Raw genomic sequence first — 57671 nt, 5'->3', positions numbered from 1 at the left:
GATGCCTCAATGTCAAAGCCCATATCTTCAAGCTCTAACACGATATCACGACGACAGTTCTCACCTAAGTCAGTCGGTGCTAAATCAAAGTAACCACCTTTATCGTTCAAGTTTAAAGTCGGCTCACCGTTTTCATCATTTTTGAATAGGAAAAATTCAGGCTCAGGTCCAATATTAAAATTCGTATAGCCCATTCTCTCTGCTTCTTTTAAAACCTTCTTCAATACGCCACGCGGGTCACCTGCAAACGGTTGTGGTTCCTCGCCCGGATTACCTGGTTGATACACATCACAAATGAGACGGGCAACTCGACCTTTTTCAGGAGTCCATGGGAAAATAACCCACGTATCTAGATCAGGATACAAATACATATCCGATTCTTCAATCCGTACAAACCCTTCAATGGAAGAACCGTCAAACATCATTTTGTTATCAAGTGCCTTTGGTAATTGGTCTACTGGTATTTCAACATTTTTAATCGTACCTAGTAAATCGCTAAACTGAAGTCGAATAAATCGAACATTATCTTCCTTAGCAATTTGCAAAATATCTTCTCTCGTGTACTTTGCCATTAATATGTAGTCCCCTTTCAACAAAATAATTGTATTAAGAAAAATAAGCTTAGCTTATTTGACTATCTTTATTAATCTCAATTTGTGATCTAATTGATATAATTTTGCTATAGTTATCCATTCTCATATTACTAGATTGTCGCAAACAAGTCAACGAATGTTCCTTTTACAAGATCGAATCTAATGCTTGTAACACGGCAATTTTCACGTGCTCGTAAGTTAACCCACCTTGTACGTAGGCAATATATGGCTCTCGTATCGGCCCATCTGCCGTTAATTCGATACTTGCCCCTTGAATAAACGTACCTGCTGCCATTATGACGTCGTCTTCATAACCAGGCATCGGACTCGGCTGCGGTACTACATGGGCGTTAATTGGAGAAGCAGCTTGAATCGCTTGGCAGAAGGCAACCATTTTTTCAGATGTTGGAAAGCGAACTGATTGAATCAAATCCGTTCGTTTTTCATTCCATTTTGGTGATGAGCTCATGCCTAACTTTTCTAATAAACAAGCGGTAAAGACAGCACCTTTTAATGATTGCGAAACAACATGTGGTGCTAAGAAAAAGCCTTGATACATTTCCAGTAAACTATATAAGCTTGCACCACCCTCCGTTCCAATTCCCGGAGCAGCTAATCGATAAGAAGCTAATTCAACAAGCTCTTTCTTACCGACAATATATCCGCCTGTTTTTGCGATCCCACCACCAGGATTTTTGATCAAAGAGCCTGCTATTAAATCGGCTCCAACATCTGTTGGCTCCTTTGCCTCAACAAATTCACCGTAGCAGTTATCTATAAACACAACTAGATCCGCTTTTAGCTCACGTACAAAACGAATCATTCTCTCAATCTCATCAATAGTAAAAGAGCTCCGATCACTATACCCTTTAGAACGCTGAATACCAATCATCTTTGTTCTTGGTGTAATTGCCTGTTTGATTGCATCTTCGTCAATCCAACCATCAGAACGTAACGGAATTGCATCATAGTCAATTTGAAATTCCTTTAATGAACCATTGCCATTACCACGGATTCCGACAATTTCCTCAAGCGTATCATATGGCTTACCAGTTATGTAAAGCAACTCATCACCAGGTCGTAAAACACCAAACAAAGCTACCGCAATAGCGTGTGTACCGGAAATAATTTGTGGCCGTACAAGAGCTGCCTCACCGCCAAAAACTTCTGCATAGACTTGCTCTAATGTATCACGACCGGCATCATCATATCCATAGCCTGTTGAAGGCGTAAAATGAAAATCAGAAACTTGATGCTTTTTAAATGCTTTCATAACCTTTGCTTGATTCAATAAGGCAATTTGTTCAATTTCCTTGTGAATCTGTTCGATTTGGAGGTCAACCTCTTGCGTTAATTGATTTATTTCGTCTTGATGCTTTAACTGTAACATACTAATTTTCCTCTTCCTTCATTCGTTTCATTAGCTCTTGACCTATCGCCGTTTCAGCTAATACAAATCCGTTTACATTGTAGAACTCATTTTCCTCATCCCATTCAATCTTTTGAACAACTGACGACTTTTTGCATGTCGCTAATAACTTGCCTTCGTTTGCCTCAATATAAACTTTATATGGTGTCATTTGTTCAATCAACTTTTCTTCGATTGCCGTTTTTAACGCTTCAATATCGTTACGTTCAAACGCTGAAATTTCAATTGAGTCTACATGATAAGCTGGGACAAATGCGTCCATTTTTTGATCGCTTTTATTATAAACGACAAGCTCAGGGATTTGTTGTGCTCCGAGTTCCTGAATTAACTGTTTGACGGTTACTTCATGCTGAACATAATCATGATTTGAACAATCAACAACATGCAATAATAGATCAGCTTCTACTAATTCTTCCAAAGTCGAACGAAACGCCGCGATAAGTGTTGTCGGTAAGTCTTGTATGAAACCAACGGTGTCAGAGAGAAGAACAGTTAATCCGTTTGGTAATGAACACTTTCTAGTCGTCGGATCTAATGTTGCAAACAATTGATTTTCCTCAAATGTTTCAGCATCTGCTAAACGATTTAACAACGTTGATTTCCCCGCATTTGTATATCCAACAATGGCTATTTGCAGCGTCTCATTTCGTTTTCTCCGCTTGCGGTAACGTTCTCTGTGACCAACGATTACCTCAAGCTGTGCCTTAATCTCGTCCATTCTTCTCCGAATATGACGACGGTCAGATTCTAGCTTCGTTTCTCCCGGACCTTTTGCTCCAATTCCACCACCTTGACGCGATAAAGCTAGTCCTTGTCCTGCTAAGCGCGGCAACAAATAAGAAAGCTGAGCTAGCTCAACCTGTAACTTCCCTTCCCTTGATTGAGCACGGGCAGCAAATATATCTAATATGAGCTGTGTTCGATCGATGACGGTTTTTTTCGTCCGAGTATGGACATTGCGTATTTGACTCGGTGTCAGCTCATCATTAAATACAATTAAATCAACTTCTGTTTCTTCAAGAAACGTAAGTAACTCATCTATTTTCCCTTTTCCGATATATGTTGAAGGTTCGACCTTTTGACGCTTTTGCGTCATAGTTGCAATAACTGTTCCTTGGGCTGTCTCTACTAACTTCTTCAGCTCTTCCATTGAATAGTGGAAATGCTCATCGTCTTGGTCTGTTTGACAACCAATGAGTATTACCCGTTCTTTCTCATGTTTCAATAATTCTTCCAAACGAGCCACACCTTTCCGTAAATTCTTCTACATCATATCACGTCACTGGGCCAAATTGAAAGTGGATGTGTCAAACGTCAATCGACACATCCACTATTTTATTATGTGACCTTTACATGAGAAGTATGAAACTGCAAATCAGATCGTTTAATTGTAACAAGTGATTCTTTATCGAACGTCTCGTCTCTTAAAAGACGTACTGCTTGAATTCGAATCGCTTCTTCGATCATATTACGAATATAGCGTCCATTGCTAAATGTCCCTTGATTTTCACTTCTAATCCTTTGTAAGTGATCTCTTATATGATTTTGTGCATCATCTGTTAAAACATATTCACGCTCCTGTAACATCCGTCGAACCATTTCCATTAATTGATTCGTTGAATAATTAGGAAAATCAATTGCAATGGGAAATCGTGACGGTAACCCTGGATTAAGTGACAAAAATAGTCCATTTCTCGTGAATAGCCAGCTAATATTAAAACAAAATCATGCTGGTGATCCTCCATTGCCTTAACAAGAGTATCGATTGCTTCTTTTCCAAAATCCTTTTCACCACCACGTGCAAGTGAATAAGCTTCATCAATGAACAAAACTCCTCCATGAGCCTTTTTCAAAACTTCACGAGTTTTTTGTGCAGTATGACCGATATATTCACCGACTAAATCCGCACGCTCAACTTCAAGAAAATGACCTTTTGAAAGAACCCCCATTTCATGCAAAAAAGAAGCAATCAAGCGAGCGACAGTCGTTTTACCTGTACCGGGATTGCCTTTAAAGATCATATGAAGGGCTTGTTTCGTCACCTTAAGCCCTTCCTTTTCCCGTCGCTCATTAATATATAACCATGCATAAATTTCCTTCACAAGACGTTTGATTTCTTCTAATCCTACATACTCGGCCAACTCTTTTTCAAATCTTACCAATACATCATGCTCTATTTCCGATCCTTCCTGTTGAAAGAGTAGTTCATCATCAAGCTCATCTTGCTTTTTTGTTAATACTACATTTATTCGTCCCTTCTTCCTCACATACGTTGGGTTATTCATCACCTTCACCCCTTTGCTGTTAAACCGACAGACCACAACTATATCTATATAACACTATATGAGACATTCGCCTATTCTGTTCCATCATACTCAAATTCCTGTAAAAGAATGACTTGAAGATTAACTCTAATCATCTGATATCAGAGCATTAATATGAGCGAAACACTATTGATTTTTTTAATAGGCACTTCTAGACTAAGAGAAAGACTTGAGCCGAATTTTCAAAGAAAGGATGAAAATGATGATTGAACCATTGCCTCTAATTATTCAAGCCTACTTAAACGATTTATCGTTTAAAGGAAGAAAAGAAACTACCATTAAACGCTATATGTATGATTTACTCGACTTCCATAAATGGGTCAAACAGAATTGTAACGGAAGATGGTCTTTAACGAAGGACGAATTAGAGTTCTTTTTCTACGATTTACAATTTAAAAGAGGTTATCATATTCGAACGATTAAACGGATTCATACCGTCTTAAAGCAGGTTGCCCGATTTCAAAAAGATAGGGGACAAACAGAGTTAAGAGCCATTAATCTTATAGAACCACCTGAGTTAACGGTTGAACCATTGTCTCCTTCTGAATGGATCACCATAAAGGAAGAACATCAATTGTTACGTTCGTTGCAATCAACATATGGGTTGTCTGAAAAGCAATCTGAAACATTTCCTTATTATCAAGCTCGTAATGAATGTATCGTACGTTTATTTTTACATTATGGCCTAACGCTACAAGAAGTAGCCAAGCTTAGTATGAAAGACGTTCATTTTCATTTGAATCAGCTTCATTTATATGATAGTAAAGGAGAAAAGCGAACCGTACCTCTTTCTAAACAAGTTGTATCTCTATTTTTTGATTATATTAAAACGATCCCAGAGCCAGTTCGACCAGCCTTTCATAGTCATGACCCATTTTTTGTTGCCTTTGATTTTCAAAGGAAAACGTATCATTGGTCCTATGCTGACCAAACACCGAAACGAATAACGATGATCGCGATACAAAAAATGCTTCGTCTAGAAGTGAAAAGAGCACGGCTACGAAAGGGCATTTCAGCACAAACGTTACGTAATACGGCGATCCTTCGAAAGCTCGTTACTGAAGCATCAATCGAGCAACTAAAGTTAACTAACGGCTATACATCTGAACAATCGTTGCAGCGGTTTATTCAAACAACGAACACCTTAAGTAACGCACAAAAAAGCAACTAACTCTGCCTGTAGGCACTAGCTAGTTGCTTTTTGACGAGCCTTCACTTAAAGCTTTGCTTATTCCACAGTCTCAGATTTAAGTTGAACATTTCGCTGTGGAGCAAACGTCGAAATGGCGTGCTTAAATACTAGCTGTTGTTTACCTTCTGATTCGACGATAACAGTAAAGTTGTCAAACCCTTTCACAAGTCCACGAATTTGAAAGCCATTCGTTAAGAAAATTGTAACAGGGATATTTTCTTTACGTAGTTGATTCAAAAATTGATCTTGAATATTGACAGGTTGTTGTTTCATCAGGACTCCTCCTCTAATTGACTATCTCTATATTTCGCCATTTGTGGCCAGTTTCCTTCAATGAATTGGCAAATTTCCAAAAAAACATGAGAATTTAGTCCATTTGACATATCAAACCAGGTTGCATCCGTTTTATTGCGAAACCATGTTAGCTGTCTTTTGGCATAATGTCGGGAATTTTTCTTTAACAGATCAATGGCTGCTTCTAATGAGATCTCACCATCTAAATACTGATACAGCTCTTTATAGCCGATTGCTTGTACAGACTGGCAATTTTGTATACCTTGACGATACAAACGTGTTACCTCTTCCAATAAGCCTTGCTCCATCATTAAATCCACTCGTTTGTTTATCCGTTCGTACAATTGATCACGATCCATCGTTAAAGCTAGATACACTAGATCATACGGACTTTCCATTTCTTCTTCCTTTTGCTGCTCAGAAAAGGGGATACCGGTCACTTTCGTTAGTTCAAGTGCTCGAATCACTCTTCTCACATTATTCGGATGAATTTGTTTAGCACTGACTGGATCAGCCTCTTGTAGGAGTTTATACACATGCATTGATCCGTTTTCTACGGCTAGTTGTTCAAGCTTATGACGAAGATCATTATCCCCTTGTTTTTTATGTAGTTCATATTGATGGATAACAGCATTGACGTATAATCCTGTTCCACCGACTAAGATCGGCACCTTCTTCTTGTTGTTAATCGTCGTAATAAATGGCATCGCAGCAGATTGGAAATCAGCGACAGAATAAGGCTCTGTCGGATTCTTTATATCAATTAGATGATGTGGTATTCCTTGCTGTTCCTCAACAGTCGCTTTAGCTGTTCCGATGTCCATACCCTTATATACTTGCATTGAATCGCCACTTATAATTTCTCCATGATACCGCTTAGCAAGTTCAATACTTAGTGCTGTTTTTCCTACAGCTGTTGGTCCAACGATCACCAGTAATTTATCTTTCATCATCTTCTCCTGATTTTTGCTTTTTCAAACCTTTTTTTTCAATAAAACCGTAATGAAACATGGCATGCTGTCGCTTTTGAACTTGAAAATGAAATTTGTGAAATCGCTCACTCAAATAATGATCTTTTAAAACAACCCGCTTTCGGGCGACCCGTTTCGCTTGTTCAATAGCTTCATCTGTTAAATCATCATAAACAGCAAAGCTTTTTAACCCTGCAATCCCCTTCGAATCAAGATCTGCCTCAAACATCGGATCAAAATAAATGACATCAACACTTTGATCTTCACAGCTTTGTAAATACGTAAGATGAGATTGATGAATCACTTCGATTTCTTTCATCGCATGTAACAGAAGCTTTGGTCCATCGGTCCATTGCTGTAGTCCGTAACGGACAAGGTAAGCTAATAGTTGATTCGCTTCCACTCCTGTTACATGGCCTTCTTTTCCAACAGCAATTTTCGCTACTAGTGCATCAGCTGCCAAACCTAACGTGCAATCGAGCACGCTCATCCCTTTCTCCATTTTCCCTGCCTCAACTAATGGGTCATAGCTGGTTGCTACAAATTGCTTCACACGAAACATCGCTGAATTTGGATGATAGAAAAAAGGTGTGCCACCATCTTTCGGATATAAGGTTAATCGATCTTTTCCTACAACTAATACATCATCTTCAAATTCTTGAACTAGAGCTGCAACTGAGCGATCGTCACGCGTTAATGAAATCGCATTTAAATCATTACTTATCACTTTTACTAGTTCGGCTAGTGTACCTACTTGTTTTCTAGCTGTTGTAATAATCACATTATTCTCACCTTTACCCTTACATAATCCTTTTAAACATTTTTTCAATCGAATACGTTGAAAAATGAACGATAATTGGTCTGCCATGAGGGCAAGTAAATGGGTCACTACTTTTTCGCAATGATTCCAATAAAGCGAACATTTCATCTTGACGCAAATGCCGATTCGCTTTAATCGCTGCTTTACAGGACATTAAAATTGCTGCTTCTTCACGTAATTTAGCCAGATTAATTGATTTATGTTCTAACAAATAATCAATCATTTCTTTTATCGTTTCTTCCTCTTGCCCTTTCGGGAACCAGCTAGGATGTGACTTCACTACGTAAGACTGTGCTCCAAAAGGCTCCATAAATACTCCAACTGCACACAATTGATCTAAATGCTCTGATATAATTTGTGCTTCACCTACGGTATATTCAAACGTCATTGGTACCATTAACTCTTGAAGGTGGCGTGGGACATGGCTGACTTTTTCACGGAAATATTCATATTTAATTCGTTCCTGAGCAGCATGCTGATCAATTAAATACATGCCTGTATCATTTTGAGCAACTATATACGTTCCATGCATTTGACCAATTGGATATAATGTAGGAACACGAGAGGCTTGCTTTTCTTCTACAAATTCTTGCTCGTCTTCTACTCTGTTTTCTACAACTACTTCCTTCACTACTTTTGTGGAAGTTGGTTTTATCTTCTCACTATTCTCTAAGTCTTGATTAGATTCACGCTTTTGTTGATTCTCATTGTGAAATGACAAAGGGGTTACATCCAACTCATGATCGGTTCCCTCTTGTTTTGTTTGTTCAAAGTCTAAGCTTAACTGCTCTTCCTTAACCTTTGAAGTAAGTGTTGTCCTTTGACGAGTATCCGCTTCTGGTATTAACGTTTCTTTTTTGAATGCATTTCGTATCACATTCGTTAAAAGCTCAGCAAGCTCCTCTTCCTTACTTAACCGTACTTCAAGCTTTGCTGGATGAACGTTCACATCAATTAATTGCGGATCCATTTTAATTGAAAAAATCCCGATCGGATATCGTCCGATTGGCAGTAATGTATGATACCCATCCAAAATAGCTCTCGCTAATGTAAAGTTACGAATGAACCTGCCATTAATAAAGATCGAAATATACTGTCTGGATGCACGGTTAACCTCTGGCTTTGCAATCCATCCGGATAATTCATAATCTAACGATTCACCATGAATTTCGACCATCTTTTTTGCGACTTGCCTTCCATAAATCGATGCTGCTACTTGACGAACATCACCATTTCCAGCTGTTCGCAACACTTCTTTACCATCATGACGATAATGAAAAGCGATTGACGGATGAGCTAGTGCAAGACGGTTTACAACATCACTAATGTTTCCAGCTTCAGTATGGACCGTTTTTACATATTTCAATCTAGCTGGTGTATTATAAAAAAGGTTTGTGACCGTAACATCGGTTCCTTTACGAGCAGGTGCTGCCTTTTTAGAAACGGTCTTCCCTCCTTCTACCTTTATTTCAACTCCTTTTCCTTCACCTGTGCTAGTCGTCAACGTCACGTGTGAGACGGAGGCAATACTAGGTAATGCCTCACCTCGAAACCCTAATGTTGCAATATGAAATAAGTCACGATCATTTTGAATCTTACTCGTAGCATGACGAAAGAAAGCCGTTTCCACATCTTCTTCTTCCATTCCATCCCCGTTATCGACAATCCGAATGGAAGCAAGACCACCTTCCTCCGCTTCTATTAAAATCGAGGTGCTATATGCATCAATCGAATTTTCAATTAATTCTTTCACAATCGAAGCAGGACGTTCGACAACCTCTCCTGCAGCGATTTTATTTGATAATGTCTCATCGAGCTTTCTAATTTTCGCCATCGACGTCCACCTCCGTTCTATTTCACTAACTTCTGTAATTCATTAACAAATTGAATCGCCTCAAGAGGAGTCATATTTAAAACATCCTTTTGAGCTAACGCCTTCATCATCCGCTGAGATTGCTCCTCAGTTTTTGTCGGTTTCGTTTCTTTTATTGGGGATTTCTCCTCTTCAAATAACGATAATTGCTCAGGCTGACTACTTTTTCCTTAATCGTATGATTTTTCTGCTCACTAGGAAAAGACTCTAGCTGTTTTAATAGTTCATCAGCTCTATTTGTTACTTCTTGTGGCAATTGAGCAAGCTCAGCGACATAAATGCCATAGCTACGGTCAGCTTGTCCATCAACAACCTTATGGAGGAACACAACTTTTCCGTTTTCTTCCACCGCAGAAACATGAACATTTTGCAGATGCTGCAATGTATTTTCAAGCTCGGTTAATTCATGATAATGAGTTGAAAATAATGTTTTCGCACGAATCGTATCATGAATAAATTCAATGATTGCTTGTGCTAGAGCCATACCATCATAAGTAGATGTCCCGCGGCCAATTTCATCTAATAAAATAAGGCTATTTTCTGTCGCTTTTGTAAGGGCATATTTTGTCTCAAGCATTTCAACCATAAATGTGCTTTGCCCACTTGCTAAATCATCAGCTGCACCAATTCTCGTAAAAATTTGATCAAAAATCGGTAGCTCAGCTGCTTTAGCAGGAACATAGCAGCCTATTTGAGCCATCACAACTATAAGGGCTAGCTGACGCATGTAAGTACTTTTTCCAGCCATATTCGGTCCAGTAATTAATAACAATTCGCGACCATTTGTTAATCGAACATCATTTTCAACATATTCCCCTTTTTTGATCATCTTCTCAACAACCGGGTGGCGACCTGATTGAATAAATACTTCATTTCTCATTGAAAAGGTTGGTTTCACATATTGGGCTTCTTCGCTTATTTGAGCGAAACCGCATAGAACGTCAATCTCACTAATCGAGTGGGCCAATGACTGAATCGTTGCAACAAATGATTTCGCCATCTCTCGGATATTGACGAACAAATCGTATTCTAATTGAGTAAGCTTCTCCTCTGCTTCTAATATTAGTGCTTCTTTTTCTTTTAGCTCAGGTGTAATAAATCTTTCTGCATTCGTCAACGTTTGCTTTCGCTCATATCTACCTTCCTCTAGTAAATGAACGTTTGCTCGTGTCACTTCAATATAATAACCGAAGACACGATTATAGCCGACCTTTAATGTCTTAATACCCGTCTGTTGCCGTTCCTTCTGTTCTAATTCAGCAATCCATTGCTTTCCGTTTCGACTAGCATCCCTGTATGTATCCAGCTCTTGATGATAGCCCTCTTGAATCATCCCACCGTCGGTTACCGAGATTGGTGGATCATCCACAAGACTACTTTCTAATAGATTTAATAACTCTTCTATTATTGTATCGTTACTAAACCATTCATCAACTTTATCTGCTACTACTGTTGAACAATATTCTTTAATAGCAGGAATACGTTGTAAGGAACGCTTTAATTGAACGAGCTCTCGTGCATTTACATTTCCATAGGCAATCCGACCAGCTAATCGTTCAAGATCATATACGTGCCGAAGCTCGTCTCTCAGCTCCTCACGAATAAAAAAGTGATCTTTAAATGCTGTCACAACACGAAGACGTTCTTCAATTTTAATTTGATCAACAAGTGGGCGATCAACCCCAGCTTTTCAAGAGCCTGCCCCCCATTGCCGTTACCGTATGGTCAATGACAGCTAAAAGTGATCCTGCTTTTTTCTTTTCACGTAAAGATTCAGTTAATTCCAAATTTCGTTTTGTATGAGAATCCATCTTTAAATAAGAATTACTAGGATAATAAATAACAGGCTGTAAATGATCTAATGAGCGTTTTTGTGTACGAATTAAATATTGTAAAAGACGTCCAAATGATTGAACGAGTTTTTGAGATTGTAAGTTTTTACAAAGGTGTTCGTACCCATCGTTTATTTCAACTTCATCCTCAAATGATTTCGTAAACTGTTTCCGCTCCTCTAGCTTCTCTTTCAATACCCCTGATAACGTTGATGATACGACAACTTCCTTCGTCCCTGTATTTAGAATCTCATGAATAACTTCATCAACGTCATCGTTAAATAATGTAACCGCACTTTCCCCAGTCGTTAAATCTGCACGTGCGACCCCATAAGAATGGTCTTTGAAAGCTGTTACCGCAATAATAAAATTATTCTCTTTTTCTTTAATGATTTGACCATCCATAACAGTACCAGGGGTGAGAAGCTTGACTACTTCTCTTTTCACAACGCCTTTTGCTTGCTTCGGGTCTTCTACTTGTTCACAAATTGCTATTTTATAGCCTTTTTCTATTAATTTTACAATATAAGAATCTGCGGAGTGATAAGGAACACCACACATCGGAATTCGCTCCTCACCTTGTCCACGACCTGTTAACGTAATTTCAAGTTCCCTAGCAGCCAATTTGGCATCTTCATAAAACATTTCATAGAAATCGCCAAGTCTAAAAAATAAAAAGGCATCTTTATACTGTGCCTTAATGTCTAAATACTGCTTCATCATTGGTGTTACTTGTGCCATACTTTCTCCTCCACCGTTCCATAATCACGTATTTATTATAGCATAGTAGAGCGATCATTCGCATGACGAAGACAAAAATAAAAAAGGTGAGTGAAAAGAATTGTCACCTTTTTAACTCACCACTAAAAGCAATATGTGTAGCTCCTTGCTTAAAACCAATATTTAATTTGCTATGGTAACGTTTTACCTGTTTGATCACTTTAGTTATCAAACTCGCCATGAAGGAAATTCGGATCAAGACGTTCATATTCTTCATCACTTACTTGATCAGAATAATCTTCAACTGGATAATCATCAACCGTCCCATTTGGATTTACTGCAACTGCGACTTTCGTTTCACCGATACATTCCACGACAAACTCTCTTTCAACTTGCACATTTACATTAGAACCATCTTCTCCAATCGTTGCTTCTAGTGTATTTGGCTGTTGAACCGCTCGAGCAATAACATCCATTTGATTTGATAGAACATGATCATCTCGCATTTTTAAACCAATCTCATCCGTATAGGTAACCGTCTGTGTTGCAACATCCGTCTTCGTATTTTGATTATACGAGTACCAGACATTAATATCATAGCTTCCTTGCACAACGACAGTGTCACCCTGCTTCTCAGCTGTGTATTTATGGTTGATGATCCAGCAGCCAAGAATGCTAGACGGTTTGTGTGAAGGGCTAATCGTATGAGTTGCTTCTGAGAACTTACGACCTTTTCCACATACCGCTTTTGTTATAATTTCACGATAATTCACATTTTCATTCTGAGACATGAAACTAAACCCTCCTCTTTCTCATATCGTATCGAGTTGTCGGTCGCTCGTATCGGCTACTTGCCTCATTCGCTCCGCCAATTGCTTCACTGACATCCTATGCAGGGCGAATGACCAATGTGCAATAGAAACTTACAAGATGAAAGCAAAGCATGATCTTTAACACATTATGTGTGTAACACTTGTTTTAGTACAAAAAATCAGAAAAACACGATAGCGCCTTATTATTCATTCAGTCAGCAGAATGAATCGAGCTAAATCCTTTGGCCGACTTACTACTCATTTGATATCTTCTGTGTTCCATATGAAGCCATTATATGCTTGAATGTTGACCTCGATTACTCTCCCTTACAAATGAACAATAAAAAAGCTACTAACACAGAGAGTTATCCTCTGTTATTAGTAGCTTATGATTTATTGACAGCTATCGAATGGACTTTTCGTCGTTCTACGCTTTAAAAGGTCTCCGCCCATTGATGTAATGATTTCATCTGTTACTGATTTAGAGATCGTATTTGATACCATTTGAAGCAATTCATTTACTTCTAGTTGACTTTGTTTAAATTCTTGTACAAGTGGTATTTGGTCTACCTCATCATGTAACATATCGATCTTAGCCTCAACCTCTTTTAATGCTTCTGATTTACCGTAATGCTGCAAGTTCACCGCTTCTTTTTGAAGCTTTTTTATTTTAGCAATTAATTCTTGTACCTTTACATGCTCATTAATTTGCTTTTCAGCACGCTTAAAGAAATCAATTTCTTCCGTTTCAGCCATCATCTTTGCTAACTCTGTTGCTTTATCACGAATTTCTTCTCTAGAATATTTTGTTGTCATGACTGCACCTCCGCCATTTCGACCATTTCACCTGATAATGACCATGTTTTTGCTTCCGTAACCTTTACATATACGATTTCCCCGATAACTGATTTTGGACCTGTAAAGTTTACAAGGCGATTCGTACGCGTTCTGCCTGCTAGCACATCCGGATTTTTCTTACTTTCACCTTCAACAAGCACCTCAACTATTTTGTCTTGATACGCAACATTTTTCTTAGCAGAAATCTCGTTAACTAAAGCATTTAAGCGTGCTAATCGTTCACGCTTAACTTCCATTGGGACGTTGTCTTTCATTTTTGCCGCAGGCGTCCCTTCACGTGGTGAATAAATGTACGTATAAGCACTATCAAATTCAATTTCACGAACGAGCGATAACGTTTCTTCAAACTGCTCTTCCGTTTCATTTGGGAATCCGACAATTAAATCTGTCGTAAACGAAGCATTCGGAATCGCCATTTTAATTTTATGGGCCAAATCTAAATACTGTTGTCGAGTGTACTTTCTCGCCATTAACTTTAGGATAGCTGAGCTACCGTGTTGAACTGGTAGATGTATATGCTCGACTAAATTCCCACCTTTTGATAGCACTTGGATTAAATGATCGTCAAAATCACGCGGATGACTCGTTGTAAATCGAACACGAGGAATATCAATTTTATGAATCTCATCCATTAATTGACCAAGTCCATATTCAAAATCTAAGTCTTTACCGTAAGCATTAACGTTTTGCCCTAGTAACGTAATTTCTTTATATCCTTGCCGTGCCAAATCTCTAACTTCAGCGATAATATCCTCTGGCAATCGACTTCGTTCTTTTCCACGCGTATATGGAACAATACAATACGTACAGAATTTATCACAGCCGTACATAATGTTTACCCATGCTTGTGTTTTTCCTTGACGAGCACGTGGCATATTCTCAACGATATCGCCCTCTTTTGACCAAACTTCTATGACCATTTCTTTGCCTAATATCGCATCATGGAGCAAGTGTGGAAGGCGGTGAATATTATGTGTACCGAAAATTAAGTCAATATGCTGATGCTTTTGCATAATTCTATTCACAACATTTTCTTCTTGCGACATACAGCCACATACACCAATAATCAGTTCTGGACGTTCTAACTTTAGCGGTTTTAGATTTCCAATTTCACCAAAAACTTTATTTTCAGCATTTTCACGAATTGCACAAGTATTTAACAAAATCACATCTGCTTCTTCTGATACTTCTGTTGATTCAAAGCCCATTTCAAGTAACAAGCCCGCCATATTTTCTGAATCATGTGTATTCATTTGACAACCATACGTCCGGATGAGAAATTTCTTCCCTGCACCTATTCCCTTCATTTTATCAGGAATTAAGCTTTCAGGACGAATAACTTGAACATCTTCTTTTCCTCTTCTTTTCCCTTGACGATAATCAGGTTGCTCTAAGATTGATATATCTCTTCCATCAATACGGATGACTTTCTTATTTTCATCTTCAGAAACAACTTTTACATTTGAAAAATCAAAATATTTGCTGTAATCTTTTTGGCTACTGCCAGAGGATTTTAAGTCCTGCGTAGCACCTTTTTCATCAGCTGTAGATTTACCTAACGTTGTTCTTCATTCATGTTAGCTCTCCTTTCATACGTATAACAAATAGAAACCAAACATACAATAAGTAATTATAACTTCTTTAGTTCCACTACACAATAAGGAAGTGCTCCTCATATGTTTCCTATCAAAAGAAAAACGGCAAAGGCCGTTTTTCGTCTACTATCGCTTACATAAATTCTTTTATTAATTCATGAAAGGTCTCTTCATTCAACGTGAGATCTTTTTTCGCTAAAGGCTGCTCATCGTAGCCTGGAATTAATTGTTGATAAGAAGGTTGTTCTTTATTTTGATAAATCAAACCAGTTACTAGACCATTGTGCTCCATTAACGTTTGCATCGCATTCATACGATTCGTTGGATCGTAACCGTCTATATCGCTTAATTTAGTTAAATTTTCTTTAAACCACTCATATGTGTTCACTTTATTAAACGTGACACACGGACTAAATACATTAATTAATGAAAAGCCTTTATGATTAATCCCTTCTTCAATTAAAGCTGTTAACCCTTTTAAGTCACTTGAAAAGCTTTGGGCAACAAACGTTGCTCCCGCTGTTAGTGCCATTTCCATTACGTTAAGTGCTGATTCAATCGATCCGCCTGGCGTACTTTTCGTTTTAAAGCCCATTTCACTTCTAGGAGAGGTTTGCCCCTTCGTCAAACCGTAAATTTGATTGTCCATGACAATATATGTCACATCAATATTTCTCCGGATCGCATGGATGGTATGCCCCATACCGATCGCAAATCCATCTCCATCTCCACCTGAAGCAATTACCGTTAGATCTCGATTCGCCATTTTTACACCTTGAGCAATTGGAAGGGCTCGACCATGCACACCATGAAACCCGTAGGAATGAATATAGCCCGATATTCGGCCAGAACAGCCGATGCCAGATACGACTGCTACGTCTTCTGGTTCTAATCCTATGTTTCCTGCTGCTCTTTGAATCGCTGCTTGAACTGAAAAATCGCCACAGCCTGGACACCAGTTCGGCTTTACTTTATTACGAAACTCTTTAAATGTAGCCATTTAAACCAACTCCTTGCATGCTTGATGTAGTTCGTCAGGTAGAAACGGATTCCCGTCATATTTCAGAATGCTTTCAATATTGGCTTTGGCAACATTCATTTTAATAATAGAAGCAAGCTGCCCTGTTGCATTATGCTCAACAACTACGACCTTTTTCGCTTTTTTCATTTCCTTTTCAAGCTCTTCCTTAGGAAAAGGATGCAATAAACGAACCTGAACATGATTGGCCTTCACCTGATCAACCGTTAAGCGTGAAAGTACTTCTTGAATCGTACCTCGTGTTGAATTTACACCAATAACAAGTAAATCAGCCTCATCATACCGACTGTCAATAAATAACGGTTGTTTAAAACGATCACTTAACTGATTAAGTTTGCGCAGCCGTTTATCCATTTGTTGCTGTCGATTTTCTGGAAGCTCTGAAGGCATTCCAGTTTCATCGTGTTCAACACCCGTAACGTGATGAATACCATTTTTTGTACCAGGTAAGACACGATTGGATACACCTGATTTTGTTACTTCATATCGTTTATAATAAGACTTATCTTCCCGTTCAGAAATTGTTTCTTCCGTTTCAATCGTTCCTCTACGAACTTCGAATTTATGATACTCCAATGGTTCAACCGATTGCTTCCCTAATGATAATGCTAAATCAGTTACCAAAATGACCGGGCATTGATATTCTTCCGCTAGATTAAACGCTTCAACTGTATCATAAAATGCTTCTTCTACCGTACTTGGAGCCATAACGATCTTTGGAATATCGCCATGAGTACTATAGAGGAGTGCCATTAAATCCGATTGCTCTTGCTTTGTCGGTAAACCAGTACTCGGACCCCCTCGTTGTGTATCAACAATGACTAGTGGCTGTTCGGTCATACCTGCTAAACCAATCGCTTCAGCCATAAGCGATAAACCTGGTCCGGCAGATGCTGTAAATGCACGAGCTCCAGCATAGTTCGCACCAATTGCCATCGTACATGCTGCTATTTCATCTTCAGTCTGAATGACTGTTCCACCAAATTGAGGTAATTTCTTGATTAAATATTCCATAATTTCTGATGCCGGTGTAATTGGATAGCTGCCATGAATCGGCTACCTGCTGCAATGGCACCAAGACCGATTGCATCATTACCAATCATGAACATACGTTTTTTCCGTCTGCTGCTGCTAACTGGTAGCCTTGTAGTACATCTTCTGCTTCTTCACGGACGTATTTAGCCCCTGCTTGAATCGCTTCCATATTTTTCTCGACGACTGATTCTCCTTTACGAAGGAACAGATCTTCAACGACATTCTTATACGCATCAGCTTGAAGTCCAATGATCGCACTAGTCGCTCCTACTGCAACCATATTTTTCATTAAAGTTGTACCTAATTCCTTTGCTATTTCCGTAAATGGAATAACAATTAACCGAACCTCATAGTCACTTGGTAGGACAGGCTTGAATTTAGCATCAGCTAAAATAATTCCGTCCTTACTCAATTCATGGATGTTCACATCAATCGTTTCCTGATCAAAAGCAACTAAAATCGTCAAATCATCAGAAATTGAATGAACAGGCGTTGTGCTGACACGAATTTTATTATTCGTATGCCCACCTTTAATTCTTGAAGAAAAATGTCTATATCCATATAAAAAATATCCTAAACGATTTAAAGCAGCAGCAAAAATTTCCCCAGTACTCTCGATACCTTCCCCTTGCTGTCCGCCAACCTTCCATGACAATTGCTCTCTCACGCTTGCTCCACTCCTCATTGTCTCTATCAATCATCAAAACCTTTTCCAGTTTTCAATAATTTAATTATAATCGTAACATAACCTTTACTCATTTTTTATATTGGCTCAATTTGATACTAAACGTCCTTATAATAGTTTGTTTTTGAAAATAATGCAAGGTTAGAAGAGTCTCAATTTTGAAAAGAATCCGATACTTCATTGATTTTCAAAAAAAAGCCCTTAACTCTGATCAATAGTTAAGTGACTTTACAAGATTTGCGGTGACATATTTTGCTACCTCGGTTCTACAATTAATTTCATTGCTGTCCGTTCTTCACCTTCTATTTCAATATCGGTGAATGCAGGAATACATACTAGCTCAATTCCACTAGGTGCTACAAAGCCACGAGCGATCGCAATTGCTTTTATCGACTGATTCAAGGCTCCTGCACCAATAGCTTGAATCTCTGCAGCACCCCTCTCTCGAATTACACCAGCTAGAGCACCAGCTACAGAATTTGGAGTAGATTTTGCCGAAACTTTTAAGACTTCCATTTCGAGTACCTCCTCTTAAACGATACGTTAGGTTGTCCATCGGTCCTAGTTTTTTATGATGACGACTGTATGTTGGGATCATCCACGCATACGAGATGCAATATCTAATTCATTTTATTTCAGCAAAGCAAATCATATTCCAAAAATATTTGAAAATACCATCACGATTTTTCAAAAACAGCAGCAACGATTCGAAACGAGCGAATATAAGGATACCTTCTTAAAAACAAATAGTAGGCTGCCAATAGAAGATGACTTGCAATCTTTTATCACAAGTGACAAACTAACTTAGGATATATTCTTTTATATCCAATCTATCAGATTTGATGAGATTATATGACAAACAAGCAACTCCCACTGCATCTAAAACGAATTGTAAAATAAAAAGAAACCACCTTTTGAAGAAATGTGGTTTCGCTAAATACCCAAAGCTAGAGATGTACCAAAAGCATTATTTATCTTAAACAGTGAGTGAAAGTGAAGCCGGTACAACTCTTATTAACTCTATTCGTTTTGATTAAAGACTTTAGTCATGCATACTTACAGGCTGGTCATCATTAATTTGAATGCGGGTTATATTTTTTGCCAATCCTGTTTTACCATCTAAATCAATGACAACTGCACTTAACTGCTTTCTTCCTTCAGCAACTTCAAAACGAACAGGTAATTGGGTAAGAAATTTCTGAAGAACAGCCTCACGATCAACACCTAAAATACCGTCATATGGTCCAGTCATCCCAACATCTGTTAGATAGGCCGTTCCTTTTTCTAAGATACGCTCATCCGCTGTTTGAACATGAGTATGAGTACCAACAACGGCACTAACCCTCCCGTCTAAATACCAACCCATTGCTTGCTTTTCGCTTGTCGCTTCAGCATGAAAGTCGACAAAAATAAACGGTGTTCTTTTTGAAACTTCCTGAATAATTTCATCTGCTCGTTTAAACGGACAATCAATTGCGGGCAGAAATGTTCTCCCCATTAAATTAACAACGGCAATTTCTAGATCATTATAGCGATGAAATGTATACCCTTTTCCAGGGGTTCCTTCAGGATAATTTGCTGGGCGTACGATATGTTTCGCATTTTCAATAAATTCGAAAATTCCCCGATTATCCCACGTATGATTCCCTAGCGTAATGACCTGTGCACCTGCATCTAAAAAACCTTTATAAATTTTCTCCGTAATCCCTTTACCTGATGCTGCATTTTCTCCATTAATAATCGTTATTGTCGGCTTATATTGCTTTTTTAACTTTGCCGTATATTCTTGGATCATTTGCCGCCCCGGTGCTCCGTATACATCACCAATAAATAATATTCTCATAAAAACTCCTAACTAAATGTAATAATCTATAAAAGAAAGTGGCGACAAGTCGCCACTTTACTTAGCATATTCAACTGCTCTCGTCTCTCGAATGACTGTAACCCGAATATGACCTGGATAATCTAATTCTTCCTCAATTTTTTTCGTAATATCACGAGCTAACTTATGGGCAAGGGCATCGTCTACGACATCAGGACGAACGAGAATTCTTACTTCACGTCCTGCTTGAATCGCGTACGTTTTTTCGACACCTTCAAACGACTCCGAAATCTCCTCTAACTTCTCGAGACGACGAATATACGTTTCAAGCGTTTCCCTTCTAGCTCCCGGACGAGCAGCAGATAAAGCATCAGCGGCAGCGACTAATGTCGAAATAATTGAAGTAGACGCCGTATCTCCATGATGAGAAGCAATCGCATTAATGACAGTAGGATGCTCTTTATATTTCGTCGCGAGCTCTACTCCAATTTCTACATGACTTCCTTCTACTTCATGGTCAATCGCTTTCCCGATATCATGCAACAATCCAGCTCGCTTAGCCAGCTTCACATCTTCCCCAAGCTCTGAAGCCATTAAACCAGCTAAATGGGCGACCTCCATTGAATGCTTCAACACATTTTGACCATAGCTCGTTCTAAATTTTAAACGACCTAAAATTTTGATTAAATCAGGATGTAACCCATGAATTCCCATTTCAAAGGTTGTTTGTTCTCCATACTCTCGAATTAGTTCATCCACTTCACGACGAGATTTATCTACCATTTCCTCAATACGTGCCGGATGAATTCTTCCATCCTGTACTAACTTTTCAAGAGCAGTTCGAGCAATTTCCCTTCTAATCGGATCAAAACCAGATAAGATAACTGCTTCTGGCGTGTCATCAATAATTAAATCAATTCCTGTTAACGTTTCAAGTGCACGAATATTCCGGCCTTCACGCCCAATAATACGGCCTTTCATCTCATCATTAGGAAGTGAAACAACCGAAACAGTTGATTCAGCAACGTGATCAGCTGAGCAACGTTGAATGGCTAACGATAAAATGTCCTTCGCTTTTTTATCGGCTTCATCCTTCGCTTCAACCATTCGTTCTTTAATCATATGAGCTGTTTCGTGAGCTAGCTCTTGCTCTAACTCATGACGAATAGCATCACGAGCTTCTTCGCGGGTTAATCCGGATACACGTTCAAGTTCTAATTGTTGTTGCTTCCGAATCTCCTCCACTTTGTTTTCCATCTCTTCAATTTGGCGTTGTTTTTTGGTGAGAGATTCCTCCCTTTTTTCCAAAGATTCCTCTTTCTTATCTAAGGTTTCACTTTTCCGGTCAAGAATCTCTTCTTTTTGAACCAAACGATTCTCTTGTTTTTGAATCTCATTTCTGCGTTCACGAACTTCACGTTCTGCTTCAGTACGTATTTTATGAGCTTCATCCTTAACTTCAAGGATGGCTTCTTTTTTACTCGCTTCAGCATCACGTTTCGCATCTTCCACAATTTGTTTCGCCGCAAATTCCGCACTAGTAATTTTGGCTTCTGCAATGGATCTTCGAACAAGATATCCAACAACTGCAAATACGATTGCAGAGACAACAAGCAAAGCGGAGAAGAGGATTATATCTATCTCAAAACTCACTCTTTCACCTCCTCTTGCTATCTAATTGTTGGGTGTCAAATTTCATACTATCATGAAACATAAAATAAAATGATCGCGATTAATCGAAAAAAAAAGTTGTAATAACCGCATTCTTCTTAATTTTAAAGCTCAAGTTAACCATTGTCAAGCTAGTCAACGTTTGAAACCTCACTAACACCATCCCTCATTTGAACTTCATATGCTCGATCGCCTGATTGTGCCAAATGATAATTGTGTGTAATCATAATAATTTGTCGATTAAACATCGTGCTTAGTGACTTTAAAAATTCATATAGAGCATAGACATATTCTCCTGAAACATGTTTACCTGGTTCATCTAATAATAAAGGACCCTCGCGTTTAGGGTGAATCGTTTCAATCAATGCCACGCGAAGGGCTAAAGTTACAATATCAACAACACCGCCACCGCGTGCATCTTGTGGTTTTGTTTTCACTATTATCCCTTCGTATTCTGATACAACATAAAACTCTGCTATCGGCTTAGCACCATGCTCATCGATTTCTATTTGGAATGAAAATAACGGACCGAACACATATTGAAGGGCGTTCGTCACCAGTGTTTCAATTTGCTGCTTTGCTTGCTCCCGAGCGTATTCAGCAGACTGCTGTAGCAGCACCCGTGCCTTCTCGTACGTATCGACCGCCTCAAAATAAGAATCTAGTTCCGCTTTCTTGATTGCTATTTGCTCTTCTAGTAACCGTCTACGCTCATCAAGACGATTCCATTTCGTTCGTGCTTCTTCGTATTTATTCTGCAATCTCAAATAGCGTTCATGCACGTCATTAACGTTCATGGTCGATCAATTCTTTCGGGATTAATTCCCATGTTTCCTTTAATGTCTGCTCAATTGTTTGCTCTAATCGCATGATTTCACTATCAAGTTCTTCAGGCTTTACTCCTAAATCTTCGAGCTCCTCTAGTAACCTTGATTTTTGATTTTCTAATTCTTCTAATTTTGCTTCTGCTCGATATTTCATATCTTTTGCTTTTTCAATTGCTTGTTTCATTTGTGTTAGCTGTTGTTCAATCGACATAAACAAAAGTCCTCCTTCGTTAATTAAAATGATGGTGATCTAGATTTTTCATATTTTTGCCACAGGTTGGGCACGTTCCCTTTTTCAAAAGCAGTTCCATTCTCTCTTGTTCATACGTCTCAATTACCTCCATTTGCGATTTAATGAAGGCAATTCCTTCTTTTATTCTCCGCTCGTATTCTATCAATGATGAATGGGTAGATTTTAATTTTTGCAGCTGACTTGTTCTATTTTCAATGATAGCTATATTATCCAAAATCAACTCAATTTCTGGAAGTTGCGAAATAAATTGGTGTACTTTATTGATCTCATTATTTCTCGTATCCAACCTCATTTTAAAACGACTGAAAACGTTCAATTGCTCTTTTTCTGATTAATTTCATCAACGAGGTTATCCTCAATCTCACTTAAAAATGAAGTCAATTGTACTGATTGTATTTGTTTTTGATGTTGTTCACTAACTTTTTTAGAAAGTTGTTGGAGTTGCATTAAACGATTTGCTTTTTTCAAAATACGATCTAGACTGTGAGTATTTTCATTAGCTTTCATTACATCTTTTGTTTTTTCGATCCAGAGCAAGCACTTCTCCATGCTATCTTGCAATTGATTATATCTAGTTTGTAAGCGAACAAAAGCTTGATATTTTGTTGTACTTACTTCAAGTTGTGATACGACCGCTTCCCACTCGTGAACATGTTGGACAAGCTTTTTATTTCTACTTTGTACAACTTCTTCTTCTGTCATTTGTTTCATTAAATTAGAAATACGTTCTAGCTGTTGCTTTTTTTCTATTAGAATTGAAATTTCGCTTATTTTATGGGAAACATTGTCTAGCTCCTTTTTTAATTGGTCAACATTCGCATATGGTTCAAGCTCCTTTTCAAGCTTCTCAATCGCCTCTTCTTCGTGGCGGACACGTTGATTAAGCTGCGATACATCTCTTGACGTTTGCCTTATTGCCATATCCAAATAATGAGCTCCGCTAATTCGCCCAAGTACTTTCGCTCTAGTTGAACTCGTTTCCTCAAGTAAAAAAGGCCCGTCTAGCTGCTGAGAAACATGGAGTGCTAAATCCCGGTCAGTATCGACGCGTAGATGCCCCATTCCATGAGCTTCCAACACCTCGTGAGGTACAGAAAAACCAAACCCTTCTAAAATCAAATCATCTTGTTCTGGACGTTTAATCGAATAACGGTTTTTGGAGGAGGTTCGTTCACGGCAAATGATTGTATCATTTGATAATGTGACAGTTACTCTGACAAAATCAGCTGATACCCTTAAGAAGTCCGTACCTTTTGGTTGGTTAAATAAGGCCCAACGAATCGCACGAATAATCGCTGTTTTCCCACTATCTGATTGCCCAACAATCATATTTAAGCCATTGTCAAACTCGATATACGTATCAAGATGTGATTGAAAATTCTCAATATGTACTGACCGGATGTTATTCATATTGACCATCCTTCCACTTCTCTTCAACCAACGTCATTCTCCGTAAGGCTTCTTGTCGTACCTTTTCTTCTACATTTTGTAATGAAGCAATTTCCTTAATAATATCACCCATATTTAGTGATTGAAACTGTGAAGCTTCTTTCACTTGCTGTACAAAGGAATGCAGCTTTTCTTCTTGGTGAAGTGCCTTTTCTAAAAATGAACGATCTAAAACTTGATCTCCGTCTTCAGCATTCTCAAGCGTTTGTTCACAGAGTTGAATCTTTCCATTCTTCACTTCACCAATGATCACTTTAGGTTTACGGTTTATTTCAGACCAGTGATTATTAACCCTGGCTAGTGCTCCTGGATTACAAATGAATTTACCGTTTTTCTCTTTAATGCCAAATCCCCCGTGGAAATGTCCTGTTAAGATAATGTCCGCTGTTGTTCCCCAAATATGGTCGATTAACGTATGAGCGACTCCTTCTGGTAGTGCTTTTTCTACGAGCATACTATGAACGATATGTATGGCAACGTCGACATGTTCAGCTCTTTTAGGGTAATAATCTAATTTAGGGTCACGCTGATCAAGATCATAATGGTACGGTTGACCGCTAATTTGGATGACACATTCTTCGTCATGTATCATTAGTGGCTCTTCTGGATGAATAACAGTCATTACACCAAATGAATCCATTAACCCTAGCATTGTTCTAGATAACGTGTCAGGGTTATGCCCAAACGTGTCATGATTGCCCGCAACAACGTAAATAGGCGCATTAGATTTTTTGAAAATTCTCGCAAATTGCCCAACAACATTAGGAGATAAGTCCGGTCGATCAAATACATCACCACCATGCAAAATGAGATCAACACATTCTTGATTAGCAATCGATATCACTTCTTGTAGCTTCGTTTTTAATGTATCTACGTAACTATCTAGTCTATTTTTTGGGGTAGTACCACGAATATGAGAGTCTGTTACATATAAAAATTTCATTTCACAATCTCCCTTTCTTAAAAGCGTCGTGCAATATTGCTCAACTTTTTTAAAAAGGAATTAAAAGGTATGCCCAGTCATAATTGACTTAACATACCTTCAGCAATCCCATTTTTCATCTGATTATTTTAAATCAAATGGCACTTCTTCAAATTCCTCATCGGAAGGCGGAGCTACTTGTACCTCGCCATTAATGCCATAATGATCGCGAATCATTCCTTCAATCGTCTCTGTTAAATCTGCATTTTCTTTTAGGAATTGCTTCGCATTTTCACGACCTTGTCCCATCTTTTCTCCTTCAAATGAATACCAAGCACCACTTTTTTGTACAATGTCAAGTTCGGCTGCCATATCCAAAATAGATCCTTCTCGAGAGATCCCTTCCCCATACATAATATCAACCTCTGCTACCTTAAATGGAGGTGCAACCTTATTTTTGACAATTTTAATTTTTGTCTTATTTCCTACCATATCGTTTCCTTGTTTAAGTGTTTCTGCTCGACGAACTTCAAGTCTGACAGAAGAATAGAATTTCAACGCTCGACCACCAGGAGTTGTCTCAGGATTACCGAACATGACACCGACTTTTTCACGAATTTGGTTAATAAATATCGCAATCGTCTTAGATTTGTTAATAGCACCAGATAATTTACGTAACGCTTGCGACATTAAACGTGCTTGTAAACCGACATGACTATCTCCCATCTCACCTTCAATTTCAGCTTTAGGAACAAGTGCAGCCACACTATCGATTACAATCATATCCACTGCACCACTTCGAACAAGTGCTTCGGCAATTTCTAACGCCTGTTCCCCTGTATCAGGTTGAGAGAGCAATAATTCATCGATATTTACCCCTAACTTCTGTGCATATACCGGGTCGAGTGCATGCTCAGCATCAATAAATGCGGCTTGCCCACCGTTCCGTTGAATCTCTGCAATAGCATGAAGGGCGACAGTTGTTTTACCAGACGATTCAGGTCCATATACTTCAATAACACGCCCTTTAGGATAACCACCAACACCTAAAGCAATATCCAATGCTAATGCACCGCTGGAAATCGTTGAAACTCTTTGCTCTGCCTGCTCACCAAGCTTCATAATCGAGCCTTTCCCAAACTGTTTCTCAATTTGGCGCAACGCCATATCTAAAGCCGCTTTACGATCACTCATTATCTAATCTCTCCTCTATATAAACAATATCTTTGCTCTTTATTCTAGAATCTACTACTATCATAACTCGTTTTCTTTCTTTTGCCAATAGTTTTTACGAACATTTATTCGCTTAATATTTTAAATACCTTTTAAACTGAAAGAAGAGAGTAAAAGAAAGGATTGAAATAAGGTGGCAATGGTAGGTTGGAAAAGAAAAGCGTCTAAAAGACATGTTCATCGATTTAGACGCTTTTTTCCAAATGAAACTACCGTTCCGTGCGTGAAGGTGTATTACGGTCTCTTTTTGGACGAGGTTTTGCTGGCTCCAGATTAACTCTAGCACCATTTAAGCGTGAATAACGCAAAGCTTCATAGACAAATGGTGCGACATCTTCAGGCACTTCAACAAATGTAAAGTTCTCGAAAATATCAATTTTCCCAATTGACTTTGTAGGTATTCCAACTAAGTCAGAGATCTCATCAACTAACACTTTCGGAGTTAATTGAATATTTCGTCCAACATTAATAAAGAACCTTACCATGCCCTTGGCTCCACCAGTCTCACCAAACTGATAACCTGACTCCTCAAGGGACGTATCACTAGAGAAATTCATTTTCAATAGAGCAGCAATGACTGATTCTGCTTGATGGTCCTGTAAGATTTCTTCAACTAACGGTGTAAAAAGTTCATTTTCTTTCCCGCCAGCAGCAATTTGATCGCTAATTAATTTCTTCCATGAGTTTTGTTGCTTTTCGACTACCTCTTCAATTGTCGGAACATCTTGAGAAGGAATGGTCATTTTAATTTCCTTTTCAATTGAACGTAAATGCTTCATCTCTCTAGGTGTTACTAATGTTAACGCTAATCCTTTTTTTCCAGCACGTCCAGTCCGTCCAATTCGATGTACATAGCTTTCAGGATCTTGCGGAATATCGTAATTGATGACGTGTGAAACATTTTCAACGTCTATTCCTCTCGCAGCAACATCTGTTGCAATTAAAAACTCTACTGACGAATCACGGAACTTTTTCATTACCGCGTCTCTTTGTGACTGTGTAAGATCACCGTGTAAGCCGTCAGCTAAATATCCCCTTGCTTGTAAGGCTTCTGTAAGCTCCGCTACTCCCTTTTTAGTTCGACAGAACAGAATCCCTAGTTCTATATCCTCACTATCAATAATACGGCATAACGAGTCAATTTTATTACGCTCTAGCACTTTAAAATACATTTGGTCAATTAATGGAGCGGTCACTTCTCCTTTATTAATCGTAACCGTCTTAGGCGAATTCATATAACGTTTTGTCAATTTACGTATCGCAACAGGCATTGTAGCTGAGAACAGTAACGTTTGGCGATTATGATTTACTTGTTTTAAAATCATTTCAATATCGTCAACAAATCCCATATCGAGCATTTCATCAGCCTCATCCAGTACAATCGTATGAACTTGATCTAACTTCAGTGTGTTGCGTCGCAAATGATCTAAAATACGCCCTGGAGTGCCAATAACCACTTGTACACCTTGTTTCAATGCCTTAATTTGATGTCCAATCGATTGTCCACCATAAATCGGCAGCGTTCTAATCTTTTTATGAACTGATAATTTTTGTAATTCACCTGACACTTGAATCGCTAATTCTCGTGTAGGAGTTAAAATCAAGGCTTGTACGTAACGTTCTTGTTTCACTTTATCAACAACCGGAATGCCGAAAGCTGCTGTCTTTCCGGTTCCTGTTTGAGCTTGACCAATGACGTCTCCACCTTGAAGAATAACAGGGATCGCCTTTTCCTGTATTGGAGAAGGCTCTTCGAATCCCATCTCTTTGATCGCACGTTGTATTGGTTCTGAAATTTGAAAATCATTAAAATTCGTTGTCATTCTGTTTTATTCCACCTTTTCAATTCGTTCAACAAATAAAAACAGCCATATTTTACAGCTTTATTTACAATATCATTTCTATCTCCTGGCAAGTGTAGTTGATAGGCTATAACTTCTTCTGTTAAGCCGGCAATCCCTATGTACACTTCTCCCACTGGTTTTCCTTCTTGAGAAGATGGCCCAGCCACCCCTGTGAAGCTAATTCCGATATCGGAATTACACTTTTTTTGAACCTTTTGTGCCATTTCTTTAGCACATTCACTACTTACAACACCCTCATTTTCAATTAATTGATTAGAAATTTGTAAGAGATCTTTTTTTAATTGTGTTGCATAGGCAACAATTCCACCTTTTAGTACATGACTAGCTCCAGGCTGTCTACTTAATTGATTTGCAAATAATCCACCCGTAAAACTCTCCGCTGTTGCTATCGTACATTTTTTTTCCTGTAATTGCAAAAATGTTTGCTCAACAATTGACGAATCACCATAACCATAAAAATAGAGCCCGACACGGTTTAATATTTGTTGTTCCACCTCGTCTAAGCGCTCTTGACGTATTTGTTCGTTATCGTGCTTCACAGTTAAACGTAACGTGACCTCGCCATCCCCAGCTAAAGGGGCAATCGTAGGATTTGTTTGTTTTTCAATTAAGTCTTCAATCTCTGTTTCTAATCGAGACTCTCCAATACCAAAAAATCGCAATACACGTGATTCAATTACGTCGTTATTGCCACTTTTTAGGAATTGTGGCCGTAGCTCCTGTTCAAACATTGGAATCATCTCTTTAGGTGGACCAGGTAGCAGAATAAACCGTTGCTGTTTTTCACCTGATACGAGCATTCCTGGTGCCATTCCATAATGATTAAATAAAACATCACTACCTTCAATTACAAGAGCTTGTTTTTTATTATTATCAGTCATTTTTATATGTCGCTTTTCAAAAAAATCAACAATTTTCTGTAATGACGGCTGATGGTAAACAAGTTTCATTCCTAAAATTGAAGCGACCGTTTCTTTTGTCAAATCATCTTTCGTCGGCCCTAATCCCCCAGTGAATATGATTAAATCCGCACGTCCTTGAGCCTGTTCAATGGCTTCACGCAACCTCTTCTCATTATCACCAACAGTTGTTTGATAATAAACATCTATTCCTAAAGTAGCACATTCTTTGGCAAGATATGCTGCATTTGTATTAATGATTTGCCCTAAAAGCAATTCAGAGCCGACAGATATAATTTCAGCATTCATCGTATAACCACCTATTATTGGCCTTTTAGTACATGCTTATTTTTCTTAAAATAATCATAACCAGATAGTAGTGTTAAAACAGTCGCAGTCCAAATAGCGATACTGGCAAAAGGGAAAGATATTGGTTGAAACGGCCAGTTATGTAATAGTAACGCTGCTATCGCAACAATTTGCGAGACCGTTTTCCATTTCCCTAACGAGCTTGCAGCAATAACAACTCCATCTGCTGCAGCTATTAAACGGATACCTGTTACAGCAAATTCACGACTGATAATCACAATTGCCATCCATGCCGGCAATAGCTGTAACTCAACTAGACCTATTAATGCTGCTGTCACTAACAGTTTGTCAGCTAGCGGGTCGAGAAATTTCCCTAAATTCGTTACGAGCTAGCTTCCTTGCATAATAACCATCGAGCCAATCAGTTGCAGCTGCTAAAATAAATAAGAGTGCTGCTAAAAGATGATTAAGTGCCATCTCTGTTCCAAGAAATGATACTTCTTGTAGTGGCGGCATTAATAATATGATCATAAAAATAGGTATTAAGCATATACGAGAAATCGTAATTTTGTTCGGTAAATTCAAAATCGTCCCTCTCTTCAACTATGATTAAAACATCATTCATATTGTATCATATTCATAAATCATTTAACCACTGATTTATGATTCGAATTCTTTCCCTATCATTTGACTTTTAAAAGAAAAAAAGCTGCCACTATATAGTGACAACTATTCTTCGTTTTCAATAACCGTAATATGAACTTTTTGATGTATGGAATCAGAAGGAAACTCAACTAACTGATCATGGACATATAACTCTACATCAATTGAACGACCGAAATTAAAAATTAATTCTTCCTCTTCAGAATAATCAAATTCAATATCCTCGCCTTCATTCGACATATATAACGTTTTCCCTAAGCCGTTTTTAATGTCAATGTATGATGAGCCTATCATTTCAATGCGTATATCATCAAACGAAGCACCAGAAAGTTCATAGTAAGAAGTGATCCCTTGTGTCTCTTTAAACGTCAAATCAATTGGATCGGGTTCTGGTTCTGGCTCTTCTTCAGATGATTCTTCTGAATCATCTGATTGATTGTTTTCAGGCACTTCATTATCATCATCTTCTTCAGATTGAAGAAATTCTCCTTCTACATTACTGCTGTTATCAGGCTGTTCAGCACCATCTTTAGCGGAATTATTTTGAATGATAATGATAGCACCAACTGCAATGATAGCTAGAATCACAATCGTAAGAAGTGTTGTTAAAACTGGTTGAGATTTTGAGCGTTTCTTTGGTCTTGCAACATTTGATCTCTTTGAACGTGTTGGTACCTGCACCGTTTCCTGCCTCGGATTGGGCAGCTCATGTTTAAATTGATCAAATAACTCTTCAGGATCTAATCCAATCGTTTCCGCATACGTTTTTATAAACGCTCTTGCGTAGAATTGACCTGGCAAACGATCATATTGTCCCTCTTCAATCGCTGACAAATAACGTTTCTGAATTTTCGTCGTTCGCTGCAAATCATCAAGCGAAATGTTTTTTTGCTCTCTTGTTTCCTTTAAATGTTGGCCTAATTCAGACAATCCTAACACCTACCTACTTAACTAATATCGAAAGAGGAAAAGCCAGATTCAACAATATCATATGTAATTTCTTCGTTTTCATCATTACGTAATTCAATAATACAATCAAAGTCAGCTAATTCATACTCTGACTCACGAACAAAAATATCAGGATGTTCAACAACTTTTACTGCAGGTAATCTCATAATATCACGTACAAGAGTTTTGTGCTTTTCCGTTGAACGCATCGTCGTGACAATGCCATCAATTATAAATATATGCTCATCTGTGTATTCATCCTCAGCTAATTGACTTCTAACTGTTTGTCGCAACAGTGTTGAAGAAATAAATGACCAACGCTTATTAGCACAAACACTAGCAGCAACTATTGATTCCGTTTTCCCGACTCGTGGCATTCCTCTTACACCAACGAGGAAGTGACCTTCGCGTTTAAACATCTCCGCCATAAAGTCCACTAACAAACCTAATTCATTACGCACAAAACGAAAAATCTTCTTATCATCTGCATCACGTTCAATATACCGTCCATGCCTAATAGCAAGACGATCTCGCACTCTTGGCTCACGAACCTTCGTCAATGTGATATCTTCCATCGTATGTATTATTGATTCAAGTCTAATCACTTGATCATCATGAGTGCTTCGAATCAGCATACCTCTTCTTCTATTTTCTACTCCGTTGATCGTAACAATATTAATCTCCAACATCCCAAGTAATGAGGAAATATCACCAAGTAGACCTGGGCGATTTTTCTGTATTTCGTATTCGATGTACCATTCCTTAACTGTCATTTCCTTCATCCTTTACACGAGTTGGTAGTTACTTACTTTCATCATAATAGATTTTAATAACAAATGAAAGAACTTTGTCGTATTTTATAACTAATACTCGAGAAAAAATGAGATGTTGATTTCATACATGTTTAAAAAAGAAAAGCGCTCCATTTGGAACACTTTTTCTTTTAATTTTAATTATTGATTACCCTCATTTTGAACAAGCTTAACCATCATATTTGCAATTGCATGCTGTTCATTTTCATCAGCAACTTTCCATAATTCAGCTAATACACGCTCTTGCTCATTTTTTGGATCAACTTGCTGTGCTAAATATTCTCCAACTTGGTAGGCAACATCCGACACAACATTTTCAGACATTCCCTCTTCAGTTGCTTGATTGAGACGATTACCTAAAAAATCTTTCCACTGCTCCCAGTTATCGAGAACGGACATGAATACCCCTCCTTCTTCATGAACTTCAATAATATATTTTGTTATTCTCATGAAGAATATACATGAAAAACACGCTCTTGTTTTTCCTAACAGTACCATGCACCATTCACAGAAATGATTTGTCCATTAATATAATTTGACTGATTTGAATGAAGAAAAGCGACAAGCTGACTAATATCTTTAGGTGTTCCTAGTCGATTAGCTGGTATTTCTTCGATTAGTTGGTCAAGATGCTCATTTCCTTGATCTTTCAACATCGTTGTCTCAATGGCTCCTGGTGCCACACCATTTACTTGGATCCCACTTGGGGCAACTTCTTTTGCTAAAGCTTTCACAAAACTATTCATTCCTCCTTTAGCTGCGGAATATGTTACCTCACACGCTGCACCTGTTTGACCCCAAATGGAAGAAATCATAATTATGTTTCCTTTTTTTGCTTGAATCATACTTGGTAGCAATGCACGTGTCACTTTCATTGGATTTAATAAATGAATATTTATTAATGCTTCCATATCATGATCCGCCGTTTCCGTAAATAGTTGAAATTGGCTCATTCCTGCATTATGTATAATCGTTTGAAATCCATCAATAACAATATCAAGAGAGTTAATCAATTGCTGTGCTCCGTCGCTTACTGATAAATCAGCTCGGATCGTCTTCACGTTCGCTCCCTTTTCCTCACAGATTCTCTTAATTTCTTTTATCTTTTGTTCTCCCTGAAAATATTGTAAAAAAAGAGAGCTTTTAGGGGAAGCCAGCTCTTTTGCAATTTCTGAACCGATCCCCCCTGAAGCTCCAGTTATTAAAATTGATTCCATCTACTCTTGATACCCCTCTGATTTGACTTGAAACACAGTAAAGCGTCCAAAATCAAAATGTTCTTGTAAGACTTGCTCTAAATCAGAAATTGTAACCTCTTCTAATGTTGTCACGACGTCAAATAAATTCATGTCGTTAAATTGATAACGAGTAAATTGATTAGCAATAAATTCAGGTGAGTTTAGTGACCGTAAAAAAGAACCTATTTTCTTTTTTATCGTCCGATTTACTTGTTCCTTTGACAAAGACGATTCTTTAAATGCTGTAATCATCTCTTTTATTCGCTTTTCTAGTTGGTCTGGCTTACTCGTATCACCGCCGATAACAGAAAAACCAAACCCATTTTCAGCCGAATAATCAAAAGAGAAGCTGTCATCAATTAGCCCTTCAGCAAATAGTTGTTGATAATGATCAGAGCTTTGACCAAACATGAGGTCTAATAAAATCGATATTGTTAATTCTCTTTTCAACAACTCTTTCCCTTGTCTGTCGACCCCGACATCCTTAAAGCCCATTAAGCATTTTGGTGTTTGTACAGACATCGTTAAAATTTCTTTATCTTTAGCTACTGAATCGGGCTCTTGATCAAAGAAACGCTTAATGTCTTCAGGTTTAGCAAATTCTTTTTTCTGCTGGTTTGTTTTCACTTGCTCTATAATTTGCTCAGGGTCAACTGGTCCGACAACGAACAAAAGCATGTTACTCGGGTGATAAAATGTTTGATAGCACGTATAAAGTAAATCCTTCGTTATCGTTGCAATAGAATCAATTGTCCCAGCAATATCAATTTTTACAGGATGTTGATGAAACATATTACTAATGACGCCGAAGTAGGCCCGCCAATCAGGATTGTCATCATACATCGTAATTTCTTGATTAATAATCCCTTTTTCCTTCTCAACGCTTTCTTCCGTAAAATAAGGGTGCTGCACGAAATCAACAAGTGTTTCTAAATTTTCTTCTACATTTAATGTACTTGAAAACAAATAAGCTGTGCGGGTAAAGCTTGTAAAGGCATTAGCAGAGGCACCTTGTTTGCTAAATTGCTGAAAAACATCCCCATGTTCATCCTCGAACATTTTATGCTCAAGAAAATGGGCAATCCCATCAGGAACTTTTAGCTTATTTTCCTCACCAATTGGCTTGAAGTGATTATCGATCGAACCGTATTTTGTTGTGAACGTTGCATACGTCTTATTAAATTCACTTTTCGGTAAAACATAAATAGATAAGCCATTATCGAGTTGTTCATGATAAAGCGTCTCTTCCACTTGTGAAAATATGACAGGCTTCATGCAGTTTCCTCCTTTCCTTTTAAGAAATAAATCGTATCAAGCTTTACTTTTTTCGCAGCTCTAACAACATCTTCTTTTGTAACTTGATCTACACTTTCTAACCAATCTGGTAACGAACGCTTTGAGCGACTAATAACTTGATGATAATGGAGCTCAACAAGTCCCCTTGCGACATCGGCAGTCTCTAAAATTTGGTTTTTGAGCATTGCTTTCGTTTGCTCAAGCTCTTGCTCTGAAAAATCACCGTTTCTCATTGCTTCGAGCTGCTCATTAATGATTTCAACAGCACGATCATATTTAGTAAATTCAATACCAGACATGACCATCATAATACCTTTATGGCTCTCTAACCGAGAAGCAGCGTAATAAGCTAAGCTTTCCTTTTCACGCACGTTAATAAATAACTTTGAATGAGAGAAACCACCGAAAAGACCATTAAATACTTGAACAGCTACATAATCATCTTCACCGTATGTTGTGTACGTTCGAAAACCTAGATGAAGCTTCCCTTGTTTCACATCTTGGTTTTCATGAACTACTTTCACCTCATCTATCTCTGGACTCTTTGTTGTTGGTCTGACATTTGGGTTTCGCTCAGGCAATTGGAAGGCTTCTTTCACTTTCTTAAATGTTTCTTGTTCGTCTAATGCTCCTACAAGGTAGAGATCAAAAGCATTTGTTTGCAGCAATTCCACATAATAATCATAAAGTGATTCTGCCGTAATCGCTTCCACTTCTTCTACTGTTCCGAATGCACTTAATGCATATGGCTCACCTTTACACATTTCCTCTGTTACACGAACATTAGCATATCGCATCTTATCGTCGTATACAGATTGAATACGTTGCTTTAATGAACGCTTTTCTTGTTCTACAACTTGTTCTGAGAAAAGACCATTTTCCAAAAATGGATCGGTAACTACTTCCGCTAATAACGCCAATGCTTGTGTAAACAATGGAGTTGAATCACTTAAAAAGCGCTCATTGGCAATATCGATCATAAACGTTATAACATGCTCTTCTCCTTTTTTTGCACATCAGTTGTTAATGTTGCCCCATACATCTGGTCTAGGCGTTCTCTTAAAGCCTTTCTTGATGGAGATTGACTTGTTCCATTTTGAAGGACGTGTCCTAATAAAGCTCGTTTTGCAACTGATTCTTTATTTAACGGGGCACGGATTAATAGCAATAACGTATTGGTTTTATATTTTTCAGTAGGCATAATATGAACCGTTAACCCGCCTTGCTTTTCAACTTGTTCAGTTATAGGTTGCATTTGATCATCTCCTTTTCCTATCATGCATAGGTTATGCTTTTACACGACTTCTTACAACGTGGAATTTAAATTTATCTGCACGAAAATAATTATAAGAATAAAGCACAGGTATTTCATTCTCATCATAGTGCATTTGTTTTAATAAGAGTAACGTAGATTCAGGATCACACTCTAATATTTCAGAAATTTCGCCATCATAACCAATTGGCTCTATGTGCGTTACCGCGTACGTAATCGTATGACCTACACTCTCTAAAAACTTAAAAATTGACTTAATTTCATGAATCGAATGATTTCTCACTAATTGATACGGCACCTTTTCAAGACAATAGACAACGGGAACACCATCCGCTGTACGAATGCGTTCTAAAGATAACACTTCTTTTAATTCATCTTGCTTAAAGTGCCTCCTCTCTTCCTCAGTTGCCTCATTTACAGCAGAAGAGACATATATCGTCCCCGGGTTCATATTTGCCTTAATAATCATATCTGTCACACTATGCAGTTCTTCGATCCCAGCAGAAAATAATGGCTTTGAATGAACAAACGTCCCAACCCCATGACGGCGTATTACAATTCCTTCTTCTTCTAAAACACGTAACGCTTCCCGTAATGTCGCTCGACTAATCCCTAAATTTTTCGAAAATTCAAATTCAGAAGGCAGCTTTTCGCCTTCCTCATATACATTATTCTCGATATCCTCTTTTAAACGTTCGATCACCTGCAAATATAAGGGTCTTTGATCTGCTTTAATCAAGTTTGTCACTCCTTCTCCCCATTACGATGTAGCTTCATTATCATTTCTTTTACTGATTAAAACTTCTCGTGGCTTGCTACCTTCATAAGGCCCAACGACACCTCTTGCTTCCATTTCATCGATTATACGTGCTGCACGAGTATAGCCTATTCTAAACCTTCGCTGTAGCATTGAAACAGATGCCGTATTCATTTCAACTACTAACTCGACCGCAGAGTCATATAATTCATCTGTTGCACGTTCTTCAATAATAGGTTCTTCGTTCGGTATCATTTCTTCCTCATATTGTGCCTTTTGCTGAGAAATCACATACTGCACGACATTTTCAACTTCTTGGTCTGATAAAAAGGCACCTTGGATTCTCGTCGGTTTAGATGCTCCTACTGGTAAATAGAGCATATCTCCACGTCCTAATAGCTTCTCAGCTCCACCTGAGTCAAGTATAGTACGAGAATCAGTTTGTGAAGAGACACCAAACGCAATACGTGAAGGGATATTGGCTTTAATCACACCTGTAATAACGTCGACTGAAGGACGTTGAGTGGCTATGATCATATGAATACCAGATGCACGAGCCATTTGTGCTAACCTCGCAATAGAATCCTCCACATCACCTGAAGCAACCATCATTAAATCAGCTAACTCGTCGACAATCACAACAATATAAGGTAAGGTAGGCTGCTTAGCATCACCTTCCTCATTTTGACTACGTACTAAATCATTGTAGCCTTCAATATTTCTAGTTCCAGTATGTGAAAATAAATCATAACGCCGTTCCATTTCTGCAACAACTTTTTTTAATGCCTGAGAAGCTTTTTTTGGTTCTGTTACTACCGGTGTTAATAAATGCGGGATTCCGTTATAGACGTTTAATTCAACCATTTTCGGATCAATCATCATAAGCTTTACTTCATGTGGCTTTGCCTTCAATAATAAACTAACAATAATGCCATTAATACAAACACTTTTTCCACTTCCCGTCGCACCAGCAACTAGTAAATGGGGCATTTTATTTAAATGGGCTAAAACAGGATTACCTGATATATCCCGTCCCAATCCAACAGCTAAGACATTTTCTTCTTGATGAGATTGAGTTGAATCCAACACTTCACGAAGTGTAACAACGGCAATTTCATGATTCGGCACTTCAATTCCAATTGCTGATTTCCCGGGAATTGGTGCTTCCATACGAATATCTTTCGCAGCTAAGGCTAATGCTAGGTCATCGGCAAGATTAACGATACGACTTACTTTTACACCAACACTTGGGTATACTTCATATTTTGTTACAGCTGGTCCTAAATGAACTTTTGATACTTTTGCTTTCACTCCAAAGCTTTCTAATGTTTGTTCCAATTTCTTTGCGTTTGCTGCTAACTGTTTCTTTTCATTTAACTGACTTGGATTATTTGGCAATTTTAATATTTCTAATTCAGGGAGCTCGTAGTCTTTGTTTACTTCTTCCCCTGTGACTAAATTCCCACTAAGCTCACCACTAACCTTGCCCTCATCTGTCTTTAAGGCTTCATCCTTGATTGCGTGGTCACGTTGTTCCACCTTATTTTCCCCAGTATGATCTTGGTAAGCTCTTTGTGTGAAATCAACAATTTCAGGCTCAGAATCTTGGAGAACAGGTGATTCATTTTCAACTTGTACTTGAATGGATTCTTTACCTTCTTTTGATTCTTTTTTCCGTTCTTTATATATTTCTTTTTCTTGCTTTAAGCGTCTTGTAAAAGCTTTCCACGCTCGTTTAAGTTCTACTGCTAAACTTTGAAACGTATCTAATATAAAGGTATACATCGCCCTAAAACCTTTATTCAATAAATTTGAAGCAGACTTTCCTGTTAGTAAAATGATCCCTACAATAATCAATACGAATCCAAATAAATAGGTTCCTGCTTCTGCAAATAAAAAGTGACTGATGGCAAATGAAAATGCTCCAATCATCCCTCCACCAAGATCCTCATTCGGAGCTTGTCCACGCATTTCTAACCAATATAGCCTCCACGTTTGCCTAATAACAGACTGATCTTCAAAGCCTTCTCTCCCACTTAACTGATTAAACAGACTAATATGAGCTAGCAAGCTAAAAGCAACGGCAATAATATATAAACCAGCTGTACGACGCGTCCAAAACGGTGGTACTTTACGCTTGACCATAAAAAATAGTGCAACAACTAATAGACCTATAGCCAGTAGTACAAACCACTCACCGAAAAAGAAGCGAAATAAGCGAACAAAAACCTCACCTACTGTCCCTAATCTTGCAAATGTAACAACGGCAATGACTAATAAGCCGAGACCGATGAGTTCATATGTAAGTTGTGATTTAAACTCGGTTTTTCGTTTTTTCTTTCGTCTTGCCAATTTATTCACCCTTTACATAAAAGACATACTAGAAGAAGCAGTCAAAATTGACTGCTTCAACCTTCCTTACATGAACATCATTATAGCATAACTAGAATGCGGACTACACTACTAAGTTCGCGGACTTGCTTGAATAATCGTACCTGGAGTATACTTTTCATTTAAAAAGGCATTTGCATTACTGCTTATAAGTCGAACGATACGATATTGATCCGGATTTACTTGTTCCACAATGAGCTGACCTGATTCACATGGGATGACTTTTTGTGAGAGAAACATTTCATGATCTGTAGGAAAAATATATTCATGCGGCATCATTGTATACAAAATCATTGTATAACATCTCCCTCAGGCGTGTTCTTTTTATTATGTTCAATTAAGTCATTTAACTTCGCTAATGCTTGCCCTATTCCCCCTACCTCATTTATTAGACCGTAAGAAACTGCATCAGTTCCAACAACATTTGTTCCGATATCTCGTGTTAAATTTCCTTTTGAAACATGAGCTCTTTAAACTTTTCTTCCGTTATAGATGAGTGTTTCGTTACAAAATTAATGACGCGATCTTGCATCTTGTCTAAATATTCAAATGTTTGTGGTACACCAATAACAAGTCCAGTTAATCTTACTGGATGAATGGTCATTGTTGCTGTTTCAGCGATATAAGAGTATTTTGATGCGACTGCAATTGGCACACCTATTGAATGTCCTCCTCCTAACACAAGAGTTACAGTAGGCTTGGACATAGAAGCAACCATTTCCGATATCGCTAATCCAGCTTCAACATCTCCTCCAACTGTATTTAAAACGAGCAATAACCCTTCAATCTTAGGATTTTGCTCAATCGCTACAAGTTGGGGAATAATATGCTCATATTTAGTCGTTTTATTTTGTGGCGGTAGCTGCATATGCCCTTCAATTTGTCCAACAATTGTCATACAATGAACATTTGATTGCCCTAGATCTGGTACATTCGTTTGACCTAATTCTTGGATTTTTTCAACTAATTCACTTTTCGGCTCCTTCTGTGGCTCTTGCTGTGGTTGTTGAGGATTATTATCGTTAGTTCCTAGCATCATTGACCACTCCCTCCTTAGTATTTCTACCATTCAGTATGCAACTAAGTAGAAATATTATGCGAAAGAGCTTCCCATAAGAAAAAGACGGCATCCTTGCCTTATATAATATAAAAAATGACTTTGCAGAGCATCCTCTACAAAGTCATTTTGCTTAAACTTCCATAATAATTGGCAAAATCATAGGTCTGCGTTTCGTCTTTTCAAATAGAAAACGACTCAAACCATCTCTCACGCTGCTTTTTAAGGAAGCCCATTCATTTACGTTTTCGCTTACACATTTAGCTAGAATGGAACGAACAAGTTCATTTGCATCCTCCAACAGCTTTTCTGATTCGCGAACGTAAACAAAGCCTCGTGAAATGATATTAGGACCAGAAATAAATTCCCCTGTCTTTTTATTTAACGTGACAACAACAACTAAAATGCCATCTTTAGAAAGCAGTCGTCGATCCCGTAACACGATATTACCGACATCACCAACTCCTAATCCATCGATTAATACGTGACCAGAAGGAACTTTCCCTGATACACGAGCTTGGCCATTTACAAACTCAACGACCTCACCTTTATCGACTAAAAATACGTCTTCAGGATTCATTCCAACCGTAATGGCAAGCTCTTTATGTGCGTATTGCATTCTATACTCACCATGAATCGGGACAAAAAAGATGGCCTCATTAAATTCAGCATTAGCTTTAGCTCGTCCTGGCTCCCATGCCCAGAAGCATGAACCTTTCCTTGACCATAAACGACATCTGCCCCAATTCGGTGTAGCTGATCAACAATGCTTGAAACCGATTTTTCATTTCCAGGTATAGCTGAAGCCGCAATAATGACCGTATCCGAAACTTGAATTGTAATTTGTCGGTGTGCACCTTTAACCATTCGTGTAAGTGCTGACATTGGCTCGCCTTGACTACCGGTTGTTAAGATAGCGACTTGTTCATCCTTATACTTGTTCACATCTTCAACTTCAATGACTAAATCCTTTGGTATATCTAAATAACCGAGTTTTGAAGCGATTTTTACAACTTTTAGCATACTTTTTCCAACTACAGCTAATTTACGATTTGTTGTAATAGCTGCTTGAACGACTTGCTGAATCCGATGAACATTAGATGCAAAAGTTGTTACAATAATTCTTCCTTCTGCATGGTCAAAAACTTCAGCAATCCCTTGTCCGACTTCAGTTTCTGATTTAGTTGAACCAGGACGTTCCGCGTTTGTGCTATCAGATAATAAACAAAGAACTCCCTTTTCACCAATTGCCGCCATCTTGCCAATATCAGCATGCATTCCATCTACTGGTGTTTGATCAAACTTAAAGTCGCCTGTATGGACCACCGCACCTTGTGAGGTTTCTACACAAATTCCGACTGAATCAGGAATACTGTGGTTTGTTCGGAAGAAAGTGACAGCTGTTGAGCCGATTGTTAAAACGGAATTAGAATCAATTAAGTTCAATTTTACATCTTTTAGTATCCCAGCTTCTTTTAGCTTTTCTTCAACTAATCCTAACGTTAATTTTGTCGCATAAACAGGTACGTTTATTTTTTTAATACATAAGAAAGGCCTCCGATATGATCTTCATGCCCATGTGTTAAGATGATTGCCTTTACTCTTTCCTCATTTTCAGTAAGGTATGTTACGTCTGGAATGACTATATCTACCCCTAACATATCATCGTCAGGAAACATTAAACCAGCATCGATAACAATAATATCCTCATCTACTTCGACTATGTACATGTTTTTACCGATTTCACCGACTCCTCCAAGGGCAAATACACGTACTTTTTCATTATTTTCTTTTGTCAATGATAGTTCCTCCTACATCAATACTCTATATTAAAAACTTGTTTAGAAATTATAGCTTGTAAATGGTTAATCAACCAATAGTCACTACCGAACATATGTACTGTATAAAAACAAAAATTTATAAAGTCACGACCTACTTATATCCGCACAGTTCATTTTATATTGAAACCATTTACTAAATCCGAACAAATCATCTATCCATAGTATACATGAAAAGCAAATTAAAACACAAGGCTGTCTTTTAATGATTTGTAACATAAACCATTCAATTAAGTCAGTATTAGCTATGTAGAAAAACGTTAACTTTTGCTATTTATCGGTTCTTTCCAATAGAACCGGAGGCGATGCCTCTCTAATTCGTTTACTATCTAAATCAGAAAAAACACATTCAACAAAATTTTAACGGGTTTTCTTGTGAGGTGCAAACTGACAAATATCATAAATATTTTCATATGTAATCATCACAAGCTAATTCGCAAAAAAGACCAACTTAACAAAAGTCAGTCGACACTTCGAACCCGCTGTTCGTAAATACTATGAGTAAATGATACTATGACCATACGGATAAATAAACGAAACTATAAAACCTATAAAATTAGAAACCATGCCCACGATTGCTAATTTATTTCCTTATTGTTCGTTCTGCTTTGTTTCTCTTAAGCTAAGTACAGCTAACATTATCCCAACTATGCTAATAAGAGTCCCTTCCTTGAAAAAAATCAGCCCTAAGATAGTAAATATCCCCGTACACAAAGAAAGTATGGCTATACCTTTAGTACTTAATTCTAAGCTTTGCTATCCAAATTATCACCCTTTCTTTTTAAACATTTATATATTTATAGTTTTATCTGTTATATCAATATCCTGACAGTTTATTGAAGAATTGAGTATTCATAATCCTATTTTCACTTTAACACAAAATTCCAATTAATTCCCAAAAAAATCATCCTTTTTGAAATAGGATGATTTTCACTAGCTTATTGTGATTTCTGTAAATCACTTTTAATTTTACATATTTCCATGTGATTTATTTTGCTTTTTATATGTGAAAATCAACTAAAGTGCAATAAACCTTGAATTGAAAACAAAAAACGCACGGTAGTTACTTATTGAAATACCGTGCGTTTTAATTTGATATTTACTTGTTTGCACCTCTGAAGTAAACCCGTTAAACAAAATGTCGAACGTGTTTAATTAATCGTTTTAATACGGGTGATTTGTTCATCTACCTTTTCTTTTTCAGAAGCAGTTATTGGTACTAAAGGAAGACGAGTGGTGCCTACATTAAATAACATTTGACTAATCGCATATTTGATGCAAACTGGATTTGGTGCAAGAAATAGTGATTTCATAATCGGAAGCAACTGTCGATGATATTGTGCAGCCTCAAGTACTTTTCCATCCATATAATACGTTAACATTTTTTTCAATTGTTTACCAATGATATGTGATGAAACGGACACGACACCTCTTGCTCCAATAGCAACCGATGGTAATGCTAACGGATCATCACCTGTATATACTTGAAAATGGTCATCTGTTTGTTCAATAATCGTTGCCAATAGTTCTAAATTTCCACTCGATTCTTTAATAGCTTTAATATTTTTTATTTTTGAAAGTGCAATTATCGTACTAGCCTCAACATGGCTACTCGTTCTACCTGGAATGTTATAGATCATGATGGGTAAGTTAGTTTCTGAAGCTATTGTTTTGAAATGCGTATAAATACCTAATTGCGAGGGTTTATTATAATATGGTGAGACAAGCATAATGCCATGAACACCAATTTTACTTGCAGCAATCGTTAAATCAATCGATGTTTTTGTGTTGTTAGTACCTGTACTGGCAATAATCGGGACACGACTTTCTGCATGGTCAACGGCACATTGAAATAATGAAATTTTTTCCTCAAATGACAATGTCGGTGATTCACCTGTTGTACCAGCAATAATAATAGCATCACTGCCGTTTTCGATAAGATGATCTAGAAGTATGATCACTTTATCAAAATCAACGTTTCCATGATCATCAAATGGGGTCACCATTGCAGTCACTACTCTACCAAGATCCATCATCCTCCCACCCCTTCTTGATGTTCCACTTGATCGAGTTGAAATATTTGATGTAGTGCATTTACAGCACGTAACAGATCTTTTTCTTTAATTAGTACCCAAATCGTCGTATGAGAATCAGCAGATTGTAAAATTGGAATATTTTCCTTCGTTAGTGCACTTACCATTTGTGCTGTTACTCCTGGCACACCTGTCATGCCTGCACCAACTGCTGATACTTTTGCACAATGACGCATCACTTCTGGAGTGCAATCAATTTCCGATAAAACCTTTATTGCTTTATCGACTTCATTCTCCTTTACGGTATAAACAACATCATGTGGATTCATATTTATAAAGTCAACACTAATTTGTGCCTTGGCCATTGCTTTAAATACATTTTCCTGCCAATTTAATTTGCCATCTTTGGCAAGCACTTTAATTTGTGATACTCCACTTCGATGAGCAATGCCCGTAATAAGACGGTCGCGAATAGTTAGTTTGGATGTAACCGTAGTACCTTTTCTTTCGAATACGTCGGTCGGATATGGATAGGAACTTGAGCTTGCATCGCTATTTCTACAGCTCTTGGATGTATTACTTTCGCACCTTGATATGCTAAATTAGAAAGTTCTTCATACGTTATGACTTCCAATGGTTTAGCTGTTTCTACTATTTTCGGATCAGCAGTCATGATTCCTTCTACGTCAGAGAAAATATCAACCCATTCAGCGTTTACAGCTGCACCAAGAGCGGTTGCTGACGTATCACTTCCACCTCGTCCTAAAGTTGCAATATCGCCATCTTCTGTTTGACCTTGAAAACCAGCTACGACAACTACATCAACATGATCAAACTGCTGCAGTAATTGATCGCAATTCATTTCTGTTATTTTAGCATTTGTAAATTCGTCATTCGTTTTAAATCCTGCTTTAGCACCGGAAAAAGCCGTTACTTTTAATCCTAGTGAAAGCAATAAATCTGTAAATACAACAGCCGAGATTAATTCGCCACACGAAACAAGTAAATCTTGCTCGCGTGGCATTAATCGGTTTGCTTCAACCAAGCTTAAAAGAGTATCCGTAGCATAAGGCTCTCCCTTTCTACCCATAGCAGATACAACAACAATTACTTTGTAACCTTTTGTAACAGCCTCACTCACATGGTCACAAGCCAGTTTACGACTCAGATCATCTCGGACTGACGTGCCACCGAATTTCTGGACGATGACTTTCATAATACACCTTCTTTTTTAGAGATATATTATTTTAGAAGATTAAGCTTGATAAGACTTTCAGCAATCTGAACCGAGTTCCATGCTGCTCCTTTTAGCAGGTTATCAGAAACAATCCACATATGATAGCCATTATCACGATCTAAATCTTTACGAATACGTCCTACAAATACATCATTTTTCCCTACACATTCTGAAGCTAGTGGGTACACTTGATTAGCTGGATCATCCTGTAACGTAACTCCAGGAGATTGTTCAAGCAATTCTTTAACCTCTTGAACTGTTGCTCCTCCTTTTTCAGTTTCAATGTAAACTGATTCTGAGTGTCCTGTTTCAACCGGGAGGCGGACACATGTAGCAGCCACTTCAAGGTCTGCCATGTGCATAATTTTTTTTGTTTCATTCATCATTTTCATTTCTTCAAACGTATATCCATTTTCTTGGAATAAATCAATTTGTGGAATCGCATTAAATGCAATTTGATAATGTTTCTTATCCCCACCTACAGGTAAAACTTCAGGTGTAAAGTCTTTGCCTTCTAAAATATCTTTTGTTTGCTGTTTCATTTCCTCAATTGCTTCAAGTCCAGCTCCAGAAACAGCTTGATATGTGGAAACGACTACTTTCTTTAAACCATATTTTTGACGAACAGGTTCAAGTGCTACAACCATTTGGATGGTTGAACAGTTAGGGTTGGCAATAATCCCATTATGTTCGTGTAAATCAGCTTCATTTACTTCTGGTACAACTAATGGTACTTCTGGGTCCATTCTAAATGCACTCGTATTATCAACGACGATAGCACCTCTTTTAACGGCTTCAGGTGCTAGTGCTTTTGATACAGAGCCACCTGCACTAAATAAAGCAACTTGCACTCCTTCAAATGATTCAGGTGTCGCTTCCTCAACTGTATACTCCTGACCTTTAAATGCTATTACTTTCCCTGCCGAGCGTTTAGAGGATAGCAATTTTAAGCTTGCAATTGGAAAATCCCGCTCCTCTAGCGTTTTAAGCATTTGTTGACCTACCGCACCTGTTGCACCAACAACGGCTACATGAAATTGTTTTGACATTTCTGTAATCTCCCTTCACTTACATACAATTTAATAACGAATTGATGGAATGATTATAGCATATCCTAGCTCATTTCGTTCATTTTTTTACTCTATTAAACTGTAAGGGATTGTTGGCGTTTGTGCAACATCGCGATTTGCCTAATCTCTGAACTTTTCGATTAAGACAGGTTGATATTGCTTCCCAGCTAGTGCAGACTCAACAGTATCAACTAATGCTTCCATTCTTGCTACAAGTGAGTTCGGTTTATTAGTAGGATCATCTTGACCAAAAGGGATAAAATAAATGTTTTTAGTTGCCATTAATTTCATAATATTAACCCCATTAAGCCCGAGTGCGTCATTCGTGGAAATACCTAATACGACAGGTCTTCCACTTCGAAGTGTCGCTTTCGCCCCCATTAAAACAGGGCCATCGGTCTGTGCATTAGCAAGCTTACTAGTAGAATTTCCCGTAATCGGAGCAATAACCATACAATCTAGTGGTGTTTTAGGACCGAATGGCTCTGCCTTAACAATTGAATCAACTAGTGGCTCCCCAGTCATTTTCTCAATTTCATTTAACCAATATCCACTTGTTCCAAATTTTGTATCTGTTGTCTTTACGTTATGTGATACAAATCCAGTTACTTTTGCACCTAAATTTTTTAATTTCTCTATTTGCGGAATGACTTCTTCATACGTACAATGGGATGCTGAGATGCCAAAACCTATATGTTTTCCTTCTAATCCCATATTTAAACCTCCTCTAACCGTTTTCCTCTGCCAACAAATCACTCAATACCCCTGCAAGAATTTGACCAGCAGTCTTTGGTGCGACGATTCCTGGGAGACCAGGAGCAAGTAATGCTTTAATTCCTCGCTTCTCTGCAAATCGGAAATCTGTACCACCTGGTTTTGAAGCAAGATCAATAATAAGGGCATGCAGCTTCATTCCTGTTAACACTTTAGCTGTTAAAATAAGGTGTGGAACAGTATTAACAACAAGGTCTACATCCTTCACTTGACTTACTAGATCATCTGTATGGAACGACTCTAAACCATTTCTGTGATTCTGGCAATTTGTGCAGGATCATTTGCACCGACCTTTACGTTTGCACCTAAAGCGGCAAATGTTCGAGCAAGTGTCATTCCTATTCTGCCTAAACCTAACACTGCTACCTTTGCACTATGGATGGTAATATCGGTATGTTGAATCGCCATCATTACAGTACCTTCTGCTGTAGGAATTGAATTATAAATTGCAACATCATCCCGTTCCATTAACTTTACTAATGTACGATCAAAATTTTCTACTAGTTTATCAAGCTGTTCATTGCTTATCCCGGTATATACAACACAATGTTGTGGTGTTTCACGTAGAAATGACTCATCAAATTGAATCGACTCGTTAGAGAAAATCGTATCAATATGTCCATCCACACTCATTCCACTTACCGGTAAAATAATAGCATCTGCTTTTTCCCAGTTTACTTGATCGATCGTTTCTTTCGTTGCACCAATAAACCCATCATTCAATTGGTCAAATCCGACTAATGTTAGTTGTGCATCTAAGCCAGATAGCTTGCGAATAATTTCAATTTGGCGTGCGTCTCCACCTAGCAATACAATATGTTTATTCGTTAACATTGATTTCTGTTCCCCTTTCACAAACAGCTCTGCTTTACAAATTTTCGGACGTTCATTTCAAGGAAAAGGATGAACATAATCGTTACAAAATCATCATATGACCTTATAGGATATTAGGTGAATCGATCGCATTAACTCTTTATAAGAATAATAGAAGCACCACGTTTACATCCTATCTGAAACTCCTTCTCTCTAGTCGGAAGCACTCATAAATTCTCCGATTGTGTGCCACCTTAAATCCCATTGCTTCGTCTTTTATACAATCTCATCTCATTCTAGTCAGACTAGCCTGTAGTGAACTTCACCGTCCGCTATTCCGGGCAATAAAAAAGCCCGTCGTTAGACGAGCTTTTAAAATCACCTTGATTTATCTAGTTTTATTCGGGCTCTAAATCAATAATAATCATATCTTCACCAATTTTTTTGATTTGCTGCCAATACACTGTGTATTCTTTATCCTTTTTACCAAAGCCAAACCATTTCATCGTTGGAATGACGAATGCTAATATCTCACCAGTTTCTTCATCAATTAGCAAATCCGTTTGTCCTAAAATTCCTAACCGTTCACCCTTTTGAAAGTCAATAATTTCCTTATTACTAATTTCACTTAATCTCATCTCCATCCTCCTTTATTAATGTTTTTACATCAATATGAGAATGGGAGAAAAAAAAGACCAGCCCTCGCAAAAGCACTGAAAAAATTAACATCGAATTTTCCCAGTGCTTTGTAACTATTGAAAAATGGCTGGAACAGTATCCCCTTGCTGTATTAAAGAAATGGATGGTTTACTTTTTAAAATTGATGAAGCTAATTGATTGACGGATGATACGTCTACTCGATCGATTTCTTCAATGATTTCGTCTAGAGAACGATGTGTTCCTAGTAAAAGCTCATTCTTTCCATTCCGACTCATCCTACTATTTGTACTTTCAAGGCTCAACATCATATTCCCTTTTAGCTGTTCTTTCCCATTTAATAATTCCTGTTCAGACAATCCTCTATCAGCCACACGTAAAATAGTATCTTGAATTGCATTGGCTAAATCAGGTAACTGCTGATGGCCTGTACCAGCATAGATCGTCAATAAGCCGTTATCGAAATAAGAGGAATGATAAGAAAAAACAGAGTAACACAACCCACGTTTTTCTCTAATTTCCTGAAATAGGCGACTACTCATACTTCCACCTAAATAATTGTTAAGTAAAATTAAACTATATACTTGATCATCTCCAATAGGCAAACCAGGATAGCCAAGACATAAATGAGCTTGTTCAGTATCTTTTTTCGAACAACATGATTAGGTGTAAAGATTGGCTGTGTTAATGTTGGCCTATTTGACGTTTTCTTCACGTTTGAAAACACTTCTTTTAATTGTTCAATAACTTCATTCGTTACATTTCCAGCAACCGAAATGACAATGTAGTCACCTGTATAAAATCGGTCCATATAATCAAACAAATGCTCACGCCCGAACCGGTTCAATGTATCAACAGTTCCTAAAATGGGATAACCTAATGAGTGCCGACCATAGCTAGCTTCGCTCAACAAATCATGAACGATATCATCAGGAGTATCATCAACCATTTTAATTTCTTCGTATACAACATTTTTTTCCTTTATTAATTCTTCTTCCTCAAATACCGAATGAAAGAACATGTCCGATAACACATCAATAGCTACTTTAGAGTGTGTATCTAACACCTTTGCATAATAGCAAGTATACTCTTTTGAAGTAAAAGCATTTACTTGCCCCCCGATACGATCAAATGTTTCCGCTATTTCCGTTGCTGTTCTCGTTTTCGTTCCTTTAAACAACATATGTTCAATAAAATGAGATAATCCATTCTCACTCTCTTCTTCAAATCTTGAACCTGTACCTACCCAAATACCGACCGATATTGAACGTACTGATGGTATATGTTCTGAAACAATCCGAACCCCGTTGTCTAATTTAATTGTTGTAACCACTCGTTATCCCCCTATTTTCATCAATCGCATTTATGTTGACACGTTTTTCTGATAATAATTCAGATACCGTCCCAATTTTATACCCTTTTTCCTTGCTATTTAATATCATTTGCTCTAAACCAGCTGAAGTCACTTCAGTTGGATGCATGAGTACCATAGCTCCTGGATGTAACTTATTTGTCACTCGCTCTACCATATCATTAACTGGAGGGTTACGCCAATCAATCGTATCGACTGACCACATAACCGTTTTCATTCCATAATGAGCAGCACGATCAACGACTACTTGATTATGGCTACCGCTTGGTGGAGCAAACCATTTAGGTGTTACTTCAAGAGCAGCTTCAATTGCTTTATTCGTCCGGTCTAACTCTTCATTAATTCTCTCCATCGTTAATTTACTCATATCAGGATGAGAATAAGCATGATTTCCGATTTCATGACCTTCTTCTAATAGCATTTTCGCTAATTGTGGATTTTTTTTAACCCAAGAACCATCTAAAAAAACGTTACAGATATATCGTGTTTTTTTAACGTTTTTAGCATATCTGGTAAATATTCATCCCCCCATGCTACATTAATTGAAAAGGCAACCATAGGCTTTTCTTCATTGCCTTTATAAATTGCTGTTGGAGGTAGATCATCTAAATGAACAGATGGCGACACTTCATCAAATACAAGCTTTCGTTTATCAAATTTGTTATCAATTTTCATTTTCTCATATGATTGTTCGATATTTACTTTCAAGCCATTATAACCAGGTACTGCTTTCCAAACAGGTCTATTCGTGCATCAATTGGCGGCACTTCTAATTCCGTTGCTGCTTGGACGATTTGCTCGTATAATGGGTCGTGCTCACTCATAACTGCTTCACTCTCGTATTTCAATGTATGTAAATAATGAAAAGAAAATGGATTCTGAACTATACTAAACGATAATACGACTACAAACGCAAACGCAAAAATATGAACGATTTTTTTATTCATCCCTTTGCCCTCCCTCTTTGGCAGTTTATGCATAGGAGGGACATGTTAGAACGCAAAAAGGGACTAGGCTTTTCCCTTCCCAATCCCCATTAACGTTTAATTTTGATCTTGCTTTTGTTCTTTAAGTATTGCTTTCCGTGACAAATTCACTCTGCCTTGGTTATCAATTTCTGTGACTTTTACGAGTATTTCGTCTCCAATTTTAACGACATCTTCAACTTTATTAACTCGTTCCTCAGCAAGCTGTGAAATATGGACAAGCCCATCTTTGCCTTTGAACAATTCAACAAAAGCTCCAAATTTTTCAATTCGTTTAACCTTTCCTAAATAGGTTTGTCCCACTTCAACTTCACGAACGATATCTTCTATAATCGCTCTTGCCTTATGATTCATGTCCATATCAACCGATGAAATGTACACTGTTCCATCTTGCTCTATGTCAATCTTAACACCCGTTTCCTCAATGATCTGATTGATCACTTTTCCGCTCGGACCGATGACATCGCGTATTTTATCAGCATTAATTTGCATCGTTAAAATTTTCGGTGCATAAGTTGATAATTCTTTACGATATTCACCTATTGCACTTTGCATGTTATCTAAAATAATGAGACGACCTTTTTTCGCTTGTTCTAATGCCTCTTCAAGGATTTCACGGTTAATTCCGGCAATTTTAATGTCCATTTGTAGTGCTGTTACGCCATCCTTTGTTCCAGCAACTTTAAAATCCATATCACCTAGTGCATCTTCCATTCCTTGAATATCAGTTAAAACAGTTACGTGCTCGTCCTGTTTAACGAGTCCCATTGCGATTCCAGCTACAGGTGCTTTAATCGGAACACCAGCATCCATCATCGCTAACGTACTCGCACAAATACTCGCTTGAGAAGTTGAACCATTCGATTCTAACACTTCAGATACAAGTCGGATTGTGTATGGGAACTTGTCCTCATTTGGGATAACAGGTTCAAGTGCACGTTCACCGAGTGCTCCATGTCCAATTTCACGGCGTCCTGGGGCACGAATCGGTCCTGTTTCCCCTACACTAAATTGTGGGAAATTATAATGATGCATAAAACGCTTCGATTCTTCAATTCCAAGACCGTCTAGGATTTGAACGTCCCCAAGTGGTCCTAATGTACAAATACTAAGTGCTTGTGTTTGTCCACGTGTAAACAATCCTGACCCATGTGTTCTTGGCAACAGCTTCACTTGTGAAGATAGAGCTCTTATTTCGTCTACTTGACGACCATCAGGGCGAACCTTTTCAACTGTAATTAGTCGACGAACTTCTTCTTTCACGATCTTATGGAGCGTTTCCTTCACATCATCAATTTTAATATCTTCACGATCTGCAAATGATTCCAATACGCGATTATTAATTGCATCAATGGCATCTGCTCTAGCGTGCTTTTCCTGAACTTGTACAGCTTCTTTTAAATCTGTTTCAGCAATTGACCGAACCTCTTGTTCTAACTCTGGATCAACGGTTTTTAGTTCCACTACCATTTTTTCTTTGCCTACTGCTGATACGATCTCTTCCTGAAAAGCAATCAACTTTTTAATTTCATCATGACCAAACATGATTGCCTCAAGCATAGCTTCCTCAGATACTTCCTTCGCACCTGCTTCAACCATATTGATCGCATCTTTTGTTCCTGCTACAACGAGATCAATGTCGCTTTTCTCCAATTGCTCACTAGTAGGGTTAATAATAAATTCCCCATCTAATCGACCGATTGTTACACCAGCAATCGGACCTTCAAATGGAATATCAGATACCGACAGTGCTAATGATGAACCAATCATCGCAGCCATTTCAGAAGAAGCATTAGGATCAGAACTCATAACAATGCTGATCACTTGAACTTCGTTACGGAATCCATCCTGAAATAGCGGACGGATAGGACGATCTATTAATCGACTTGTTAAAATCGCCTGTTCACTTGGACGGCCTTCTCGCTTAATAAAACCCCCAGGTATTTTTCCAGCTGCATATAACCGTTCTTCATAATTAACTGTTAGCGGGAAGAAAGGTAAATCTTTTGGCTCTTTTGAAGCTGTAGCTGTTGACAAAACAGCTGAGTCACCATATCTTACTAGTACAGCTCCATTGGCTTGTTTTGCTAATTGTCCTGTTTCAATAACTAATTGTCGTCCAGCCCAATTCATTGAAAATTCATGTTTCGTTTGTTCCATTTACGCGTACTCCTCTCGTACACCAATATCAATACACTTTATTATAACCTTCCAATAATTATTTTATAATCGTGGAAGAGATAATCTCACATTCAAGACATTATGTAAAATTCAAATAGCTGATAGACTAAGAAAAAAGCGGGAGCAATCCCGCTTTCTGACTAAAACTATCGACGTAAACCAAGCTTGTCAACTAGGTTACGATAACGTGTAACATCTTTCTTACGTAAGTAAGTTAACAAATTACGACGTTGACCAACCATCTTTAAAAGACCACGACGTGAATGGTGATCTTTCTTATGAGTACGTAAGTGCTCATTTAATGTGTTGATTTGCTCAGTTAGGATAGCTACTTGAACCTCTGGAGAACCAGTGTCCGTATCATGCGTTTTGAACTCAGCGATTAGTTCATTTTTACGCTCCTGTGTTAATGCCATCCTAATCACCTCCTTCTCATTAATCTCCAGCCCCCTAGCAACCGTCGGTGAATCGGATTGCCAAGAAACGGATTGTACATTCGTACAGATATATTGTAACCTCTCTATAGCTAGAATGCAAGTATTCGTTTTTTAGATGATTATTGATTTTTTAAACCATTGAAAAATTCTATTGCCGTTTGCTTATCCTTTGTTATTTGTTGAATAAGCTCATCAACACTGTTAAATTTCTTTTCATCTCTCATTCTTTTTAAAAAGTAAACCTCCACTTCTTCCCCGTAAATTTGTTGATCGAAATTCAAAATATGAACCTCTATTGATGCAACATCGCGTTTATCATGGAAAGTTGGCTTATATCCGATGTTACAAACCCCTTTAAACGTCTGGTTATTAACAACGAACTCTACAGCATAGACGCCAACTTTCGGTATGATATATGGCTCAGCTGCAACATTTGCAGTGGGAAACCCTATTTGGCGACCTCTTTTTTCACCACCACTAACAATTCCTTTAATCGAAAAAGTCCGTGAAAGTAACTCAGAAGCTTGTTCGACATTCCCTTCAGTTAGTAATTTTCTGATTAAAGTTGAGCTGACCTTCTCATTATTTTTGCTATATTTCTCTACTGTTGTCACACCAAACTGTCCATTTGAATGATTCACAAGCGTCCCCATATTCCCCATTCCCATTGCACCGTATGTAAAATCAAATCCAGCGACCACATGTGTAGCATCTAAAGAATACAAATAGTTATGAACAAACTCTTCAGGAGATAGTTTTGAAAATGGCAAAGAAAATTCAACGACATACAAATAATCGACGCCTAATTCTTCTAAATACTTAATTTTATCCTTTAATGGGGTCAGGACTTTCAACGGGCTTTGAGAAGGTCGCAACACTTCTATTGGGTGAGGGTGAAAAGTCATAACCGATAAGGGAACATTTGATGAAACAGCCTCCTTTTTGGCTTGACCAATAACTTGTTGATGACCTTTATGAACGCCGTCAAAATAACCTAATGCAAATACTTGCGGCCTTCTATATTTACTCGCTCTAATCGGATGCTTTATAAAAATAGTTTCCATCCTTCCACCTCTTTTCTTCAAGATAGCGGTTGACCACCTGTCCAAAACATTTTCTCAGGTTTATAAAACCCCTGTTTATCTGGATGCTCTTTATAAATAGCTAAACATTCTCCACTTTGATTATAAATGGAAAATCGTATTGATTGTGTATTAAAAGGTAGAACCGCACCATTTTTTACTGATGTCTCAATTCGACTATCGACTACGTGCTTAGGAAAATGGGAGATTGCTGTTTCAAAAGGGGTCAATATAGAATCTAGCTCTCCTCTGTTTTTCAGTTCTTCTAACTGTTCAAACGTAATACTATCCTCCAATTGATAGGGACCTGCACCTACACGAACTAAATCAGACATATGAGCTGGATACCCTAATCGTTTACCAATATCCACAGCCAACGTTCGTACATATGTACCTTTACTACATAAAACATTAAAACGAAAACGAACGACCTCATTGCTTGCATCAATATTAGAAGTCAGTTCTAATCGTTTAATAAATACGTTCCGTTTTGGTCGATCTATAACTTTTCCTTCACGGGCGTATTCATATAACCGTTTTCCGTTCACTTTTACAGCAGAATACATCGGGGGAATTTGAACAATGTCACCTTTAAAGTCATTTAATATTGACTTTATTTCTTCTTTTGTCCATGATTCTAAAACAGGCTTCTTTTCAACCAGCTCACCACTTCTGTCCTCTGTTGTTGTGGAATACCCAAGAGTGACTTCACCATTATATTCCTTATCATAACCTGACATATACTGTACGACCTTTGTTGCTTTGCCTATGCAAATTGGAAGAACACCATTAACGTCTGGGTCAAGCGTACCTGTATGCCCAACTTTCTTTGTTTGAAAAATCTTTCTAATTTTCATGACACAATCATGTGAAGTATAGCCTCTAGGCTTATGTAATACAAGTATTCCGTTTCTTTCCAACGTAACCACCTCCAAACTTAAAAGGGAGGATAGATGGAATCCTCCTCTATCCTCCCGATCATTAATTGTCTTTGCGATTTACATCTTGTAGCAATGTTTCAATGCGATTTCCATATTCGATTGACTCATCAAATTCAAATAAAAGCTCAGGTGTTTTGCGTAAACGGATTCTCTTGCCTATTTCAGAGCGAATAAACCCTTTTGCTTTTGATAACCCTTGGAGAGTAGCTTCTTTCTCCTCATCATTTCCAAGTGTTGTAATAAACACCTTTGCTTGTTGCAAATCGCCTGTAACATCTACACCTGTGACAGTGACAAATTTAACACGAGGATCTTTTACTTCCCTCATAATAATTTCACTTATTTCTTTTTTTATTTGCTCACCAACACGATGTGCTCGAACATTACTCATGTTATTCACTCCTAAATTAGCCTACAACCACTCAAAGCGTGTAACCGTCCGTTCGACAGCAGGTTCAGCATCAACAAAGGCCAATGCACGTTGTAACTCACGTTCGCAAATCGTTTGGTTCTTTGATACAGTAACGATTGCGAGCTCCGCACGCTGCCAAACGTCTTGATAGCCAATTTCTGCTACCGATAGGTTGTATTTTTGCTGTAATCTTGTTCGTACACTTTTTAAAACTGAACGTTTTTCTTTTAATGATTGGGCATCATAAATCAAGAGTTCAAAGCGTACCGAGCCAATAACCATTATCTTTCGATTTCTTCCATGACGTACGCTTCAATGACGTCGCCTTCTTTAATATCATTGAAATTCTCAAGTGTAATTCCACACTCATAACCAGCAGAGACTTCTTTTGCATCATCTTTAAATCGTTTCAATGCATTAATCTCACCTTCATAAATAACAATTCCATCACGAATAAGACGAACGGTTGAATCTCTAGTTATTTTCCCATCTGTAACATATGATCCAGCAATTGTTCCAACTTTAGAAACTTTAAATGTTGTACGAACTTCAACTTGGCCAATAACCTTCTCTTCATATTCTGGATCCAAAAGGCCTTTCATAGCCGCTTCAATTTCATCAATTGCATTATAAATGACTCGATGTAAGCGAATATCGACCTTTTCTGCTTCTGCCGTACGTTTTGCATTAACATCTGGTCTAACATTAAAGCCGATTACGATCGCATTTGAAGCTGACGCTAGCATAACATCATATTCATTAATTGCTCCGACTCCTGTATGAATGATTTTCACTCTTACTCCATCGACTTCGATTTTTTCAAGTGTACCTCTCATTGCTTCTACAGAACCTTGAACATCCGCTTTAATAATGATGTTAATTTCTTTTACTTCACCTTGTTGGATTTGATCAAACAAATCGTCGAGGCTCACCCTAGAACTAGACGCCAAATTTGCTTCACGTTGACGACTCATTCGAACTTCACCAATTTGGCGTGCTTTTCTCTCATCTTCAAACGCTTGGAATTGGTCTCCTGCCAGTGGAACTTCATTTAAACCTGTTATTTCAACGGGGGTTGAAGGCCCTACTTGCTTCACACGGCGACCTAAATCATTTACCATTGCCCGGACACGACCAAAGCTTGAACCAACGACAATCGGATCGCCTACATTTAAAGTTCCTGCTTGCACGAGCAATGTAGCTACCGCTCCACGACCTTTATCAAGCTCAGCTTCAATGACCGTTCCACGAGCAAGCTTATTTGGATTTGCTTTTAACTCTTCCACTTCTGCAACTAATAGGATCATTTCTAAAAGTTCATCAATCCCTGTTCCTGTTAATGCAGAAACATTAACGAAAATCGTATCCCCGCCCCACGATTCTGGAACAAGTTCATATTCTGTTAATTCTTGCATGACACGGTCAGGATTCGCTGCTTCTTTATCAATTTTATTGACAGCCACAATAATCGGCACACCAGCAGCCTTGGCATGACTAATTGCTTCTTTTGTTTGCGGCATAACACCGTCATCTGCAGCAACAACAAGGATCGTAATGTCTGTTACTTGTGCTCCTCTAGCACGCATTGTTGTAAAAGCCGCATGTCCTGGTGTATCAAGAAAGGTTATTTTCTTCCCATTTGATTCAACCTGATAGGCACCAATATGCTGCGTGATCCCACCTGCTTCACCCTCGGTTACTTTCGTATGACGAATAGAATCTAGTAAAGTTGTTTTACCATGATCGACATGTCCCATTATCGTTACAACAGGTGGTCTCTCTTTTAAGTCTTCCTCTTTATCCTCTTCGACCATACTTTCAAAATCAGTTTCATCAATAACAATTTCTTCCTCTACTTCTACGCCATAATCTTCACCAATTAATTCAATCGTATCTTTATCAAGCTCCTGGTTGATCGTTGCCATAACTCCTAAAAACATTAATTTTTTTATAATTTCAGAAGGCTCTTTGTGTAATTTAGAAGCTAGCTCACCAACCGTTAATGATTCTTGAAACGTAATTTTTTCAGGAAGAGGTTTTGACTGCTTAACTTGTGGCTGATTTCCTTTATTGTAATTCGT

General features: G+C 38.0%; 42 protein-coding genes and 11 pseudogenes (1 of these 53 running past the window's edge). 1 reads left to right on the top strand and 52 read right to left on the bottom strand.

Annotation, left to right across the window (positions count from 1 at the left end):
• The 4 genes and pseudogenes from glnA to spoVK form a co-directional block, all read right to left on the bottom strand.
• On the bottom strand, nt 1-572 hold the beginning of the coding sequence (glnA, locus tag JCM19034_RS14655; RefSeq protein ID WP_062050877.1) for a type I glutamate--ammonia ligase. Its footprint begins 778 nt before the window's first position; the window shows 572 of its 1350 coding nt (coding positions 1-572); its start codon is at nt 570-572; its stop codon lies off the left edge, out of view.
• Nucleotides 573-738: 166 nt separating this feature from the next.
• On the bottom strand, nt 739-1983 hold the full coding sequence (locus JCM19034_RS14650) for a methionine gamma-lyase family protein (RefSeq protein ID WP_062050874.1): 1245 nt from the start codon (nt 1981-1983) through the stop codon (nt 739-741).
• A 1-nt stretch (nt 1984) separates the two neighbouring features.
• Nucleotides 1985-3259 carry a GTPase HflX gene (gene hflX / locus JCM19034_RS14645; RefSeq protein ID WP_062050872.1) on the bottom strand — a complete coding sequence of 425 codons (1275 nt, stop codon included), beginning with the start codon at nt 3257-3259 and terminating at the stop codon, nt 1985-1987.
• Nucleotides 3260-3360: 101 nt separating this feature from the next.
• Nucleotides 3361-4307 (bottom strand): annotated as a pseudogene (spoVK, locus tag JCM19034_RS14640) (stage V sporulation protein K).
• A gap of 241 nt (nt 4308-4548) precedes the next feature.
• Here spoVK and JCM19034_RS14635 point away from each other — a divergent pair.
• Complete coding sequence (locus JCM19034_RS14635; protein ID WP_062050870.1) at nt 4549-5517, top strand: site-specific integrase; 969 nt, start codon at nt 4549-4551, stop codon at nt 5515-5517.
• Nucleotides 5518-5574: 57 nt separating this feature from the next.
• Here the strand turns inward: JCM19034_RS14635 and hfq are convergent, their stop codons facing one another.
• The 48 genes and pseudogenes from hfq to infB all read right to left on the bottom strand — a co-directional run.
• Nucleotides 5575-5811: an RNA chaperone Hfq gene (hfq, locus tag JCM19034_RS14630; protein WP_062050868.1), complete on the bottom strand. Its 237-nt coding sequence runs from the start codon at nt 5809-5811 to the stop codon at nt 5575-5577.
• Nucleotides 5811-6782 carry a tRNA (adenosine(37)-N6)-dimethylallyltransferase MiaA gene (gene miaA / locus JCM19034_RS14625; RefSeq protein ID WP_062050866.1) on the bottom strand — a complete coding sequence of 324 codons (972 nt, stop codon included), beginning with the start codon at nt 6780-6782 and terminating at the stop codon, nt 5811-5813. The genes hfq and miaA overlap by 1 nt, the downstream gene beginning before the upstream one ends.
• Nucleotides 6772-7584, bottom strand: a complete 813-nt coding sequence (locus JCM19034_RS14620; protein ID WP_062050864.1) for a class I SAM-dependent methyltransferase — start codon at nt 7582-7584, stop codon at nt 6772-6774. Before JCM19034_RS14620 ends, miaA begins: the two co-directional genes overlap by 11 nt.
• Nucleotides 7585-7603: 19 nt before the next feature.
• On the bottom strand, nt 7604-9457 hold the full coding sequence (gene mutL, locus JCM19034_RS14615; protein ID WP_062050862.1) for a DNA mismatch repair endonuclease MutL: 1854 nt from the start codon (nt 9455-9457) through the stop codon (nt 7604-7606).
• Between the two features lie 17 nt (nt 9458-9474).
• A pseudogene (gene mutS, locus JCM19034_RS14610) lies at nt 9475-12069 on the bottom strand (DNA mismatch repair protein MutS).
• 200 nt (nt 12070-12269) lie between these two features.
• The gene (locus tag JCM19034_RS14605) at nt 12270-12839 is read right to left on the bottom strand and encodes an outer spore coat protein CotE (protein ID WP_062050860.1); all 570 of its coding nucleotides are present in this window, start codon (nt 12837-12839) and stop codon (nt 12270-12272) included.
• Between the two features lie 414 nt (nt 12840-13253).
• The gene (locus JCM19034_RS14600) at nt 13254-13676 is read right to left on the bottom strand and encodes a RicAFT regulatory complex protein RicA family protein (protein WP_062050859.1); all 423 of its coding nucleotides are present in this window, start codon (nt 13674-13676) and stop codon (nt 13254-13256) included.
• Nucleotides 13673-15142 carry a tRNA (N6-isopentenyl adenosine(37)-C2)-methylthiotransferase MiaB gene (gene miaB, locus JCM19034_RS14595; protein WP_231686974.1) on the bottom strand — a complete coding sequence of 490 codons (1470 nt, stop codon included), beginning with the start codon at nt 15140-15142 and terminating at the stop codon, nt 13673-13675. Before miaB ends, JCM19034_RS14600 begins: the two co-directional genes overlap by 4 nt.
• Before the next feature lie 304 nt (nt 15143-15446).
• On the bottom strand, nt 15447-16313 hold the full coding sequence (locus JCM19034_RS14590) for a 2-oxoacid:ferredoxin oxidoreductase subunit beta (protein WP_062050857.1): 867 nt from the start codon (nt 16311-16313) through the stop codon (nt 15447-15449).
• Nucleotides 16314-18054: pseudogene (locus JCM19034_RS14585) on the bottom strand (2-oxoacid:acceptor oxidoreductase subunit alpha).
• Nucleotides 18055-18327: 273 nt separating this feature from the next.
• Nucleotides 18328-18588 carry a stage V sporulation protein S gene (locus JCM19034_RS14580; RefSeq protein ID WP_035343845.1) on the bottom strand — a complete coding sequence of 87 codons (261 nt, stop codon included), beginning with the start codon at nt 18586-18588 and terminating at the stop codon, nt 18328-18330.
• A gap of 526 nt (nt 18589-19114) precedes the next feature.
• Entirely contained in the window at nt 19115-19915 is an 801-nt protein-coding gene (locus tag JCM19034_RS14575; protein ID WP_062050855.1) for a TIGR00282 family metallophosphoesterase, read from the bottom strand.
• A 57-nt stretch (nt 19916-19972) separates the two neighbouring features.
• Complete coding sequence (gene rny, locus JCM19034_RS14570; RefSeq protein WP_062050925.1) at nt 19973-21535, bottom strand: ribonuclease Y; 1563 nt, start codon at nt 21533-21535, stop codon at nt 19973-19975.
• A 161-nt stretch (nt 21536-21696) separates the two neighbouring features.
• On the bottom strand, nt 21697-22362 hold the full coding sequence (locus JCM19034_RS14565) for a hypothetical protein (protein WP_062050854.1): 666 nt from the start codon (nt 22360-22362) through the stop codon (nt 21697-21699).
• Entirely contained in the window at nt 22352-22603 is a 252-nt protein-coding gene (locus JCM19034_RS14560) for a hypothetical protein (protein ID WP_062050852.1), read from the bottom strand. The genes JCM19034_RS14565 and JCM19034_RS14560 overlap by 11 nt, the downstream gene beginning before the upstream one ends.
• A 19-nt stretch (nt 22604-22622) precedes the next feature.
• On the bottom strand, nt 22623-22937 hold the full coding sequence (locus JCM19034_RS14555; protein ID WP_156323996.1) for a hypothetical protein: 315 nt from the start codon (nt 22935-22937) through the stop codon (nt 22623-22625).
• A 20-nt stretch (nt 22938-22957) separates the two neighbouring features.
• The gene (locus JCM19034_RS14550; protein WP_062050848.1) at nt 22958-24055 is read right to left on the bottom strand and encodes an AAA family ATPase; all 1098 of its coding nucleotides are present in this window, start codon (nt 24053-24055) and stop codon (nt 22958-22960) included.
• Complete coding sequence (locus tag JCM19034_RS14545) at nt 24048-25037, bottom strand: exonuclease SbcCD subunit D (protein ID WP_062050846.1); 990 nt, start codon at nt 25035-25037, stop codon at nt 24048-24050. The genes JCM19034_RS14550 and JCM19034_RS14545 overlap by 8 nt, the downstream gene beginning before the upstream one ends.
• A gap of 123 nt (nt 25038-25160) precedes the next feature.
• Complete coding sequence (gene recA / locus JCM19034_RS14540; RefSeq protein ID WP_062050844.1) at nt 25161-26210, bottom strand: recombinase RecA; 1050 nt, start codon at nt 26208-26210, stop codon at nt 25161-25163.
• A gap of 248 nt (nt 26211-26458) precedes the next feature.
• Nucleotides 26459-28072 (bottom strand): DEAD/DEAH box helicase, encoded by a 1614-nt coding sequence (locus JCM19034_RS14535; RefSeq protein WP_062050842.1) that lies wholly within the window; start codon nt 28070-28072, stop codon nt 26459-26461.
• Nucleotides 28069-29322, bottom strand: a complete 1254-nt coding sequence (locus JCM19034_RS14530) for a competence/damage-inducible protein A (protein ID WP_062050841.1) — start codon at nt 29320-29322, stop codon at nt 28069-28071. The genes JCM19034_RS14535 and JCM19034_RS14530 overlap by 4 nt, the downstream gene beginning before the upstream one ends.
• A gap of 14 nt (nt 29323-29336) precedes the next feature.
• A pseudogene (pgsA, locus tag JCM19034_RS14525) lies at nt 29337-29907 on the bottom strand (CDP-diacylglycerol--glycerol-3-phosphate 3-phosphatidyltransferase).
• A gap of 144 nt (nt 29908-30051) precedes the next feature.
• Complete coding sequence (locus JCM19034_RS14520; RefSeq protein ID WP_082394089.1) at nt 30052-30924, bottom strand: RodZ family helix-turn-helix domain-containing protein; 873 nt, start codon at nt 30922-30924, stop codon at nt 30052-30054.
• A gap of 8 nt (nt 30925-30932) precedes the next feature.
• Nucleotides 30933-31706 carry a DUF3388 domain-containing protein gene (locus tag JCM19034_RS14515; protein ID WP_062050837.1) on the bottom strand — a complete coding sequence of 258 codons (774 nt, stop codon included), beginning with the start codon at nt 31704-31706 and terminating at the stop codon, nt 30933-30935.
• Nucleotides 31707-31886: 180 nt separating this feature from the next.
• Nucleotides 31887-32144, bottom strand: a complete 258-nt coding sequence (locus JCM19034_RS14510; RefSeq protein WP_062050836.1) for a DUF3243 domain-containing protein — start codon at nt 32142-32144, stop codon at nt 31887-31889.
• An 86-nt stretch (nt 32145-32230) separates the two neighbouring features.
• Nucleotides 32231-32962, bottom strand: coding sequence for an elongation factor P 5-aminopentanone reductase (gene ymfI, locus JCM19034_RS14505; protein WP_062050834.1), 732 nt, complete (start codon nt 32960-32962; stop codon nt 32231-32233).
• Nucleotides 32963-34258 (bottom strand): EF-P 5-aminopentanol modification-associated protein YfmH, encoded by a 1296-nt coding sequence (gene yfmH / locus JCM19034_RS14500; RefSeq protein ID WP_062050832.1) that lies wholly within the window; start codon nt 34256-34258, stop codon nt 32963-32965. It abuts the gene before it with no gap.
• Nucleotides 34255-35534 (bottom strand): annotated as a pseudogene (gene yfmF, locus JCM19034_RS14495) (EF-P 5-aminopentanol modification-associated protein YfmF). The gene yfmH and the pseudogene yfmF overlap by 4 nt, the downstream one beginning before the upstream one ends.
• 31 nt (nt 35535-35565) lie before the next feature.
• Nucleotides 35566-36291, bottom strand: coding sequence for a GntR family transcriptional regulator (locus JCM19034_RS14490; protein ID WP_062050830.1), 726 nt, complete (start codon nt 36289-36291; stop codon nt 35566-35568).
• Nucleotides 36292-36312: 21 nt separating this feature from the next.
• Nucleotides 36313-38661 carry a DNA translocase FtsK gene (locus JCM19034_RS14485; RefSeq protein WP_062050828.1) on the bottom strand — a complete coding sequence of 783 codons (2349 nt, stop codon included), beginning with the start codon at nt 38659-38661 and terminating at the stop codon, nt 36313-36315.
• Nucleotides 38662-38772: 111 nt separating this feature from the next.
• On the bottom strand, nt 38773-38994 hold the full coding sequence (locus JCM19034_RS14480) for a YlzJ-like family protein (protein ID WP_062050826.1): 222 nt from the start codon (nt 38992-38994) through the stop codon (nt 38773-38775).
• A pseudogene (locus JCM19034_RS14475) lies at nt 38991-39736 on the bottom strand (ClpP family protease). Before JCM19034_RS14475 ends, JCM19034_RS14480 begins: the two are co-directional and overlap by 4 nt.
• A gap of 154 nt (nt 39737-39890) precedes the next feature.
• A pseudogene (locus tag JCM19034_RS14470) lies at nt 39891-41556 on the bottom strand (ribonuclease J).
• A 1190-nt stretch (nt 41557-42746) separates the two neighbouring features.
• Nucleotides 42747-43628, bottom strand: coding sequence for a 4-hydroxy-tetrahydrodipicolinate synthase (gene dapA / locus JCM19034_RS14465; RefSeq protein WP_062050923.1), 882 nt, complete (start codon nt 43626-43628; stop codon nt 42747-42749).
• Nucleotides 43628-44844 (bottom strand): annotated as a pseudogene (dapG, locus tag JCM19034_RS14460) (aspartate kinase). The gene dapA and the pseudogene dapG overlap by 1 nt, the downstream one beginning before the upstream one ends.
• Nucleotides 44845-44870: 26 nt before the next feature.
• A complete protein-coding gene (gene asd, locus JCM19034_RS14455) occupies nt 44871-45914 on the bottom strand; it encodes an aspartate-semialdehyde dehydrogenase (RefSeq protein ID WP_062050823.1) in 1044 nt (347 codons plus the stop codon).
• Between the two features lie 141 nt (nt 45915-46055).
• A complete protein-coding gene (locus JCM19034_RS14450) occupies nt 46056-46649 on the bottom strand; it encodes a dipicolinate synthase subunit B (RefSeq protein WP_062050821.1) in 594 nt (197 codons plus the stop codon).
• Nucleotides 46650-46662: 13 nt separating this feature from the next.
• Nucleotides 46663-47543 (bottom strand): annotated as a pseudogene (gene dpaA, locus JCM19034_RS14445) (dipicolinic acid synthetase subunit A).
• 377 nt (nt 47544-47920) lie between these two features.
• Entirely contained in the window at nt 47921-48160 is a 240-nt protein-coding gene (locus JCM19034_RS14440; protein ID WP_062050820.1) for a YlmC/YmxH family sporulation protein, read from the bottom strand.
• 114 nt (nt 48161-48274) lie between these two features.
• Nucleotides 48275-49512 (bottom strand): annotated as a pseudogene (locus tag JCM19034_RS14435) (M16 family metallopeptidase).
• A pseudogene (locus tag JCM19034_RS14430) lies at nt 49496-50498 on the bottom strand (polysaccharide deacetylase family protein). Before JCM19034_RS14430 ends, JCM19034_RS14435 begins: the two co-directional pseudogenes overlap by 17 nt.
• Before the next feature lie 96 nt (nt 50499-50594).
• Nucleotides 50595-52697, bottom strand: coding sequence for a polyribonucleotide nucleotidyltransferase (pnp, locus tag JCM19034_RS14425; RefSeq protein ID WP_062050818.1), 2103 nt, complete (start codon nt 52695-52697; stop codon nt 50595-50597).
• Between the two features lie 167 nt (nt 52698-52864).
• A complete protein-coding gene (gene rpsO / locus JCM19034_RS14420; protein ID WP_035340672.1) occupies nt 52865-53134 on the bottom strand; it encodes a 30S ribosomal protein S15 in 270 nt (89 codons plus the stop codon).
• A 140-nt stretch (nt 53135-53274) separates the two neighbouring features.
• Nucleotides 53275-54219 carry a riboflavin biosynthesis protein RibF gene (ribF, locus tag JCM19034_RS14415; protein ID WP_062050921.1) on the bottom strand — a complete coding sequence of 315 codons (945 nt, stop codon included), beginning with the start codon at nt 54217-54219 and terminating at the stop codon, nt 53275-53277.
• Nucleotides 54220-54236: 17 nt separating this feature from the next.
• Nucleotides 54237-55157, bottom strand: a complete 921-nt coding sequence (gene truB / locus JCM19034_RS14410) for a tRNA pseudouridine(55) synthase TruB (RefSeq protein ID WP_082394087.1) — start codon at nt 55155-55157, stop codon at nt 54237-54239.
• Between the two features lie 61 nt (nt 55158-55218).
• Entirely contained in the window at nt 55219-55569 is a 351-nt protein-coding gene (gene rbfA / locus JCM19034_RS14405) for a 30S ribosome-binding factor RbfA (RefSeq protein ID WP_062050816.1), read from the bottom strand.
• A gap of 21 nt (nt 55570-55590) precedes the next feature.
• A complete protein-coding gene (locus tag JCM19034_RS14400) occupies nt 55591-55872 on the bottom strand; it encodes a DUF503 domain-containing protein (protein WP_062050813.1) in 282 nt (93 codons plus the stop codon).
• Nucleotides 55872-57671, bottom strand: a 1800-nt coding sequence (gene infB / locus JCM19034_RS14395; protein WP_062050811.1) for a translation initiation factor IF-2, incomplete at its 5' end; no start/stop codon positions are given. The genes infB and JCM19034_RS14400, both read right to left, overlap by 1 nt.

The organism is Bacillus sp. JCM 19034, assembly GCF_001310635.1.
Classification (GTDB): domain Bacteria; phylum Bacillota; class Bacilli; order Bacillales; family Bacillaceae_D; genus Halalkalibacter.
The sequence above is the reverse complement of the archived record's forward strand: the minus strand, read 5'-3'. Positions and strand labels throughout refer to the sequence as shown.

What these genes read in the sequence shown, in the direction of transcription:
- JCM19034_RS14650 (WP_062050874.1), bottom strand. Translation starts at nt 1,983, where the DNA reads ATGTTACAGTTAAAGCATCAAGACGAAATAAATCAATTAACGCAAGAG.
- JCM19034_RS14635 (WP_062050870.1), top strand. Translation starts at nt 4,549, where the DNA reads ATGATTGAACCATTGCCTCTAATTATTCAAGCCTACTTAAACGATTTA.
- hfq (WP_062050868.1), bottom strand. Translation starts at nt 5,811, where the DNA reads ATGAAACAACAACCTGTCAATATTCAAGATCAATTTTTGAATCAACTA.
- miaA (WP_062050866.1), bottom strand. Translation starts at nt 6,782, where the DNA reads ATGAAAGATAAATTACTGGTGATCGTTGGACCAACAGCTGTAGGAAAA.
- mutL (WP_062050862.1), bottom strand. Translation starts at nt 9,457, where the DNA reads ATGGCGAAAATTAGAAAGCTCGATGAGACATTATCAAATAAAATCGCT.
- JCM19034_RS14605 (WP_062050860.1), bottom strand. Translation starts at nt 12,839, where the DNA reads ATGTCTCAGAATGAAAATGTGAATTATCGTGAAATTATAACAAAAGCG.
- JCM19034_RS14600 (WP_062050859.1), bottom strand. Translation starts at nt 13,676, where the DNA reads ATGACAACAAAATATTCTAGAGAAGAAATTCGTGATAAAGCAACAGAG.
- JCM19034_RS14590 (WP_062050857.1), bottom strand. Translation starts at nt 16,313, where the DNA reads ATGGCTACATTTAAAGAGTTTCGTAATAAAGTAAAGCCGAACTGGTGT.
- JCM19034_RS14580 (WP_035343845.1), bottom strand. Translation starts at nt 18,588, where the DNA reads ATGGAAGTCTTAAAAGTTTCGGCAAAATCTACTCCAAATTCTGTAGCT.
- JCM19034_RS14575 (WP_062050855.1), bottom strand. Translation starts at nt 19,915, where the DNA reads ATGAGAATATTATTTATTGGTGATGTATACGGAGCACCGGGGCGGCAA.
- JCM19034_RS14565 (WP_062050854.1), bottom strand. Translation starts at nt 22,362, where the DNA reads ATGAACGTTAATGACGTGCATGAACGCTATTTGAGATTGCAGAATAAA.
- JCM19034_RS14560 (WP_062050852.1), bottom strand. Translation starts at nt 22,603, where the DNA reads ATGTCGATTGAACAACAGCTAACACAAATGAAACAAGCAATTGAAAAA.
- JCM19034_RS14555 (WP_156323996.1), bottom strand. Translation starts at nt 22,937, where the DNA reads ATGAGGTTGGATACGAGAAATAATGAGATCAATAAAGTACACCAATTT.
- JCM19034_RS14550 (WP_062050848.1), bottom strand. Translation starts at nt 24,055, where the DNA reads ATGAATAACATCCGGTCAGTACATATTGAGAATTTTCAATCACATCTT.
- JCM19034_RS14545 (WP_062050846.1), bottom strand. Translation starts at nt 25,037, where the DNA reads ATGAAATTTTTATATGTAACAGACTCTCATATTCGTGGTACTACCCCA.
- recA (WP_062050844.1), bottom strand. Translation starts at nt 26,210, where the DNA reads ATGAGTGATCGTAAAGCGGCTTTAGATATGGCGTTGCGCCAAATTGAG.
- JCM19034_RS14535 (WP_062050842.1), bottom strand. Translation starts at nt 28,072, where the DNA reads ATGACAACGAATTTTAATGATTTTCAAATTTCAGAACCAATACAACGT.
- JCM19034_RS14530 (WP_062050841.1), bottom strand. Translation starts at nt 29,322, where the DNA reads ATGAATGCTGAAATTATATCTGTCGGCTCTGAATTGCTTTTAGGGCAA.
- JCM19034_RS14515 (WP_062050837.1), bottom strand. Translation starts at nt 31,706, where the DNA reads ATGACAGTTAAGGAATGGTACATCGAATACGAAATACAGAAAAATCGC.
- JCM19034_RS14510 (WP_062050836.1), bottom strand. Translation starts at nt 32,144, where the DNA reads ATGTCCGTTCTCGATAACTGGGAGCAGTGGAAAGATTTTTTAGGTAAT.
- ymfI (WP_062050834.1), bottom strand. Translation starts at nt 32,962, where the DNA reads ATGGAATCAATTTTAATAACTGGAGCTTCAGGGGGGATCGGTTCAGAA.
- yfmH (WP_062050832.1), bottom strand. Translation starts at nt 34,258, where the DNA reads ATGAAGCCTGTCATATTTTCACAAGTGGAAGAGACGCTTTATCATGAA.
- JCM19034_RS14480 (WP_062050826.1), bottom strand. Translation starts at nt 38,994, where the DNA reads ATGATTTTGTATACAATGATGCCGCATGAATATATTTTTCCTACAGAT.
- dapA (WP_062050923.1), bottom strand. Translation starts at nt 43,628, where the DNA reads ATGGATCTTGGTAGAGTAGTGACTGCAATGGTGACCCCATTTGATGAT.
- asd (WP_062050823.1), bottom strand. Translation starts at nt 45,914, where the DNA reads ATGTCAAAACAATTTCATGTAGCCGTTGTTGGTGCAACAGGTGCGGTA.
- JCM19034_RS14450 (WP_062050821.1), bottom strand. Translation starts at nt 46,649, where the DNA reads ATGGGATTAGAAGGAAAACATATAGGTTTTGGCATCTCAGCATCCCAT.
- JCM19034_RS14440 (WP_062050820.1), bottom strand. Translation starts at nt 48,160, where the DNA reads ATGAGATTAAGTGAAATTAGTAATAAGGAAATTATTGACTTTCAAAAG.
- pnp (WP_062050818.1), bottom strand. Translation starts at nt 52,697, where the DNA reads ATGGAACAAACGAAACATGAATTTTCAATGAATTGGGCTGGACGACAA.
- rpsO (WP_035340672.1), bottom strand. Translation starts at nt 53,134, where the DNA reads ATGGCATTAACACAGGAGCGTAAAAATGAACTAATCGCTGAGTTCAAA.
- ribF (WP_062050921.1), bottom strand. Translation starts at nt 54,219, where the DNA reads ATGGAAACTATTTTTATAAAGCATCCGATTAGAGCGAGTAAATATAGA.
- rbfA (WP_062050816.1), bottom strand. Translation starts at nt 55,569, where the DNA reads ATGAGTAATGTTCGAGCACATCGTGTTGGTGAGCAAATAAAAAAAGAA.
- JCM19034_RS14400 (WP_062050813.1), bottom strand. Translation starts at nt 55,872, where the DNA reads ATGGTTATTGGCTCGGTACGCTTTGAACTCTTGATTTATGATGCCCAA.